Source organism: Thauera aromatica (assembly GCF_023093595.1).
GTDB lineage: Bacteria > Pseudomonadota > Gammaproteobacteria > Burkholderiales > Rhodocyclaceae > Thauera > Thauera aromatica_A.
In genome coordinates, this window is the sequence record NZ_JALLIK010000086.1 from 1 (window position 1) to 49700 (window position 49700).

Annotated in this window: 42 protein-coding genes; 22 read left to right on the forward strand and 20 right to left on the reverse strand. The window is 64.8% G+C overall.

What is annotated here, in order from left to right; all coding sequences use genetic code 11:
- Positions 1–182 precede the first annotated feature (182 nt).
- Positions 183–671, forward strand: coding sequence for a class I SAM-dependent methyltransferase (locus MXC99_RS04370; RefSeq protein ID WP_247724332.1), 489 nt, complete (start codon positions 183–185; stop codon positions 669–671).
- 14 nt (positions 672–685) lie between these two features.
- Positions 686–1099, forward strand: coding sequence for a GtrA family protein (locus MXC99_RS04375; RefSeq protein WP_247724333.1), 414 nt, complete (start codon positions 686–688; stop codon positions 1097–1099).
- Positions 1100–1200: 101 nt separating this feature from the next.
- Here the strand turns inward: MXC99_RS04375 and MXC99_RS04380 are convergent, their stop codons facing one another.
- The 6 genes from MXC99_RS04380 to MXC99_RS04405 all read right to left on the reverse strand — a co-directional run bounded on the left by MXC99_RS04380 (position 1201) and on the right by MXC99_RS04405 (position 8188).
- Complete coding sequence (locus tag MXC99_RS04380) at positions 1201–2712, reverse strand: hypothetical protein (protein ID WP_247724334.1); 1512 nt, start codon at positions 2710–2712, stop codon at positions 1201–1203.
- 18 nt (positions 2713–2730) lie between these two features.
- Positions 2731–3804 (reverse strand): phosphatase PAP2 family protein, encoded by a 1074-nt coding sequence (locus MXC99_RS04385; protein ID WP_247724335.1) that lies wholly within the window; start codon positions 3802–3804, stop codon positions 2731–2733.
- A 69-nt stretch (positions 3805–3873) separates the two neighbouring features.
- Positions 3874–4260: a response regulator gene (locus tag MXC99_RS04390; RefSeq protein ID WP_247724336.1), complete on the reverse strand. Its 387-nt coding sequence runs from the start codon at positions 4258–4260 to the stop codon at positions 3874–3876.
- A gap of 314 nt (positions 4261–4574) precedes the next feature.
- Positions 4575–5594 (reverse strand): DUF4351 domain-containing protein, encoded by a 1020-nt coding sequence (locus tag MXC99_RS04395; RefSeq protein ID WP_247724337.1) that lies wholly within the window; start codon positions 5592–5594, stop codon positions 4575–4577.
- Between the two features lie 144 nt (positions 5595–5738).
- The gene (locus MXC99_RS04400; protein ID WP_247724338.1) at positions 5739–6422 is read right to left on the reverse strand and encodes a response regulator transcription factor; all 684 of its coding nucleotides are present in this window, start codon (positions 6420–6422) and stop codon (positions 5739–5741) included.
- The gene (locus tag MXC99_RS04405; protein ID WP_247724339.1) at positions 6419–8188 is read right to left on the reverse strand and encodes a sensor histidine kinase; all 1770 of its coding nucleotides are present in this window, start codon (positions 8186–8188) and stop codon (positions 6419–6421) included. Before MXC99_RS04405 ends, MXC99_RS04400 begins: the two co-directional genes overlap by 4 nt.
- Before the next feature lie 252 nt (positions 8189–8440).
- On the opposite strand from MXC99_RS04405, the gene MXC99_RS04410 reads away from it, so the two are divergent.
- Positions 8441–9535, forward strand: a complete 1095-nt coding sequence (locus MXC99_RS04410) for a flagellar motor protein MotA (protein WP_247724340.1) — start codon at positions 8441–8443, stop codon at positions 9533–9535.
- 5 nt (positions 9536–9540) lie between these two features.
- On the forward strand, positions 9541–10647 hold the full coding sequence (locus tag MXC99_RS04415; RefSeq protein ID WP_247724341.1) for a peptidoglycan -binding protein: 1107 nt from the start codon (positions 9541–9543) through the stop codon (positions 10645–10647).
- A gap of 57 nt (positions 10648–10704) precedes the next feature.
- Here MXC99_RS04415 and MXC99_RS04420 read toward each other — a convergent pair whose 3' ends face one another.
- From MXC99_RS04420 to MXC99_RS04435, 4 genes are all read right to left on the reverse strand, one after another.
- Positions 10705–11109, reverse strand: coding sequence for a DUF2721 domain-containing protein (locus MXC99_RS04420; protein ID WP_247724342.1), 405 nt, complete (start codon positions 11107–11109; stop codon positions 10705–10707).
- Positions 11110–11192: 83 nt separating this feature from the next.
- Positions 11193–14516, reverse strand: a complete 3324-nt coding sequence (gene icmF, locus MXC99_RS04425) for a fused isobutyryl-CoA mutase/GTPase IcmF (RefSeq protein ID WP_247724343.1) — start codon at positions 14514–14516, stop codon at positions 11193–11195.
- Between the two features lie 151 nt (positions 14517–14667).
- Positions 14668–15138: a pyridoxamine 5'-phosphate oxidase family protein gene (locus MXC99_RS04430; protein WP_247724344.1), complete on the reverse strand. Its 471-nt coding sequence runs from the start codon at positions 15136–15138 to the stop codon at positions 14668–14670.
- Positions 15135–16829 (reverse strand): sigma-54-dependent Fis family transcriptional regulator, encoded by a 1695-nt coding sequence (locus MXC99_RS04435; RefSeq protein WP_247724367.1) that lies wholly within the window; start codon positions 16827–16829, stop codon positions 15135–15137. The genes MXC99_RS04430 and MXC99_RS04435 overlap by 4 nt, the downstream gene beginning before the upstream one ends.
- 482 nt (positions 16830–17311) lie before the next feature.
- Between MXC99_RS04435 and MXC99_RS04440 the strand changes: the two genes are divergently transcribed.
- The 14 genes from MXC99_RS04440 (at position 17312) to MXC99_RS04505 (ending at position 31028) form a co-directional block, all read left to right on the forward strand.
- On the forward strand, positions 17312–19150 hold the full coding sequence (locus tag MXC99_RS04440; RefSeq protein ID WP_247724345.1) for a PEP-utilizing enzyme: 1839 nt from the start codon (positions 17312–17314) through the stop codon (positions 19148–19150).
- 13 nt (positions 19151–19163) lie between these two features.
- Positions 19164–20288, forward strand: coding sequence for a PEP/pyruvate-binding domain-containing protein (locus MXC99_RS04445; protein WP_247724346.1), 1125 nt, complete (start codon positions 19164–19166; stop codon positions 20286–20288).
- 12 nt (positions 20289–20300) lie between these two features.
- Positions 20301–20972, forward strand: coding sequence for a CBS domain-containing protein (locus tag MXC99_RS04450; RefSeq protein ID WP_247724347.1), 672 nt, complete (start codon positions 20301–20303; stop codon positions 20970–20972).
- A 62-nt stretch (positions 20973–21034) separates the two neighbouring features.
- Positions 21035–22453 (forward strand): phenylphosphate carboxylase subunit beta, encoded by a 1419-nt coding sequence (ppcB, locus tag MXC99_RS04455; protein ID WP_247724348.1) that lies wholly within the window; start codon positions 21035–21037, stop codon positions 22451–22453.
- Between the two features lie 64 nt (positions 22454–22517).
- Positions 22518–23027, forward strand: coding sequence for a phenylphosphate carboxylase subunit delta (ppcD, locus tag MXC99_RS04460; protein ID WP_107221736.1), 510 nt, complete (start codon positions 22518–22520; stop codon positions 23025–23027).
- Between the two features lie 36 nt (positions 23028–23063).
- The gene (gene ppcA / locus MXC99_RS04465) at positions 23064–24521 is read left to right on the forward strand and encodes a phenylphosphate carboxylase subunit alpha (protein ID WP_107222439.1); all 1458 of its coding nucleotides are present in this window, start codon (positions 23064–23066) and stop codon (positions 24519–24521) included.
- 11 nt (positions 24522–24532) lie between these two features.
- The gene (gene ppcG / locus MXC99_RS04470) at positions 24533–24787 is read left to right on the forward strand and encodes a phenylphosphate carboxylase subunit gamma (protein WP_107221737.1); all 255 of its coding nucleotides are present in this window, start codon (positions 24533–24535) and stop codon (positions 24785–24787) included.
- A gap of 120 nt (positions 24788–24907) precedes the next feature.
- Positions 24908–26251: a UbiD family decarboxylase gene (locus tag MXC99_RS04475; RefSeq protein WP_247724349.1), complete on the forward strand. Its 1344-nt coding sequence runs from the start codon at positions 24908–24910 to the stop codon at positions 26249–26251.
- Between the two features lie 14 nt (positions 26252–26265).
- Positions 26266–26850: a UbiX family flavin prenyltransferase gene (locus tag MXC99_RS04480; RefSeq protein WP_247724350.1), complete on the forward strand. Its 585-nt coding sequence runs from the start codon at positions 26266–26268 to the stop codon at positions 26848–26850.
- Between the two features lie 10 nt (positions 26851–26860).
- A complete protein-coding gene (locus MXC99_RS04485) occupies positions 26861–27292 on the forward strand; it encodes a CTP-dependent riboflavin kinase (RefSeq protein ID WP_247724351.1) in 432 nt (143 codons plus the stop codon).
- Positions 27293–27330: 38 nt separating this feature from the next.
- Positions 27331–27879, forward strand: a complete 549-nt coding sequence (locus MXC99_RS04490; RefSeq protein ID WP_247724352.1) for an NUDIX hydrolase — start codon at positions 27331–27333, stop codon at positions 27877–27879.
- A 107-nt stretch (positions 27880–27986) separates the two neighbouring features.
- A complete protein-coding gene (locus MXC99_RS04495; RefSeq protein WP_247724353.1) occupies positions 27987–29288 on the forward strand; it encodes a phenylacetate--CoA ligase family protein in 1302 nt (433 codons plus the stop codon).
- A gap of 113 nt (positions 29289–29401) precedes the next feature.
- Positions 29402–30331, forward strand: a complete 930-nt coding sequence (locus MXC99_RS04500; RefSeq protein WP_247724354.1) for a SphA family protein — start codon at positions 29402–29404, stop codon at positions 30329–30331.
- Positions 30332–30551: 220 nt separating this feature from the next.
- The gene (locus MXC99_RS04505) at positions 30552–31028 is read left to right on the forward strand and encodes a VOC family protein (RefSeq protein WP_247724355.1); all 477 of its coding nucleotides are present in this window, start codon (positions 30552–30554) and stop codon (positions 31026–31028) included.
- 120 nt (positions 31029–31148) lie between these two features.
- On the opposite strand, the gene MXC99_RS04510 is transcribed toward MXC99_RS04505, so the two are convergent.
- The 6 genes from MXC99_RS04510 to scpA all read right to left on the reverse strand — a co-directional run bounded on the left by MXC99_RS04510 (position 31149) and on the right by scpA (position 39880).
- Positions 31149–32561 carry a KamA family radical SAM protein gene (locus MXC99_RS04510; protein ID WP_247724356.1) on the reverse strand — a complete coding sequence of 471 codons (1413 nt, stop codon included), beginning with the start codon at positions 32559–32561 and terminating at the stop codon, positions 31149–31151.
- Positions 32562–33014: 453 nt separating this feature from the next.
- Positions 33015–35006, reverse strand: a complete 1992-nt coding sequence (accC, locus tag MXC99_RS04515) for an acetyl-CoA carboxylase biotin carboxylase subunit (protein WP_247724357.1) — start codon at positions 35004–35006, stop codon at positions 33015–33017.
- Positions 34999–35121, reverse strand: coding sequence for a hypothetical protein (locus MXC99_RS16910; protein WP_282100031.1), 123 nt, complete (start codon positions 35119–35121; stop codon positions 34999–35001). Before MXC99_RS16910 ends, accC begins: the two co-directional genes overlap by 8 nt.
- 22 nt (positions 35122–35143) lie before the next feature.
- Positions 35144–36676 carry an acyl-CoA carboxylase subunit beta gene (locus MXC99_RS04520; RefSeq protein ID WP_247724358.1) on the reverse strand — a complete coding sequence of 511 codons (1533 nt, stop codon included), beginning with the start codon at positions 36674–36676 and terminating at the stop codon, positions 35144–35146.
- 55 nt (positions 36677–36731) lie between these two features.
- On the reverse strand, positions 36732–37709 hold the full coding sequence (gene meaB / locus MXC99_RS04525) for a methylmalonyl Co-A mutase-associated GTPase MeaB (protein ID WP_432654227.1): 978 nt from the start codon (positions 37707–37709) through the stop codon (positions 36732–36734).
- 5 nt (positions 37710–37714) lie between these two features.
- Entirely contained in the window at positions 37715–39880 is a 2166-nt protein-coding gene (gene scpA, locus MXC99_RS04530) for a methylmalonyl-CoA mutase (protein ID WP_247724360.1), read from the reverse strand.
- A gap of 278 nt (positions 39881–40158) precedes the next feature.
- Here scpA and MXC99_RS04535 point away from each other — a divergent pair, with 278 nt between their 5' ends.
- Positions 40159–40833 (forward strand): GntR family transcriptional regulator, encoded by a 675-nt coding sequence (locus MXC99_RS04535; protein WP_247724361.1) that lies wholly within the window; start codon positions 40159–40161, stop codon positions 40831–40833.
- A gap of 21 nt (positions 40834–40854) precedes the next feature.
- On the opposite strand, the gene MXC99_RS04540 is transcribed toward MXC99_RS04535, so the two are convergent.
- Entirely contained in the window at positions 40855–42165 is a 1311-nt protein-coding gene (locus MXC99_RS04540) for a hemolysin family protein (protein ID WP_432654228.1), read from the reverse strand.
- Positions 42166–42349: 184 nt separating this feature from the next.
- Between MXC99_RS04540 and MXC99_RS04545 the strand changes: the two genes are divergently transcribed.
- Positions 42350–42727, forward strand: a complete 378-nt coding sequence (locus tag MXC99_RS04545; RefSeq protein ID WP_247724363.1) for a PilZ domain-containing protein — start codon at positions 42350–42352, stop codon at positions 42725–42727.
- Between the two features lie 57 nt (positions 42728–42784).
- Here the strand turns inward: MXC99_RS04545 and MXC99_RS04550 are convergent, their stop codons facing one another.
- On the reverse strand, positions 42785–44224 hold the full coding sequence (locus MXC99_RS04550) for a TolC family outer membrane protein (RefSeq protein ID WP_247724364.1): 1440 nt from the start codon (positions 44222–44224) through the stop codon (positions 42785–42787).
- A gap of 219 nt (positions 44225–44443) precedes the next feature.
- Between MXC99_RS04550 and MXC99_RS04555 the strand changes: the two genes are divergently transcribed.
- Together MXC99_RS04555 and MXC99_RS04560 are read left to right on the forward strand one after the other, a co-directional pair.
- Positions 44444–45160 carry a transglutaminase-like cysteine peptidase gene (locus tag MXC99_RS04555; RefSeq protein WP_348772087.1) on the forward strand — a complete coding sequence of 239 codons (717 nt, stop codon included), beginning with the start codon at positions 44444–44446 and terminating at the stop codon, positions 45158–45160.
- A 49-nt stretch (positions 45161–45209) separates the two neighbouring features.
- The gene (locus tag MXC99_RS04560; protein WP_247724365.1) at positions 45210–47147 is read left to right on the forward strand and encodes an EAL domain-containing protein; all 1938 of its coding nucleotides are present in this window, start codon (positions 45210–45212) and stop codon (positions 47145–47147) included.
- 25 nt (positions 47148–47172) lie between these two features.
- On the opposite strand, the gene MXC99_RS04565 is transcribed toward MXC99_RS04560, so the two are convergent.
- Both MXC99_RS04565 and MXC99_RS04570 read right to left on the reverse strand, forming a co-directional pair.
- A complete protein-coding gene (locus MXC99_RS04565) occupies positions 47173–47502 on the reverse strand; it encodes a hypothetical protein (protein WP_107221755.1) in 330 nt (109 codons plus the stop codon).
- A gap of 124 nt (positions 47503–47626) precedes the next feature.
- Positions 47627–49700 (reverse strand): type I secretion C-terminal target domain-containing protein (locus MXC99_RS04570; RefSeq protein ID WP_247724366.1); only part of this gene is annotated, 2074 nt, incomplete at its 5' end.

Below are 49700 nucleotides of genomic sequence, written 5' to 3' on the forward strand. Positions count from 1 at the left end.
GCCGGGCGTCAAGACCATCTGGCTCGGCTTGCAGCGCGTCATGGATGCCGCCGCCACCATACAGGCGCTACGCGAGGAGGCCGAGTGACGGGAGTTGTGTATAACGACATGTCCTTAACTCTGAGACCAAAGAGGCATGGTGCGTAGACACCAGCTACCCCAACGACTCAGATGCTCTTGAGATGGAAAAGAGAATTCATTTCCGGCGCCACATTGATCATATTGACGCCGACCTTGTTCTATTGATGGACGTCCTCGAGCACGTCGATGACGATGTTGATTTTCTGGAACTCTACGCTGAAAAAGTACCAACCGGAGCTAGATTTCTGATTTCCGTTCCAGCATTTTATTTTTTATGGAGCAGCCATGACATTTTCCTGGAGCACAAGCGCCGCTATACGCTGAGCCAAATCGAGAACATCGCCATCCGTGCGGGGCTTACTGTTTTGCGCGGCGCGTACTATTTTGGGGCTGTTTTTCCTATTGCCGCTGCCATACGGCTATTCGGACGCATCACGAAGAGCCGCAACATACCAGATCGTTCACAACTATCACCGCACAACCCCATTACAAACAGTATCTTGGCTACCATTTGCAGACTTGAACTGCCGCTGATGAAATTCAATCGTGCCGCAGGCTTGACTGCCTTCTGCGTTGCTGAAAAGCGCTGACCAGGAATTTACTTATGGAGCCAGTTAGAAAAACAGGGAGCCGCTCTATATTTATTTCAGAGCTACTCCTGACGGCTCGCTTCGGACTCGTTGGAATTCTATCAACCACATTGCACGTCGCAATCGCTTGGCTGCTGCTTTCAATAACGACGCTACCAATCATCGCCGCCAACACTTTGGCCTTCTCAATCGCATTCGGATTTTCATTCACAGGGAATTACCTATGGACATTCAGCGCTCACCGTTCAGCCAGAAGGGCTGCGTTTCGGTTTTTTCTTATATCCATCAGCGCATTTATTTTTAACAGCGCTATATTGATTACTGCTCTTCACTACCTCCCTGCTGATCCAGCCTTTTCCGCTGCCTGCTCGGCAATGATCATTCCAATCATTACTTTTATCGCCAGCCGCTTGTGGTGCTTTAATTAGCCAGATCTACAGAGCACTGAAACACGCCTCGCTGCCGGCAGCGCTTCCGAAAAATAGGGAAACTTCATAACCTTTCCACAACCGTAGTCCATTCCGCATCCCTATGGTGTAGCACCGTCACCGTAATGGACATGAACCACGGCGATTTCATCCGAATAAATACGGCGCCAGCCTGGCAATCGATCGAGCAGCACCACGGCCGGTGTCCCCGGTTCGAGTAACGTCCAGGCAATACGATAGTCCGCCAGCAGATCCGGCAGCGTGCCCGTCGATTTCAATTTCAATGCATCGAGATATCGCTCCAGCAGAGCATCTCCATACATGTCGGCGCGCCCATCGATAAACACGGGCACCCCACGGTAGATCAGGTAGCCCCCGAAATTGTAGGAATTGAGAACCGGGCCAGCCACACCCGACTGAAGCGCAGCGTTGACAGCGGCTTCCGGTGTAGTCGCGGAAGCGGGCGTAAATCGGCCGACTTGCAGTCCAACCCCGATCACCAGCGTAGTCAGCATTGCTGCGGCCACGATCGCCCCCCACCGCGCCGGAGCGGCCAATGCAGCAAAGATCCGGTCCAACGATGCGGCATCACGCCCCATCCCCCGAGTGGCACGCCACTGAAATGCGAGCGGCGCAGCCATCAGGAACGGCGTAACAAGTCCAAGAACCGCAATATGCCGCTGATGCTTGAGCGCGAGGTGAGCGAGGCCCAATACTAAAATCAGGCGCAGCAGAGGAAGTCGCACCCGGCCCGAACATGCGGTGGCCAGCAGCAACATCAGCCAGAGTTCAATGATCTGGGGTTTGTGAAAATCGGGAGAACGCCATTCCTGAATCACGTCCAGGGCAAGGGCCATGCTCGTCACCTGGGCGGGATACCAAAGCCCTTGCCAGCCCGACGGCGTCATCATCGCGGCGACCACCGCCAGACCCAGAAACTTCGCCCACCGCCACCCCATCTCGCGTCGTTGCCCAGCGGTGCAGTTCGACACAGCCTCGACTGCCAACGCTACGGCCAAAGCGAGGCCAAGCGTAAAGCTGCCATGGAGATTGGCCCACAGTGCCAACAACGCCAGCAACCACCATGACGGACTGCGTCCATTCTCCACTGCATTGACCAGCCCCCCTACCCACAGGACAAGCAGCGGCCAAACGAGAACGTGGGGACGGGCGAGCAGATGCCCCATCGACATCCCAGCAGCAAGAGCCGTGAATAACAGTGCATGCACCGGTTCCATGCGTGCGAGCAGGAATCGCATCACATAGGCCAAAGTAGCGGCGAACACCAGCGCGACACCGATCACCAATCCCGGCCATCCTGCAATTTGAAAAACACCGGAAAGCACTACTTCAGAAAGCCACTCGTGCGCCATCCACGCGGCACCAGGCATCGAATGTGAGAACGGATCGTTCTGTGGCACCGCAGCGTTCTCGAGAATCCAGCGTCCGGTTGCGAGGTGCCAATACGTATCGGGGTCCGTCAGTAAACTATCTGGCCGCAACTTTCCTAATACCCCGATGAGTGCCGCCATAGCCACCAGCAATGGCCATGACAAACCAAACGTTCTCACGTTCGAACGCGTGATGCTCACGATATTTTCGGTCGCAGACATAGTGAGATACGTTTCTTTCTACCGGACATGTCGACTCGACAATACCCTCCTATCCGACTGGGTAGCCATATCCGGCCTCACCCCCTTCCTTTTTATTTCTGGCTCTGCCGCTTCAGGCATCGACGACGTGCCTCGTAAAAAGTAACTTGGCATTCTAAACCTTGAAGCAACTCGCATGAGGCCATGTGACATGAGAAGCGCAACCGACATCACTGCGACTCCACCGACCCCATCGATTGCGTAGTGCCATCCGAGGAAAATGGTCGCCAACCAATTCAGCAAGAACCACGGCAGGGTCATCCAAAGCGTCCAACGCCACTTACGCGCCATTACGACGACTGCGCACCAGGCAAGAGCAACGTGAAGACTTGGAAATGCCTGCGTTCCAGGCAGAAAACCATTCTGCGCTATCCGCCCGACCATGTAATCTTTCAGCAGCTCGATCAACGAAGCACTTCCTGTCCCGGAAAGATCGAAGAGTTCTGGCTTATAGAATACCGGTCCGGCGGTTGGAAAATAAATAGCGACGTATCTTGTCAAGTGGAATGCTATGACCACGGCACAAAGAGCCTCGGCGACCAGTTCAAGGTGGCCGGAACGGGCAAGACCTGCTAGCCCCAGAAACAGGACGAGCCAAAGAATCTGATAAATGGTGTCCCAGAATATCGGGATATTCACCGCCTGATCAAGCAAGAATGCAAACAGAAACCTCTCGTTTTCCCACAGCCAATAGTCGTACCAGACGCTGCTGTCAATTCTATAAAACTCGACAAGGTTCGCAGTAGCGCCAATCCCGTAGGCTGCAATCAACACAACCAGCATCGCTTCACTCCCTGGTCTGGAGAGTGCTCGGACAAGAGCTCGAAAATCGAGCTTCCCATCCTCCCCCGCGGCAAAGCGAGGTGCAAGTCGAATTGAATCCACTAGAATCAATAGAGAAGTCGAAGCCGCAAAAAAGAACAACAGGCCCAGCTGAACAGATATCTGATTTGTCCCGATCGGGTTTATTGCATGAGAACCCGCTACCGTGTGCGCAATCACAGCCAATACAGAAGACACAAGGAGAGTCATGAAAGTCTGCGGCATCATCATCGCTGCTTCTCTGCTTATGAGGTACGAATCAATTCATTCATGACAGCTATCACATTCACCCCTCCACTTTTAGCGCACTGTTCTCCGGATCGCTTCAACCAAGGCATCACCAGTTGCAGTCTTCGAAACAAAATCAGACGCCCCGAGGTGCAATGCGCGGTATTGCACCTCGGGGACAGAAAAGCTGGTAAACACGATAATCGACGCGTCACAGCAGTCGCGAAACAACGGAATCAACTCGAGTCCGTCCTCTCCACCAAGATCGACGTCGAGCACGATGACGTCGGGCTGGATGCTGCACGCCAGATCGAGCGCCTGGCGGCCGGAAACGGCCTGGCCGACGATGCGCATGAAGGGGATTTCGCTTTCGATCAGCGCCGCGACGCCGGCCAGAATGGAACGCTGGTCGTCGACGAGCAGGACTTCGATCGGGGGAGCGAGCGCGAGGGGAGGCACGACGCCGTGCTCCGTGCATGCGGCAGGGGCCGCGATGTACTGACACTACCGGCAAGCGGATCGTTACGGCTATAGGAGGAAGCGCGCGTTTCGCCCGTGACAATCAGCCTGAACAATCAGTCGGATTACGCTCACCCGGGCTGGGAACGGCTGCACGAGGCGGCAGCAAGCGGCTGGGGTGAGCATAGTGGTACAGCTAATTCCAGGTCAGCTGACGAATCTTGTTGAGGATGTCCAGCGCCGCGTGCCGCTCGGTTTTTTTGCAGTGTAAGCAACTTGTCCTAATTCAAGATGAAGAGCCCCGCCCGTGGCGATCAGTCCCCGGCGAAGACTTCGTCGAGGCTCGCCGCATCGATCACGCGGTCGGCCCAGGTTTCCAGCTGCGCGGCATCGGCATCGGCGAGGCGATCGAGGATGTCCTGCGGCAGCGGGCCGAAACGGCGGGTGAGCTGACGGCGCAGGATCGTGCCTTCACCTTTGACGATGCCCTTCTCCAGGCCCTTCTCCAAGCCCTGCTGCATACCCTGCTGCATACCCTGCTGCATGCCTTGCTGCATTCCTTTCTGCAGGCCGCGCTCGATGGCGAGCCGTTCGACGCTGGTCACGTATCGCACTTTCCGTTCTCCTTCGATGTCTTCGATATCCTGCCATAGTTTGGCTTCGAGAGACTTGGGCAGCCGCATCATCCAGTCGAGCACCGAGAACAGGCGCAGCACGCGGCGCTTGCTCCAGTTGCGCTCGTAGAGCAGGCGTACGAGCCGGCGCTTGGCCTGGAAGCGGGCGGTGGGATCATGCCGGGTCTGGCGGGTGAGCAGGTGGGCGGCCGTGACCAGCGCGAACGGATTGGTGTTGGTGAGCAGGGCGTCGACTTCGCCGGCGTGGTCGAGGAGCTTGGCGACGGGAAAGCGGATGCCGGTGCGGCAGCCGAAGGCTTCGATCCGGAACTGCTCGGGTCTCCACCCGGGATCGTCGTCGGCGAGCACGGCGAAACTCGCCACCGGACGGTCGTAGCGGTCGAAAAGACGGTAGTTGTAGACGAAGATGCGCTTGGCGAAGGCCGTCTCGCGGCTGCCCTGTACTTCGACATAGACATAGACCCATTCTTCGCCGCCGCCGAGCCGTGTCACGCGCACGAGCTTGTCGACGAAGCGCCGGCCGAGTTCCGCGTCGCGGGTGACCTGGCGCAGCTCCTGGTCGAGGAAGACGTGTTCGCGGTGCCAGTCGATCTGGCTGTGGGCGTCGGGAAAGTAGAAGGCGATGAATTCGGGGAAGGCTTCTTCAAGCGCGTCCTTCCACGGGCTGTCGTACTGCTCCGCTGCCGGTGTCGATGTCATGGAGCGACCGTTCGGATGAGGGTGCGCGTAATGATATTTGCATTAACAGAAAACATCCAGACTGGTGCCGGCAGGTATGGTCAGCGCCCCCGCTGCTGAATCCGGCGGTGCCGGGATGATCGGCGCCTGCCCATGCTGCACCGCTCAGGGATTGGCCGCGCCGATCTGGTGTTCCTTGGCGTAGACGTAGAGTTCGAGCCGGCCATGGACGCCGAGCTTGTGGTAGATGGTGGTGAGGTGGTTGCGCAGGGTGTGCTCGCTGATACCGAGGCTTTCGGCGATGACCAGGCTCTTGGCGCCGCGGTGGCGGAGCACGGCGGCGACGACTTCGGTTTCCTTCTGGGTCAGGCCGGCGATGCGGGCGTCCTGCTCGTCGTGCTCGGCGCGCTGGCCCTTGAGCAGGCCCATGATGTCGTCGATCATGCCGCGGTTGACCCAGACGTCGCCGGCGTGGACCTGCTCGATCGCGCGCAGCAGCTGTTCCACCGATTCTTCCTTGCGCACCACGCCGCGCGCGCCGGCGGCAACGGCGCGGCACTGGGCGTCGTGGTCGCGGTAACCGGTGAGCACCAGGATGCGGGCGCGCAGGCGGCGGCCGAGTTCGGGCAGCGCGGCGGTGGCATCGACGCCGCCGAGGTCGAGGTCGAGCACAAGCACGTCGGCGTCGAAGGCGGCCGGCGTGGCGAGCAGCTCGTCGATGCTGGTGGCGCTGCCGAGCAGGCGCATGCGGTCGGAGGCGCTGTCGATGAGGCGCTCCAGGCCCCACAGCGTGGCGCGGTGGTCATCGACCAGGAAGACGCCGATCGTGTTCGTGGTACATGTCGTCATGGTGCACTCGCTCGGGCCGCGGGCCCCTTCGGGATGGAGATGATGAGGTCGGTGAACCCCGCCTGCTGCAGTTCGACGCGGACGCTGCCGTGGAGGGCGTGCACCCGCTCCGCGATCGAGCGCGGCATGAAGGCGGCCGGTGCGGTGGCGGGGTCGTGCGCGTTGCGGATCTGCAGCTCGCACGTCTGGGGGTGGTCGTGGACGATGATCTGCGCGGCGGTGGCGGCGGTGTGGCGGCGGATGTTGGTGAGCGCCTCGCCGACGATGGGGAAGATCGCCGCAGCGAGGCGGCGGCCGATCGACAGTCCGGCGTCGCAGCGTACCACGACATCGAGGCCGAACAATTCGGTGAAACGACTGGCCTGGCGCTGCAGCGCCGGCGCCAGGGCGTTGTCGGCAGCGCTCGTGCCGCTGCGCATGCCGCTGACCAGCTCGCGCAGGTTGTGCAGTTCGCCGACGGTGACCTCCTGCAGCGTCAGGATGTCGGCCCGCAGCGGGTTGTCGGGCGCGGCCTTGCGGGCGAGCGCTTCGATGCCGTACTTGAGACCCAGGTAAGGCTGGATCGCGGTGTCGTGCAGGTCGCGGCCGATGCGGGCGCGTTCGGTAGCCATCGCCTCGTCGGCGAGGCATTCGAGCAGGCCGGCGTTTTCGATCAGGGGGCCCAGCGGCTCCATCACCGCCGACAGCAGCTCGAGGTCGCGGCTGCGGTAGCGCCGGTGGCGCGAGTCGAGCACCAGCCAGTTCGGATGCGGGGAGCGCCGGCAGATCGGCAGCGCAAGCAGCGAGCGGGCTTCGAGCAGTTCGGCCAGCTGCTGCATCGGGACGCGCGCGGCGCCGCTCGGCCGGCGGCTGACGAGTTCCAGCCCGACATGGCCGGCGAAACACCACCGCCGCGGCCGCGCCGTGCGCTGGTGGGCGGCGGCGACCGTGGCGGGCAAACGGCCGAGCGCATCGATCAGGGTGGCACGCAGTTCTCCGTGCAGCTCAGCGTAGCTGCCGTCGGCACCGACCCGGAACAGGCGCGCTTCGCTGCCCGGCAGCCAGATCAGCAGCCAGCCGCGGTCGGCGGCGAAGCGCGGCGCGAGCGTGCGCAGCAGGGTATCCGCCATGCGCGCCACCCCCAGGCGCGGGTCGAGCCGCGCGAGCAGGCGTTCGGCGATCGTCATCTGCTCGTTGATGCGCATGCCGACGCAGGCGAGCGCGGCGACCACCGGGCCGAACACGAGGATCAGCAAGGGCGGCTGCATCGCTTCGGGGAGGGTGGCCACGCCGTCCTGCACCCGGACCATCACCTGGGCCGCGGTGAGTGCGGCGGCGATCAGCGACACCAGCAAGCCGGACAGGAAGCCGAAGCTCACCGCGGCGAACAGCACCGGGAAGAAGAGCAGCATCAGCAGGCTGCTGTGCATCGCCGCCAGCCAGGCGAACGTCAGGATCCAGGCGACATCGACCCAGGCGATGAGCCGCGGCCACAACAGGCGGTCGCCGCGGAACTCGATCCAGCACAGCCAACCGGCGTAGGCGGCGTAGCCGAGCGCGGCATAGGTCATCGCCCCGCTGCGGCCGACGGCGGATAAGGAGGACGGCAGGGACAGGACTTCGGCGATGGCGAAGATGGCGACCAACACGCGCATGTTGGCGAGGACGCGGCGGATCTCGGGGCTGGTGTAGCTGGCGACGCCGGCATCCACGGCCGGCTCGGCGACAGGCGCCGTGTCGGGGCGCGCGCAGGGGGTTACGCCGGGGGTCGCAACACGCTGTTCCATCGCTTCGAGAACCTCCTGTAGCTGGCGGGCCGGCCCGCGCCGCCCAGGCCGGAACCGCTCCCGGAGCCTGCCCAGACCATCTTCATTGTAGGGGCATGGCCCCGGCGGAGAAAAGCCATTCCCTGCGCCGGGGTGCTTCCTGCGCCATGAATGCAACAGCGGCGGTGGCCACATCCGCCCCTGCTGCGGGTACCATGGCCCTCGGGCTGCAGCGACGACGGCCCACCTCCGCGAACGATCGACGGTGAACACATGACCCTGGAACAGCAGACGTTGAAGACGTTTACCAAGCCCGTCCACGTCACCACCTGGATGGGCCTTTTTCTCGCCCTGGTCGCCCTGGTGGCCGCCGTGCTGGTGCCCCAGCTCAAGCACGCCTTCGCCGCCAACATCGCGTTCAACGGCCTGATCCTGTTCGTGCTCGCGGTCGGGATCGCGGTGAACCTGCGCCAGGTCTGGCGGCTGCAGCACGAAGTGCTGTGGATCGAAGATTTCCAGTACAGCGATGGTGCGCAGGCGGGCCTGTCCCGGCCGGTGCTGCTGGCGCCGATGGCGCGTCTACTGTCGAGCCGCGAGCGCGGCAAGTTCCACCTGTCGCCGGCGTCGATGCGCTCGATCCTCGACAGCGTGCAGATCCGCCTCGAAGAACAGCGCGACCTGTCGCGCTACCTGATCGGGCTGCTGATCTTCCTCGGCCTGCTCGGCACTTTCTGGGGCCTGCTGACGACGATCCGCTCGATCGGCGACATCATCGGCGGGATGAGCGTGGGCAGCGACCCGGTGGCGATGTTCGAGGCGCTCAAGACCAAGCTCGACGAACCGCTGGGCGGGATGGCGACGAGTTTTTCCACCTCGCTGTTCGGGCTCGCCGGTTCGCTGATCGTGGGCTTTCTCGACCTCCAGTCCGGCCACGCCCAGAACCGCTTCTACAACGAGCTGGAAGAGTGGCTGTCGCACATCACCCGCCTGCCTTCGGGGATGGGCATCGAGGGCGAAGGCAGCGTCCCGGCCTACGTCCAGGCGCTGCTCGAACAGACCGCCGAGAGCCTAGACCGCATGCAGCGCACGGCCGCGGAGTCCGAGCGCGAGCGCCGCGCCACCGCCGACCAGCTCGGCGAGCTGAACGGCCAGCTCACCCGCCTCGCCGACCTCATCGCGCGCGAATCGCGCGACCTGTCGGCGCTGTCCAGCGCGCAAGACGACCTCCACGGCCTGATCCGCCAGCTCGCCCACGCGCCCGCCCAGGGCGCGCAGTCCACCGCGCAGTTCTCGGAAGAGCTGCGCAACGAGCTGCGCCTGATGTCGCGCACCATCGCCGCCGCCCTCGGCGGCCACAAGGCGGACTGAAAGCCATGGCCTCGCTGTCGCGCCGCCGCCGGCCGCTGGATTTCTGGCCCGGCTTCGTCGACGCCCTCGCCTCGCTGCTGATGGTGATGGTGTTCGTGATCCTGATCTTCGTCATCGGCCAGTTCGTCCTCGCCGACGCGGTCAGCGGGCGCGACCGCGCCCTCACCCGCCTCAACGCCGAACTGGCCGCGCTGGCGCAGGCCCTGAGCCTGGAACAATCCGCCCGCGAGCGCGCCGACGCCCGCATCGGCGAGCTCAGCGCCTCGCTCGCCAGCGCCACCCACGAGCGCGACGCTTTGGCGCTCGACCTGCAGGGCGCGCAGGCGGCCCTCGACGCGCAGCGCACCGAAGCCGCCCGTCTCGGCGCCGACATCGCCGCGCTGCAGCGGCTGAAGGCCGAGCTCGAAGCCGAGGCCGCGCGCCTGGCGAGCGCGCTCGACACTTCCGAGCGCGGGTTGAAGGAACAGACCGAACTGTCGGCGCAGGCGATCGCCCAGGTCGAGCTGCTCAACCGCCAGCTCGCCGCGGTGCGCACCCAGCTCGAGCAGCTGAACAATGCGCTCGCCGCGGCCGAGGCCGCCGCCCGCGACAAGGACCTGCGCATCGAGGAACTCGGGCGCGAGCTGAACCTGGCACTCGCCGCGCGGGTGCAGGAGCTGGCGCGCTACCGCTCGGAGTTTTTCGGCCGCCTGCAGGCGGTGCTGGGCAAGCGCAAGGACATCCAGATCGTCGGCGACCGCTTCGTGTTTTCCAGCGAGGTGCTGTTTCCCACCGCCTCCGACGAGGTCAGCGCCGAAGGCCTGGTCCAGCTCACCCGCCTGGCGGAAACCCTGAAGACGCTCGCCGCCGAGATTCCCGCCGATCTGCCGTGGGTGCTGCAGGTCGATGGCCACACCGACCGCCGGCCGATCGCCACCGCGCGCTTTCCATCGAACTGGGAGCTGTCCACCGCGCGCGCGCTGGCGATCGTCAAGTTCCTGCGCACCCAGGGGATCGCACCGCAGCGCCTGGCCGCCACCGGCTACGGCGAATTCCACCCGCTGGATGTGCGCAGCAGCGACGAGGCCCTCGCCCGCAACCGCCGCATCGAGCTGAAACTGACCAGCCGCTGAGCTTCAGAAGCAGGCCCGAAGGACCACGGCGACCGCCTGCCCGCCCCGGGCGCCCTCTCAAGCGCCCCGGCCCGGCCGCGCCGCGTCCTCCAGGTCCTTCACCACCAGCGACAGCGCTTCGGTGGAGATCAGCACTTCGATCAGCGACAACACCAGCGACAGCGTCAGGCTCAGGATGCTGGCGCCGAACAGCCATTTGCCGGGCAGCTCGGCATCGACGAACAGCGCGAACATCGACAGCGCGCACAGCAGGAAGCTGAACACGCCGAAGCCCTGCATGTACTGGGTCAGGGCGATGCGCCGCTTGAGTCCGGGGAGCTGGCGCTGCACCAGGGCCGCGGCGCGATCGGTGGAGGCGTTGAGCTGGCGAATGACCTGGGCGAGGGTGAGGAAGCGGTTGGTGTAGGCGAGCAGCAGCAGCGAGATCGCCGGAAAGAGCAGTGCCGGAGTGGTGAGGTTCATGGTCGCGCCCGCCTTTGCCGCAGAATCTTGACAGGACGGCATTCTAACCGCCCCCGGGCGGCCCCCTGCCCTTGGCCGACCGGCTACATGTTGCGCCGGTACTGGCCGCCGACCTCGTACAGCGCCGCGCTGATCTGGCCCAGCGAGCAATGGCGCACGGCGCCCATCAGCACCTCGAACACGTTGCGCTCTTCGAGCACGGCGTGCCGCAGGCGGGCGAGCCAGAGCGGCGCTGCGGCCTGATGGCGGGCGTGGAAATCGGCGAGGCGGGCGAGCTGGGACTGCTTTTCGGCCTCGGTCGAGCGCGCCAGCGCGGGCGCAGGAGCGAGCGCCGCCCCCTGCGGGCCGAGGAAGGTGTTGACGCCGACGATCGGCAGCGAACCGTCGTGCTTGCCGCGCTCGTAGCGCAGCGACTCTTCCTGGATCCTGCCACGCTGGTAGCCGGTCTCCATCGCCCCGAGCACGCCGCCGCGGGCGGCGAGCGCGTCGAACTCGCGCAGCACCGCCTCTTCCACGAGGACGGTGAGCTGGTCGATGATGAAGCTGCCCTGGTTGGGATTCTCGTTTTTCGCCAGCCCCCATTCGCGGTTGAGGATGAGCTGGATCGCGAGCGCGCGCCGCACCGAGGCTTCGGTGGGGGTGGTGACCGCCTCGTCGAAGGCGTTGGTGTGCAGCGAGTTGCAGTTGTCGTAGATCGCGATCAGCGCCTGCAAGGTGGTGCGGATGTCGTTGAAGTCCATTTCCTGCGCGTGAAGCGAGCGCCCGGAAGTCTGCACGTGGTACTTCAGCTTCTGGCTGCGCTCGTTCGCGCCGTATTTGTCCCGCATCGCCACCGCCCAGATGCGGCGGGCGACGCGCCCGATCACGGCGTATTCCGGGTCCATGCCGTTGGAAAAGAAGAACGACAGGTTGGGGGCAAAGTCGTCGATGTGCATGCCGCGCGCAAGGTAGGACTCGACGTAGGTGAAGCCGTTGGCCAGCGTGAACGCAAGCTGAGTGATCGGGTTCGCCCCCGCTTCGGCGATGTGGTAGCCCGAAATCGACACCGAGTAGAAGTTCTTCACCTGGTGGTGGATGAAGTAGTCCTGGATGTCGCCCATCATCTTCAGCGCGAACTCGGTCGAGAAGATGCAGGTGTTCTGGCCCTGGTCTTCCTTCAGGATGTCGGCCTGGACCGTGCCGCGCACGCTCGCCAGGGTCCGCGCCGCGATCTCGCGGTACTCGTCCGCGCTCGGAGGGCGGCACTGGTCGGCCTCGAAGCGGGCCACCTGCTGATCGATCGCGGTGTTGAAGAAGAACGCGAGGATGGCCGGCGCGGGGCCGTTGATCGTCATCGACACGGAAGTCGTCGGCGCGCACAGGTCGAAGCCGTCGTACAGCGCCTTCATGTCGTCGAGGGTGGCGATGCTGACGCCGGCGTTGCCGATCTTGCCGTAGATGTCGGGGCGCAGCGCGGGATCGCAGCCGTACAGGGTCACCGAATCAAACGCGGTGGATAGCCGGTGCGCCGCCATCCCCGCGCACAGCTGCCTGAAGCGGCGGTTGGTGCGAAAGGCGTCGCCTTCGCCGGCGAACATGCGGGTCGGGTCTTCGCCTTCGCGCTTGAGGGGAAACACGCCGGCGGTAAACGGGAAGGCGCCGGGAAGGTTTTCCTGCAGCAGGAAGCGCAGCAGCTCGCCTTCGTCGTCGAAATCCGGCAGCGCGACGCGGGGAATCCGGCTGCCCGACAAGGTTTCGTGGAACCGGCGGGGGCGGGCTTCGTCCGCGCCGGAGCGCGCGTGAGGGGCGTCGGATGCGGGATCGGGCGGGGCGGCGCCGGCAAGGCGGGCGCGGGTCGCCGGCCACTGTTCGAGCAGGGCCTTCGCGGCGGGGGCGAGCTCGGCGTCCTTGGCGGCGATCAGCGCATCGAACGCCGCCAGCGGCAACGAGGGCTCGCCCTGCGCGAACAGCGCCCGGGCGAGCTTCAGCGCCTGGCGCTCGCGGGCGATGCGTACCTGCTGCCCGGCTTCGGCGCGATACGCGCGCACGGTATCGGCGATCTCGGCGAGGTAGCGCACGCGCGCGGGCGGCACCGCCGCACGCCCGGCGGAAGACGCCTTCACCGTCACCGCCGGCAGGCGGGCCGCCGCACCGTCCGGAACCGCGTCGAAGCCCCTGTCCGCCAGCGCCGGCAGCAAGGCCTGGTACAGCGCGGTGACGCCGTCATCGTTGAAGCGCGCCGCCACGGTGCCGAACACCGGCATCGCCGCGGCCGGCAGGTCGAACAGCGCGCGGTTGCGCTGGACCTGCTTGCACACGTCGAGCAGCGCATCCGCCCCACCCTGGCGGTCGAACTTGTTGATCGCGACGAAATCGGCGAAATCAAGCATGTCGATCTTCTCCAGCTGGCTCGCCGCGCCGAACTCGGGCGTCATCACGTAGAGGGACAGATCGACGAAGGGGACGATCGCGGCATTGCCCTGGCCGATGCCGGAGGTCTCGACGATGACCAGCTCGAAACCGGCGAGCTTGCACGCCGCGATCACCTCGGGCAGCGCGGCCGAGAGTTCCGAGGCGGTGGCGCGGGTGGCGAGCGAGCGCATGAAGATGCGCTCGTGGGCGATCGCGTTCATGCGGATGCGGTCGCCCAGCAGCGCGCCGCCGGTGCGCTTGCGCGACGGGTCGATGGAGACGATGGCAATCTTCAGCCGGTCGTCGAAGTCGAGGCGGAAGCGGCGCACCAGCTCGTCGGTGAGGGAGGATTTTCCCGCGCCGCCGGTGCCGGTGATGCCGAGCACGGGAGTATGGACGGCCGCGGCGGCAGCGCGCAGCGCCTGCTTCGCCTCGGCACCGCAAACGCCGTTTTCGAGCACGGTGACGATGCGCGCGAGGTGGCGCAGGCGCGCCGCGCGCTCACCCGCGCCCAAGGCCTCCAGCATCGCTTCGGCAGTCTGCGGCGCATCGGCGGCAAGGTCGAAGTCGGCGCGCTCGACCACGCGGTCGATCATGCCCTGCAACCCCATCCGCGCACCGTCCTCCGGCGAAAACACCCGCGCCACGCCGTAGGCGTGCAGTTCGCGGATTTCGTCCGGCACGATCACCCCGCCGCCGCCGCCGAACACCTGGATGTGGCCGCCGCCACGGGTCCTGAGCAGGTCGATCAGGTACTTGAAGAACTCGACGTGCCCGCCCTGGTAGCTGCTCACCGCGATGCCGTGCACGTCCTCCTGCAGCGCCGCGCTCACGACCTCCTCGACCGAGCGGTTGTGGCCGAGGTGGATGACCTCCACCCCGCTCGCCTGCAGCAGCCGGCGCACGATGTTGATCGCGGCATCATGGCCGTCGAACAGCGCGGTCGCGGTGATGAAGCGGACCTTGTTCCTGGGCGTGTACGCCGCAGATCTGCTTGTGGCGCTCGGATCGTTCATCGGGGTCGCCTCCGGGCAGAAAGCCGTGCCTCCCCGTAATCCTAGAGATTCAGCCCCGCCTTCGCCACCGCTGTGGCGGCGGCCGCGGACGCGCACGGCGCACCGGATGCGGCGCGCCGGCATCCGGGGGCGGCACCCGGCGCGGCGCGGATCATGGCCTGCCGTCGCGGCAGTCGATCTCGTCCCGGTGGCCGAAGCCGCGCGAGTTGTCGATGAAATACAGCCGCTCGGGGACGAAACGGTACCAGTGCACCTTCGCCAGAGCCTGCAGGATCGCCGCCGGCGCACCGGCGAGCGTGCCGACGACGGGGTATTTCGCCCCATAGAGCGCGCGCGCCTGCCCTGCCGCTTCGCCCGACAGCTCCACGACATGGCCCTCGGCCTGGATGCCCTTGACCTCGCGCCAGTCGGAGCAGTCCTCCTGGATGGTCACCGCGGCACGCCCATCGCGCGCGATGTTGCCGCTGTGGCGGGCGCCTGGCTTGGACAGGAAGTACAGGTCGAAACCGTCGCTGGCGTAAAACACCGCCGCCGCCCACACCCCCTGTTCGCCCTGCGTCGCCAGTGTCATCGTATGGTGCGCACGCAGCCAGTCGAGGACATCGGCCTGGCGCCCGTTCATGCGTGCGCCCTCCCGGACAGGGTGTCGGTCACGTCAGCTCCGGGACCGGCACCACTTTCTTCACCGCGCAGACGCTTGAGGCGGTAGGCGAATTGCGGCCGGGTCAGGCCGAGCATGCGCGCCGCCGAAGACAGGTTGCCGCGCGCCTTGTCGAGCGCGGTTTCGAGCAGGGTGATCTCGATCTGCTCGAGCGTCAGGGCACCATCGCACACCGCGCTGCACAGGCTGCGCGCCAGGCAGTCCTGTTCGGTGTCGATCTTTCCGTTCGGCCCGAGGCCGAACCCGTCTTCATCCTCGATGTGCGCACCGGACAGGAAAAGGTGGTCCACTTCGACCCGGCCGCCGTTCGGCGCAAGGATCACCCCGCGTTCCACCGTGTTCTGCAGTTCGCGGATGTTGCCCGGCCAGGCATGGCCGATCAGCGCCTTCTTCGCCTTGTCGGAAAATCCGAGCAGCTTCTTGCCGTTGATCGCCGCATATTTCCTGAGGAAATGCTTGGCCAGGGGGGAGATGTCCTCCCTGCGCTGGCGCAGCGGCGGAATGTCGATCTGGAAAGCATTGAGACGGTAGTACAGGTCGGCCCTGAAACGCCCTTCCTTCACCAACTGGGCGAGGCTGGCATTGGTCGCGGCGACGAGGCGGACGTCGATACGGCGGGTCTTGTCATCGCCCAAACGCTCAACCTCGCCTTCCTGGAGCACCCGCAGCAGCTTGCTCTGCGCCGTCAGCGGCAGATCGCCGATTTCGTCCAGGAACAGGGTGCCGCCGTTGGCGCGCTCGAACCTGCCCGGGCGGGCTGCCAGCGCGCCGGTGTATGCCCCTTTTTCCACGCCGAAAAGCTCGGCCTCCACGAGGTCGTGCGGAATCGCAGCGCAGTTGATCGCAACCAGCGGGCGATCGCGGCGGGCGCTCATTTCGTGCAGCGCGCGCGTGAACAGCTCCTTGCCGACCCCCGTTTCGCCGAGCAGCAAAATGGCGATGCTGCTGCCCGCGGCCTGCTGCAGCAAGCTGAGCGCGAACCGGAACCCGGGCGAGTCGCCGATCATGTCGCCAGGCAGCCTGGCGCGTTCATCGATCGTGGAGCGCAGCTGTTCCACCTGGGCCTGCAGGTCGATCAGTTGCTCGGCGATCGATTCGGGGGCGAACAGGCGTCTGTATTCCTCGGCATCCGGCCATTCCTCGGCCGGCTTGCCGACGATGTGGCAATGCTCGGCACCCATGCCCGCGCACTCGGCTTCCTTGTACAGGATCGGTCGCCCCATGAAGGCCGTGGAGTAGCCGCAGGCATAGCCGATCTGGGTCCAGCACACCGGTTCCGAGCAGGTTCCGAAGTGGCGCTTGTGCGACTGCCCCTCCCACGAATTGATCCAGCGGAACTCGGCATTGAAGGTGCCGGCGGCGCGGTCGAATTCCAGCTGGAGCGGGATGACGCCGACAATGCCCTCGAGCGCGTGCAGCTGCGGGCCGGTCATGAATGCCGCAAGGTCGTCGCCGGTCCTGATCCGTGTCTGCACGAGCTCCGCGTCGCGGGCACCGGATGCGAACCCCATACGCAGCAGCAGCCCGCGCGCGCGCGCCATGCCGAGCGTATCGATCAGCTCCTTGCGCAAGGCCGCCTGCGCCTCGGCATGCACGAGCAGCATTCGATGCTCATGAAGCCAGATCTGCCCGGTATCGGCGCAGAAATGGATGCGCGACCGGAGATCACCGCCGTCTATGCGGCTCATATCGTGAAGTTTGGCCATCACCCCTCCTCCTGAACTGGTCCTTTTACGCGCAGCCATCACGGGTCGTATTGACGTGCATCAAACGGCCCGGCGCGCGACTGCGCAGCACCGGACACAGGGGAAAGCCCCTACGTTCATCAAATGATCAATCCGGCAGCCAGCCGGAAGGAAATCTGATCATTTGATGAATCGCGTCTGATGGCCGCTTTTTCCAACTACCCGGCAGAAACGCCCCGCCAGAAATTTATTTTTTTGCAACTGCATGAAATGCTCGAAAGGCCTACGTAAGGGGCATACAGCGCTCCCCGCGCATGCCCCGGAGGGCTGAATTGCTGCTCCGCCGCAATTAATCGTGGCACACCCTTTGCATTGGATGCCTGGCAGGCGTCGTCCAACAAATCCGGTCGCAACGATCGACAACGGAAATAGCAAAGGAGGGGCATCAGATGAAGTTTCCTGTTCCGCACGACATCAAGGCCAAGACGATTCCGGGAACCGAAGGCTGGGAGCGGATGTACCCGTACCACTACCAGTTCGTCACCGACAATCCGCAGCGCAACCAGTACGAAAAGGAAACCTTCTGGTTTTACGACGGATTGCATTACCCGGAGCCGCTTTATCCGTTCGACACGATCTGGGACGAGGCCTGGTATCTCGCGCTGTCGCAATTCAACAACCGCATTTTCCAGGTGCCGCCAGTGCGCGGTGTCGATCACCGGATCATCAACGGTTACGTCTATATCTCACCGGTTCCGATCAAGGACCCCGACGAAATCGGCAAGCGCGTACCCAATTTCATGGAGCGCGCCGGTTTCTATTACAAGAACTGGGACGAGCTCGAAGCGAAATGGAAAGTGAAGATGGAGACGACGATCGCCGAACTCGAAGCGCTCGAGATTCCCCGCCTGCCCGACGTCGAGGACATGGCGGTGGTGACCGAAGGGGTCGGTGAATCGAAGGCCTACCACCTGCTCAAGAATTACGACGACCTGATCAACCTCGGCATCAAGTGCTGGCAATACCACTTCGAGTTTCTCAACCTCGGCTATGCGGCCTACGTCTTCTTCATGGATTTCGCGCAGAAGCTGTTTCCGAGCATTCCGCTCCAGCGCGTCACCCAGATGGTGTCGGGGATCGACGTCATCATGTACCGCCCGGACGACGAGTTGAAGGAACTGGCCAAGAAGGCCGTTTCCCTCGAAGTCGATGCGATCGTCACCGGTCATCGGGAGTGGAGCGACGTCAAGGCGGCGCTCCCGGCACACCGCCACGGCGCCGAATGGCTCGAAGCATTCGAGAAATCCCGCTACCCGTGGTTCAACATTTCGACCGGCACGGGCTGGTTCCACACCGACCGCAGCTGGAACGACAACCTCAACATTCCGCTCGACGGCATCCAGACCTATATCGGCAAGATCCACGCCGGTGTCGCCATCGACCGGCCGATGGAAGCGGTCCGTGCCGAGCGCGACCGGATCACCGCCGAGTACCGCGATCTGATCGACAGCGACGAGGACCGCAAGCAGTTCGACGAACTGCTCGGCTGCGCCCGGACGGTGTTCCCCTACGTCGAGAACCATCTGTTCTACGTCGAGCACTGGTTCCACTCGGTGTTCTGGAACAAGATGCGCGAAGTCGCTTCGATCATGAAAGAACACTGCATGATCGACGACATTGAAGACATCTGGTATCTGCGCCGCGATGAAATCAAGCAGGCGCTGTGGGATCTGGTCACCGCCTGGGCAACCGGCGTCACCCCTCGCGGCACCGCCACCTGGCCGGCCGAAATCGAATGGCGCAAGGGGGTGATGCAGAAGTTCCGCGAGTGGAGCCCGCCGCCGGCCATCGGCATCGCGCCGGAAGTGATCCAGGAGCCCTTCACCATCGTGCTGTGGGGGGTCACCAACAGCTCGCTCTCGGCCTGGGCCGCCGTCCAGGAAATCGACGATCCCGACAGCATCACCGAGCTGAAAGGCTTCGCCGCCAGCCCGGGCAGCGTCGAAGGCAAGGCACGCGTGTGCCGCAGCGCCGAGGACATCCGCGACCTGAAGGAGGGCGAAATTCTCGTCGCCCCGACCACCTCGCCTTCGTGGGCGCCGGCCTTCGCCAAGATCAAGGCCTGCGTCACCGATGTCGGCGGCGTCATGAGCCATGCCGCGATCGTATGCCGCGAATACGGCATGCCGGCGGTGGTGGGCACCGGGCTATCGACGCGCGTGATCCGCACCGGTATGACGCTGCGGGTCGATGGTTCGAGCGGGCTGATCACGATCATCACCGACTGAGGGAGTGACTGACATGGGAAGCATCGTTTCCACCATAGCCCTGTCCCCCGCCGGCACCGACACCACCGCACCGAAGGTCTGCCCGTTCGAGGCCTGCGGCAAGGACTCGGTCCCGCTGGTGGGCGGCAAGTGCGCGTCCCTGGGCGAACTGATCAACGCCGGCGTGCGGGTGCCGCCGGGCTTTGCCCTGACCACCAGCGGCTATGCCCAGTTCATGCGTGAAGCCGGCATCCAGGCGGACATCGGCGCGCTCCTCGAAGGCCTCGACCACCAGGACATGGACAAGCTCGAGGAAGCATCGAGGGCGATCCGCGAAATGATCGAATCGCGCCCGATGCCGATCGAGCTCGAAGACCTGATCGCCGAGGCCTACCGCAAGCTGTCGGTCCGCTGCTATCTGCCCGCGGCGCCGGTGGCGGTGCGTTCGAGCGCGACCGCCGAGGACCTGCCCGGTGCGAGCTTTGCCGGCCAGCAGGATACCTACCTGTGGATCCGCGGCGTCGATGATCTCATCCACCATGTCCGGCGCTGCATCTCCAGCCTCTACACCGGCCGGGCGATCGCCTACCGGATGAAGATGGGCTTCCCCCACGAGCAGGTCGCGATCAGCGTCGGCGTCCAGATGATGGCGAACGCTTATACCGCGGGGGTGATGTTCACGATCCATCCCGGCACCGGCGACCGTTCGGTGATCGTCATCGATTCGAATTTCGGCTTCGGTGAATCCGTGGTGTCGGGCGAAGTCACGCCGGACAACTTCGTCGTCAACAAGGTCACCCTCGACATCATCGAGCGCACGATTTCGACGAAGGAGCTGTGCCACACCGTCGATCTGAAGACCCAGAAATCGATCGCGCTTCCGGTCCCTGCCGAGCGCCAGAACATCCAGTCGATTACCGACGACGAAATCAGCGAACTCGCCTGGGCCGCGAAGAAGATCGAAAAGCATTACGGCCGCCCGATGGACATCGAATGGGCGATCGACAAGAACCTGCCCGCGGGCGGAAACATTTTCATCCTCCAGGCCCGGCCCGAAACGATCTGGAGCAACCGCCAGAAAGCCAGCGCGACGACCGGCAGCACGTCGGCGATGGATTACATCGTATCGAGCCTGATCACGGGCAAGCGGCTCGGCTAGGAGGACGAAAAAATGATCGTACGCAACTGGATGCAGACCAATCCGATCGTGCTCACCGGGGACGCCTTGCTGTCCGAAGCGAAGCGGATTTTTTCCGAAGCCAATATCCACGCATTACCGGTCGTCGAGGACGGCCGCCTGCGCGGGCTCATCACCCGCGCCGGCTGCCTGCGGGCCGCGCATGCCGCGCTGCGGACCCAGGACACCGACGAGCTCAACTACTTCTCGAACCGGGTCAAGGTCAAGGACATCATGGTCCGCAACCCGGCCACCATCGATGCCGACGACACGATGGAGCACTGCCTGCAGGTCGGCCAGGAACACGGCGTCGGCCAATTGCCGGTGATGGACAAGGGCAATGTCGTCGGAATCATTTCGGCAATCGAGATGTTCTCGCTGGCGGCGCATTTCCTCGGTGCCTGGGAAAAGCGCAGCGGCGTCACCCTGGCCCCGATCGATCTCAAGCCCGGAACAATGGGCCGCATCATCGACACCGTCGAAGCCGCCGGCGCCGAGGTGCACGCGATCTACCCGATCTCGGCCCATGACAGGGAGGCCGCCTCGGCCGGGCGGGAGCGGAAAGTGATCATCCGCTTCCACGCCGCGAACGTCGCGGCAGTCATCGAGGCGCTCGCCCACGCCGGCTACGAAGTCATCGAGGCCGTTCAAGCCGCGGCGCATTGAGCCCAGCCCCACCCATCCCGCCTCACCCCGGTCTCACCCATTTCTGCCAAGGAGCGACACCCATGGACCTGCGCTACTTCATCAACCAGTGTGCCGAAGCCCACGAACTGAAAAGAATCACCACCGAAGTCGATTGGAATCTGGAGATTTCCCATGTTTCCAAGCTGACCGAAGAGAAAAAAGGCCCGGCGCTGCTGTTCGAAAGCATCAAGGGCTACGACACGCCGGTGTTCACCGGGGCCTTCGCGACCACCAAACGCCTCGCCGTCATGCTCGGCCTGCCGCACAACCTGTCGCTGTGCGAATCCGCCCAGCAATGGATGAAGAAAACGATCACCTCCGAAGGGCTGATCAAGGCGAAGGAAGTGAAGGACGGCCCGGTGCTGGAAAACGTGCTCAGCGGCGACAAGGTCGATCTGAACATGTTCCCGGTACCGAAATTCTTCCCCCTCGACGGCGGCCGTTACATCGGCACGATGGTGTCGGTGGTGCTGCGTGACCCGGAGACGGGCGAGGTCAACCTCGGCACCTACCGCATGCAGATGCTCGACGACAAGCGCTGCGGGGTGCAGATCCTGCCCGGAAAGCGCGGCGAACGGATCATGAAGAAGTACGCCAAGATGGGCAAGAAGATGCCCGCGGCGGCGATCATCGGCTGCGATCCGCTGATCTTCATGTCCGGCACGCTGATGCACAAGGGCGCCAGCGACTTCGACATCACCGGCACGGTGCGCGGCCAGCAGGCCGAGTTCCTGATGGCGCCGCTGACCGGGCTACCGGTGCCGGCCGGGGCCGAGATCGTGCTCGAAGGCGAGATCGATCCGAACAACTTCCTCCCCGAAGGCCCGTTCGCCGAATACACCGGCTACTACACCGACGAACTGCACAAGCCGATCCCGAAACCGGTGCTCGAAGTGCAGCAGATCCTGCACCGCAACAGCCCGATCCTGTGGGCCACCGGCCAGGGCCGCCCGGTGACCGACGTCCATATGCTGCTCGCCTTCACCCGGACCGCGACCTTGTGGACCGAGCTCGAGCAGATGCGCATTCCCGGCATCCAGTCGGTGTGCGTGATGCCGGAATCGACCGGGCGCTTCTGGTCGGTGGTGTCGGTCAAGCAGGCCTACCCGGGGCACTCGCGCCAGGTGGCCGACGCGGTGATCGCCAGCAACACCGGCTCGTACGGCATGAAGGGTGTGATCACGGTCGATGAGGACATCCAGGCCGACGATCTGCAGCGCGTGTTCTGGGCGCTGTCGTGCCGCTACGACCCGGCGCGCGGCACCGAGCTGATCAAGCGCGGCCGCTCGACGCCGCTCGATCCGGCGCTCGACCCGAACGGCGACAAGCTCACCACGTCGCGGATCCTGATGGACGCCTGCATCCCCTACGAGTGGAAGCAGAAGCCGGTCGAAGCGCGCATGGACGAAGAGATGCTGGCGAAGATCCGCGCCCGCTGGCACGAGTACGGCATCGACTGAGCCCTTGGCCGCATGACAAACCACGGCCGCCGATGGGGCGGCCGTCACTGGAGGACATGGAGACATGGAACAGGCGAAGAACATCAAGCTGGTGATCCTCGACGTCGATGGCGTGATGACCGACGGGCGCATCGTGATCAATGACGAAGGCATCGAGTCGCGCAACTTCGACATCAAGGACGGCATGGGCGTGATCGTGCTGCAACTGTGCGGCGTCGAGGTCGCGATCATCACCTCGAAGAAATCCGGCGCGGTGCGCCATCGCGCCGAGGAGCTGAAGATCAAGCGCTTCCACGAGGGCATCAAGAAGAAGACCGAGCCCTACGCGCAGATGCTCGAGGAGATGAACATCTCCGATGCCGAAGTCTGCTACGTCGGCGACGACCTCGTCGATCTGTCGATGATGAAGCGCGTCGGCTTGGCCGTGGCGGTCGGTGACGCCGTGGCCGACGTCAAGGAAGTGGCCGCTTATGTGACGACTGCGCGCGGCGGGCACGGCGCGGTGCGCGAAGTCGCGGAGCTGATCCTGAAAGCGCAGGGCAAGTGGGACGCGATGCTCTCGAAGATCCATTGATTCATCCGCATGACATCCATCGACAAGGAGATCGACATGGGAAAGATTTCAGCACCGAAAAACAACCGTGAATTCATCGAGGCATGCGTCAAGTCCGGCGATGCGGTCCGGATCAGACAGGAGGTGGACTGGGACAACGAGGCCGGCGCCATCGTGCGCCGCGCCTGCGAGCTCGCCGAAGCCGCCCCGTTCATGGAGAACATCAAGGACTACCCCGGCTTCAGCTACTTCGGCGCGCCGCTGTCGACCTACCGCCGCATGGCGATCTCGCTCGGCATGGACCCGGCATCGACCTTGCCGCAGATCGGCGCCGAGTACCTCAAACGTACCAACAGCGAGCCCGTGGCGCCGGTGATCGTCGACAAACGGGACGCCCCGTGCAAGGAGAACATCCTGCTCGGCGCCGACGTCGATCTGACCAAGCTGCCGGTGCCGCTCGTCCATGACGGCGACGGCGGCCGCTACGTCGGCACCTGGCACGCGGTGATCACCAAGCACCCGGTGCGCGGCGACGTGAACTGGGGCATGTACCGGCAGATGATGTGGGACGGCCGCACGATGTCGGGCGCCGTGTTCCCGTTCTCGGATCTAGGCAAGGCGCTCACCGAGTACTACCTGCCGCGCGGCGAGGGCTGCCCGTTCGCGACCGCGATCGGCCTGTCGCCGCTCGCCGCGATGGCCGCCTGCGCGCCCTCCCCGATCCCCGAGCCCGAACTCACCGGCATGCTCGCCGGCGAGCCGGTGCGCTTGGTGAAGTGCGAGACCAACGACCTCGAAGTCCCGGCCGATGCCGAGATCATCATCGAGGGCGTGATCCTGCCCGACTACAAGGTCGAGGAAGGCCCGTTCGGCGAATACACCGGCTACCGCACCAGCCCGCGCGACTTCCGCGTCACCTTCCGCGTCGATGCGATCACCTATCGCAACAACGCGACGATGACGATCTCGAACATGGGCGTGCCGCAGGACGAGGGCCAGCTGCTGCGCTCGTTCTCGCTCGGGCTCGAACTCGAGAAGCTGCTGAAGAGCCAGGGCATCCCGGTGACCGGCGTGTACATGCACCCGCGCTCGACCCACCACATGATGATCGTCGGCGTGAAGCCGACCTACGCCGGCATCGCGATGCAGATCGCGCAGCTCGCGTTCGGCTCCAAGCTCGGGCCGTGGTTCCACATGGTGATGGTGGTCGACGACCAGACCGACATCTTCAACTGGGACGAGGTCTATCACGCGTTCTGCACGCGCTGCAATCCGGAGCGCGGCATCCACGTGTTCAAGAACACCACCGGCACCGCCCTCTACCCGCACGCCACCCCGCACGACCGCAAGTACTCGATCGGCTCGCAGGTGCTGTTCGACTGCCTGTGGCCGGTCGATTGGGACAAGACCAACGACGTGCCGACGCTCGTCAGCTTCAAGAACGTCTATCCGAAGGACATCCAGGAAAAGGTCACGAACAACTGGACCGACTACGGCTTCAAGCCGGTGAAATAAGGAGACGCAACATGAACCAGTGGGAAGTATTCGTCATGGACCCGGCGGAACTGCCGGAAGGCAAGCAGCTCGAGCTGAGCGTGCGCACCCTCAACCCCGGGCTGAAGAAATACACCTATCAGCGCGTCAGGGCTGAAGTGTCGCCCGCGCTCGACAAGTTCCCCGACCAGCTCCAGGTCCGCCTCGGGCGCGGCCAGCTGAGCCCCCAGCGCTTCTCGATCCGCATCATCGAGACCGTCCAGCGCATGCCGGCCAAGTACCTGTAGTGACGGCGGACGGCGCCGGGCAAATGCCTCTGCCCGGCACCGGAAGCGCAACCGCCGCCTTTTGTCCGCCCGCGGCAGCGCCGCGGCCGGCACTCAACCCGCTAAAGCATTGGGGGAACGATGGCCTATTCCGATCTGCGTGCCTTCCTCGCCGACCTCGGTGACGACTTGCTGCGCATCCGCGATGAGTTCGACCCGCGCTTCGAAGCTGCAGCCTTGCTGCGCACCCTCCCTGCCGAAGGGCCGGCCGTGCTGTTCGAGAACGTCCGCGCCTACCCCGGCGCACGCATCGCCGGCAACCTGATCGCCAGCCGCAACCGCCTGGCACGCGCGCTCGGCACGACCGCCGACGCGCTGTCGCGGACCTGGCTGGAGCGCAAGGAGCACGGCATTGCACCGATCGAGGCGCAGGGCGCGGCCCCGGTCAAGGAAGTGATCCACCGCCATCCGGATGATCTGCTGTCGCTGCTGCCGGTCCTGACCCACCACGAAAAGGATGCGGCCCCCTTCATCACCACCGGCGTGGTGTTGTGCACCGACCCCGAGACCGGCCGGCGCGGCATGGGCATCCACCGCATGATGGTCAAGGGCGGGCGCCGGCTCGGCATCCTGCTCGCCAATCCACCGATTCCGCATTTCCTCGCCAAGGCCGAAGCGGCCGGCAAGCCGCTCGATGTCGCCATCGCCCTGGGTCTCGAACCTGCGACCCTGCTGTCATCGGTGGTCAAGGTCGGCCCGCGGGTACCCGACAAGATGGCCGCTGCCGGCGCCCTGCGTGGCGAACCGGTCGAGCTGGTGCGCGCCGAAACGGTGGATGTGGACATCCCGGCGCGCGCCGAAATCGTCATCGAAGGACGGATTCTGCCGGGTGTGCGCGAGCTCGAAGGCCCGTTCGGGGAGAACACCGGGCACTATTTTTCCAACCTCAGCCCGGTCATCGAGATCAGCGCGATCGCCCACCGCGACAACTTCATCTATCCGGGCCTGTGCCCGTGGTCGCCCGAGGTCGATGCGCTGCTGTCGCTGGCGGCCGGGGCCGAACTGCTCGGCCAGTTGCAGGGGCTGATCGACGGCGTCGTCGATCTGGAGATGGCCGGCGGCACCAGCGGCTTTTCCGTGGTCGTCGCGGTGCACGGCACGACCCCGGCCGATGTCAGGCGGCTGGTCATGCTCGCACTCAGTCTCGACCGCCGCCTGAAGATGATCACCGTCGTCGACGACGACGTCGACATCCGCGATCCGCGCGAAGTCGCCTGGGCCATGGCGACCCGCTACCAGCCCGCCCGGGATACGGTCGTGATCCACGGCTGCGAAGCCTATGTCATCGATCCTTCGGCGACCGGTGACAGCGCATCGAAAGTCGGCTTCATCGCCACCCGTGCCAGCGGCACGGGTTCGGACCGCATCACCCTGCCGCCGGCAGCGCTCGCGAAGGCGCGCGCCATCATCGCCAGGCTGCATTGAACAGGGAGCAAGCCATGAGAATCGTCGTCGGAATGTCCGGTGCCAGCGGTGCGATCTACGGCATCCGGATCCTCGAGACACTACAGCGCATCGGTGTCGAAACCGACCTGGTGATGTCGGATTCGGCCAAGCGGACCATCGCCTACGAAACGGACTATTCGGTCAGCGACATGAAGGGGCTCGCGACCTGCGTCCATGACATCAATGATGTCGGGGCGTCGATCGCGAGCGGCTCGTTCCGCCATGCCGGCATGATCATCGCGCCCTGTTCGATCAAGACCCTGTCCGCAGTCGCCAACTCGTTCAACACGAATCTGCTGATCCGCGCCGCCGACGTCGCGTTGAAGGAGCGGCGCAAGCTCGTGCTGATGCTGCGCGAGACGCCGCTGCACCTGGGCCACCTGCGCCTGATGACCCAGGCCACGGAGAACGGTGCGGTCCTCCTCCCACCCCTGCCCGCGTTCTACCACCGCCCCAAGACGCTCGACGACATCATCAACCAGTCGGTGACGAAAGTGCTCGACCAGTTCGATCTCGATGTCGATCTCTTCGGACGGTGGACGGGCAACGAAGAACGCGAACTGGCGAAATCCCGATAGGACGCTTCCGATGCCCCAGATCCCCCTTCCCCTGTCGCTCGAAGGCGTCGTCTGCACGGGACTCGGTGCAGGCGCGCAGTTCACCACCCTCGACTGGGTGGTCGAGGAATGCCGGGAAAAACTCGGCTTCATCCCCTGGCCCGGCACCTTCAACGTGAGGACACAGGGCGCGCTTGCGGGCGTGGATCGCGCCCGTCTCCTGCGCTCGGGATACAGCATCCGCATCCGGCCGGCGCCCGGCTACTGTGCCGCGGAATGCCTCGTGGTCAACATCGCGGGGCGGATCTCCGGCGCGGTGCTGTTCCCGGATGTGCCCGACTACCCGGGCGGCCAGCTCGAAATCATCGCCCCGGTGCCGGTGCGAAGAACCCTCGGCCTCGATGACGGCGACCGGGTCAACCTCTCCATCGGCATCAGCACCTCCCTTTTCTGCCGGGCCTGAACAACCGGCCGCCGGCAAACGTCAGCAAGGAGATTCACATGGCACCGAAGTTCTGCCCGCAATGCGGCACCGCCCTGGTCCTGGCGACGATCCATGGACGCGAACGTGAGACCTGTCCGGCCTGTGGCGAAACCTTCTTCCACAAGCCCGCGCCCGTCGTGCTGGCGGTGATCGAGCACGCCGGGCAACTCGTGCTGATCCGCCGCAAGCTCGATCCGCTCGCCAGCTACTGGGCACCGCCGGGGGGCTACGTCGAGCGCGGCGAATCGCTCGAAGACGCGGTCGTACGCGAGGCACGCGAGGAAAGCGGGCTCGAGGTCGTCGTCGATGAACTGATCGGCGTGTACTCGCAGGCCGACGTGCGTGCGGTGATCCTCGCCTACCGCGCGCACTCGACCGGCGGCGAACCGGTCGCCGGCGACGACGCCGGCGAGATCTGCCTCGTGTCCCCGGGCCAGCTGCCGGTGCAGCGCCCGCCGCAGAGCGGCATACCGATCGAACACTGGTTCTTCGACGTCATCCAGGAAGTCACCGCCCCCTGGAGATGGGGGCACCGGCACCGCGCGAGAAAAATTCATTTCAGATAACCGGGAACCCCCCGAGACAGGAATACCTGCACTGCTGGATGAAGCTCGCCTCCCCCCTGAAATCCTTTTTGATTTGAACCTCCTTTCAACCCACCGGGACCACTGCCATGTCGTATTTCGATCAAGCCACTGAGACCCTCCCGCGCGAACGGATCGCCGCGCTGCAATTACAGAAGCTGCAGGCGATGATGAACGAGCTGTGGGGCAGGAACCGCTTCTACACCAACAAGTGGAAAACCGCCGGCGTCGAACCGGGTGACATCCGGACGCTCGACGATCTCGCCCGCCTGCCGCTGACGACCAAGTCGGAGCTGATGGAAGATCAGGCCACGAACGGACCGTTCGGTTCGAACCTGACCTATCCGCTCGAAGCCTATGTCCGCCTGCACCAGACTTCCGGCACCACCGGCGTGCCGCTGAAGGTTTTCGACACCGCCGAGTCATGGGACTGGTTCGGACGCTGCTGGGCGCATGTGCTGGCCGGCGCCGGCGTGACCGCTTCCGACCGGGTCTTCCTGGCCTTTTCCTTCGGACCTTTCATCGGCTTCTGGTCGGCGCTGGAAGGCGCACGCAAACTCGGCGCCGTCCTGATTCCCGGCGGCGGACGCGACTCCCAGCAGCGCCTCGAGCTGATGCGCGACACCGGCGCCAGCGTGCTGTGCTGCACGCCGACGTATGCGCTCCGGCTCGCCGAGGTGGCGCGTGAAGTCGGTTTCGACCTGAGTTCGATCCCGATGCGCGCCACGGTGCATGCCGGTGAGCCCGGCGCAAGCATTCCCGCGACCAAGCGCCGCATCGAGGACGCCTGGTCGTCGAAATGCTTCGACCACGCCGGGGCATCGGAAATCGGCGCCTATTCCTTCGAGTGCGAACATCAGCCCGGCGGCACCCACCTGATCGAAAGCGAGTTCATCGCCGAGGTCATCGACCCGGCCACAGGCAAGGCCGTCCCTCCCGGACAGCGCGGTGAGCTGGTGATCACCAACCTCGGGCGCTGGGGCTTTCCGGTGCTGCGCTACCGCACCGGCGACCTGGTCGAAGTGAATCACGCCCCGTGCGACTGCGGACGCGGCTTCCTGCGCTTCGAAGGCGGGATTCTCGGCCGTGCCGACGACATGATCACCGTGCGCGGAGTCAACGTTTACCCCTCCGGGGTCGAGAACATTATCCGCAAGTTCACCGAAGTCGATGAGTTCCGCATCAAGGTCAGCCGCGTGCGCCAGATGGATGAGATGGATGTGGAAATCGAGCTGTGCGAAGGCGCCGATCCGGAAGTCGTGCATGCCATCGCCGAAAAGCTGGACACCATGCTCGCCTTCCGCCCGCGCGTCCATCACGTCGGGCGCAACGTCCTGCCGCGCTTCGACATGAAGGCCCGGCGCTTCCACGTGAATCGCGAAACTTCGTAATCCCTCCGGGCCATGGCAGGGAGCAGCCCCCTCATCCCGCCATGCAGCCCGAACCGTCCGGGGCAAACCACCAAACCAGAACAACGAAGCACAACACAGTGAGGAGGAAACAGATGGGGATCAAGCAGATTGCAGTCGCAGCAGTACTTTCAGGACTTGCTGCCGCAGGCGCCAGCGCAAAGGAAGGCGGCGACCAGTATCCGAACGGAGGCGAAAACTGGCTGGTCGGCGCAATGCCGCCCCCCGGTGACTACTTCCTGAACTACGCCGGTTATTACGATGGAGAACTGCGCGACGGCAGCGGCGACAAGGTCCCTGGCGCTTCGGTGACAGCCTGGTTCGACGCGCTGCGCTACGTCAAGGTCACCGACAAGCAGATCCTCGGCGGCCACTGGGCGATGCACATGATCGTGCCCATCGTGCACCAGAAGCTGAGTCTCGGCGGCGGCAGCAAGACCGTGACCGGCCTGGGCGACATCGTGTTTTCCCCTCTGGCCATCGCCTGGCATGCCGGCAACTGGCACTGGGTCGCCGTGCTCGACATCTATGCACCAACCGGGAAGTACAAGTCGGGCGAACCGCGCAAGAGCATCGGTGCCAATTACTGGAGCATCGAGCCGGTCTTCGCCGTCACTTGGCTTTCGCCGCAGGGCTGGGAAGTGACGGGCAAGTTCATGTACAACTTCAAGGCGGAGAACAAGGATTTCCGGCCCGCTCCCGGTGCGCCGAAGATGGATTACGACTCCGGCGACGAATTCCACATGGATTTCCTCGTCGGCAAGCGCTTCGGCCCCTGGGGCGTCGGGGTCTCGGGCTATTATGTGAAACAAACCACGGACGACAAGCTGGACGGAAAGTCGATTTCATCGGCTCTCGGCCCGTGGTCGACCGGGCGCAGGGGAGAAGCTTTCGCTGCCGGGCCGAGCGTCAGTTACACGACCAAGACAGGCACCCAGTTCATTGCGCAATGGCAGCACGAAATCGAAGCCGACAACCGCTTCCGAGGTGACAAGGCGTGGTTCAAGCTGGTGACTTCGTTCTGATCGGCGACTCAAACTTCTCGAGAGCGCCGCCCGGCATGACACCCCACCGCGTTTGGGGCGCCATGCCGGGCCTGGCGCCGTAGATGGCCGATCGCCGCCTCTCCGGCATTGCCCGGGCACTCGGTCCAGCGCAAGCACCCGACGGGCAAGGCTGGATCTCGATGCTCCACCCGCTTGTGTTTATAATTATGAATTCTTTATCACAAGCATCGGAGCAGCCATGACCCCACGCCCTTTCAAGATCCTCGGTATCCAGCAGATCGCCATCGGCGGCCCGAACAAGGAGCGGCTCAAGGCCTTGTGGGTGGACATGCTCGGGCTGGCAGTCACGGGCAACTTCGTCTCCGAGCGCGAGAACGTCGATGAGGACATCTGCGCAATCGGCAGCGGGCCGTTCAAGGTCGAAGTGGATCTGATGCAGCCGCTGGATGCGGAGAAGAAGCCGGCGGTGCACACCACGCCGCTCAATCACGTCGGCCTGTGGGTGGACGACCTGGCGCAGGCGGTGGACTGGCTCAGCGCCAACGGCGTGCGCTTCGCCCCGGGGGGCATCCGTCGCGGTGCAGCGGGGTACGACATCACCTTCGTGCACCCGAAAAGCAACGACGCCTTCCCCATCGGCGGGGAAGGCGTGTTGATCGAGCTGGTGCAGGCGCCGCCCGAAGTGGTGGCGGCGTTTGCCCGCATGGCGGGCTGAGGCGGGCTCACCTGCGCGTCACCGTCCGCCCGGGATCGGGGCGGGGACGGAGCCGCCCAGGAAGCCGCGAACCGGCGGGCAGCAGAGCAGCGGGTGGGGCCGCTGCCGGGTGCCGCCACTTCAGTCGGCGTGGCCGAGCCGGTCTTCGCGGATCGCTTTGTACTCGTCCTGCCAGAACCACTTTTCCTCGCCGAAGGCGGGAACGAGCTGGTCCAGCCAGGTCGCCTTGTCGTCGAACCTGGCGAAGAACGGGCGCTGCACCCAGTCCGGGTTGCGCCCCTGGATGAAGCGCAGGACGAAGACTTTTTCGCCGGCGATCTCGGCGACGCCCTGGATCTCGACCTTGCCCGGGCTGGCGCTCATGCTCGGACCGCGCGCAGTGCGGGCGAGGCCGGAGACCTGCTGCATAGCCTCGCGGTAGATTTCCCAGGCGCGTACCAGCGGCACTTCGAAGTAGTTGCGCGCACCGGTGTCGCGCTCGACGAACATGTAGTAGGGCACCAGGCCGAGCTTCACTTCCAGCTTCCACAGCTTCGCCCATACCGCGGGGTCGTCGTTGATGTGCGCGACCAGCGGCCCCTGGGCGCGGATCACCGCGCCGGTGCCGCGGATGCGGCGGATCGCGGCCTGCGCGGCCTCGGTGTCGAGTTCCTTCCAGTGGTTGTAGTGCGCCATCAGGGCGACGTGCTTGCCGGCCTCGACGAGTTGGGTCAGCAGGCGGATCAGGTCGTCGGCGTCCTCCGCGCCGAGGAAGCGGTGCGGCCAGAAAGTGAGCGCCTTGGAACCGATGCGGATGGTCTGGACGTGGTCGAACTCGGGCTGCAGCAGGGGCTCGAGAAAGTCGCGCAGGTGGCGCGTCTTCATCACCATCGGGTCGCCACCGGTGACCAGCAGGTCGGTGACTTCGGGGTGGCGGCGCAGGTAGCCGTGCAGCTCGATGGCTTCGGACGAGCAGATGCGCAGCTCCTTGTCGCCGACGAACTGCGCCCAGCGGAAGCAGAAGCTGCAGTAGCTGTGGCAGGTCTGCCCCTGGGTGGGGAAGAACAGCACCGTCTCGCGGTACTTGTGCTGCATGCCTTCGAGACGCTTGCCGTGCTCGTCGCGCGGCATGTTCATTTCCATCTGGTCGGCCGGATGCGGGTTCAGCGCATGGCGCACTTCACCCACCGCCCGCTCCAGTTCGGCCTTGTCGGCGCCACCGCGGATCAGGCCGGCGATGCGATCGTAGTGCTCGGGCGCGAGCATCCCGCGCTGCGGGAAAGTGAGCTGGAAGATCGGGTCGTCGGGAACCTTGCTCCAGTCGATCAGTTCGTCGATGACGTACTGGTTGACACGGAAGGGCAACACCGAAGACACCACCTTCATCTCGAAGCGCTGTTCGGGCGACAGCCTGGCCAGCGGGGCGATGCGCTCGAGGTCGCGCTGGGTGTACACCTTGAAGGGGACGGGGTCGAAAAAGTCGACGCCTGCGGGGGGGATCTGCGCGAGAGGCTGGGTGTGATGGGGCTGGAGAGCCTGCACTTGAGCGCTCATGGGATGTCCTCCTGGTGTGGTCTTGTGGGTTTTGCAGGGGCGCGCGGTTACGGCGCCCACAAGCCTGCGCCCGGACACGGAAAAACCACGTCTGGCAGTCGGCAGGGAAAACGGAGCAGACCCGGAATGATCGTGAAAACGGCTGGATGCCAGCCTCGGGTCCTGTTTATTCACGCTCCCGCGAGTGCGGCGAGCAGATTGACGATCTGCATCATATGCGACGAAATACTTTTGTGCAAATGTGACAGGCTGTGCGGAGTGAAGTTCCACGGTGCCGGGCCCCCCTCCCAAACAGCTCCGCAGCCGTCGAGACCGGCACTCGATCGAGCGCGTCCACCCTACCCGATGCACATCGAAAAAAAGGCCTGCTTGCGCAGGCCTTCCGCCGACAGGCGCCCGGGCACATGGCCCGGACCTCCCTCCCCATCGATCAAAACCGTTCCACGGCGGCGATCACTCGAACTCGATGATGACCTCGTCCACCGACAGGCTGGCCCCCGGGCGGGCGACGATCTTTTTGACCTTGCCGTCCTGCTCGGCCTTGAGCACGTTCTCCATCTTCATCGCCTCGATGGTCGCGAGCTTCTCGCCCGCCTTCACCTCCTGCCCCTCGGCGACCGCGACTTCGCGTAGCAGGCCGGGCATCGGCGACAGCAGAAACTTCGACAGGTCGGGCGGCAGCTTCTCGGGCATCAGCGCGAGCAGGCGCGCGGCGCGCGGGGTCATCACCATCGGCTCGACCTGAAGGCCGAAATGGGCGATGCGATAGCGCAGGCCGCGGCGCTCGATCTGCAGGCAGATGGGCGCGCCGTTGACGGTGCCGGTAAACAGCAGGTCGCCGAAGGTCCATGCGGAAACAATGGCGTAGGTACGCCCTTCGTGGATGACCTCCAGCCCGCCTGCGAGCGGCCGGGTGCTCACCGGGTACTGCCGGCCGGCCATCACCACCACCCACTCGCGCGAGACTTTGCGCCCGTGCCCGGCAAGCTGGCCTTCGATCTGGGTCGCGCGCTCGATGTAACGCACCCGGGCGAAGGTGGCGACCGCAGCGAGCAGCACCGGGTCGTCGTGCGGCACCATCGAGGCGTCGAAGCCCCGTGGATATTCCTCGGCGATGAAGCCGGTGTTGAAATACCCCGAGCAGAAGCGCGGGTGCTGCAGCAGCGCGGCCTGGAACGGAATGTTGGAGCTGATGCCGCGGATCACGAAGGCGTTGAGCGCGTCGCGCATGCGCTCGATGGCCTGCTCGCGGGTGGCGCCATGGACGATGAGCTTGGCGATCATCGAGTCGTAGAACATTGAGATCTCGCCGCCTTCATAGACGCCGGTGTCGACGCGCACCTGGCCTTCGACTTCCTGCGGCGCCTGGAACTTCACCAGCCGCCCGGTGGAGGGCAGGAAGCCACGGAACGGGTCTTCGGCATTGATGCGGCATTCCATCGACCAGCCGTCGATCTTCACCTCGGTCTGGCTGATCGGCAGCTTCTCGCCGGCGGCGACGCGGATCATCTGCTCGACGAGGTCCAGCCCGGTGATGAGTTCGGTGACCGGATGCTCGACCTGAAGGCGGGTGTTCATCTCGAGGAAGTAGAACTCCTTGGTCGCACCGCTGACGACGAACTCGACCGTACCGGCCGACTCGTAGTTCACCGCGCGCGCCAGCGCCACCGCCTGCTCGCCCATCGCGCGGCGCATCGCGGGATCGACGAAGGGGCTCGGCGCCTCCTCGATGACCTTCTGGTGGCGGCGCTGGATCGAGCAGTCGCGCTCGTTCAGGTACACGTAGTTGCCGTGGGCATCGCCCAGCACCTGGATCTCGATGTGGCGCGGTTCGAGCACGTACTTCTCGATGAACACGCGGTCGTCGCCGAACGAGGCCTTCGCCTCATTCACGCACGACGAGAAACCTTCGAAAGCTTCCTGATCGTTGAACGCGACGCGCAGGCCCTTGCCGCCGCCGCCGGCGGAGGCCTTGATCATCACCGGGTAGCCGATCTTCTTCGCGATCTCGACCGCCTCGGCCGGGCCGGCGATCGCGTCGTTATAGCCGGGAATGGTGTTCACGCCGGCTTCGATCGCAAGCTTCTTCGACTCGATCTTGTCGCCCATCTTGGCCACCGAGTAGTGCTTCGGGCCGATGAACTTGATGCCCTCCTCTTCCAGGCGGCGCGAGAACTCGGCGTTCTCCGACAGGAAGCCGTAGCCCGGATGGACCGCTTCGGCGCCGGTCTGCTTGCAGGCGGCGATGATCTTGTCCATCACCAGATAGGACTCTTTCGACGGCGCCGGGCCGATGCACACCGCCTCGTCGGCCAGTTCGACGAAGAGCGCGTCCTGGTCGGCCTCGGAATGCACGGCGACGGTGGCGATGCCCATCTTGCGGGCGGTCTTGATGACCCGGCAGGCGATTTCACCGCGGTTTGCGATCAGTATCTTCTTAAACATGCGCCACCTCCGCGGTGAAATCGCAGCGTGCTTCGCCCGCCAGGCGATTTGACTTCGTCGCTGCGCCGCTGCGCGGCTGGTCCCCGCGGTTGGCAATCAGGATTTTCTTGAACATGTGGATATTCCTCGTGCGCGGATCAGAGCGGAAGGTTGCCGTGCTTGCGCCACGGGTTGTCGAGCTGCTTGTCCTTGAGCATCGCCAGCGAGCGGCACACGCGCTTGCGCGTCTCGTGCGGCATGATCACGTCGTCGATGAAGCCGCGCGCGCCGGCGACGAAGGGGTTGGCGAAGCGGCGCTTGTACTCGGCCTCGCGCTCGGCGAGCTTGGCGGGGTCGTTCTTTTCCTCGCGGAAAATGATCTCCACCGCGCCTTTCGGCCCCATCACCGCGATCTCGGCGGTCGGCCAGGCGAAGTTGACGTCGCCGCGCAGGTGCTTCGAGCTCATCACGTCGTAGGCGCCGCCGTAGGCCTTGCGCGTGATCACGGTGACCTTCGGCACGGTGCATTCGGCATAGGCGTAGAGCAGCTTGGCGCCGTGCTTGATGATGCCGCCGTATTCCTGGGCGGTGCCGGGCATGAAGCCGGGCACGTCCACCAGAGTGACGACCGGGATGTTGAAGGCGTCGCAGAAGCGCACGAAGCGCGCCGCCTTGATCGAGCTCTTGATGTCGAGGCAGCCGGCGAGCACCAGCGGCTGGTTGGCGACGATGCCGACCGGCGCGCCTTCCATGCGGGCGAAGCCGATGACGATGTTCCTGGCGTAGTCGGGCTGGAGTTCGAAGAAGTCGCCATCGTCGACCATCTTGACGATCAGCTCCTTCATGTCATAGGGCTGGTTGGGGTTGCCCGGCACCAGGGTGTCAAGCGAGTGGTCGAGACGTTCGGCGGGATCCTCCGCCGGCAGCACGGGGGGCTTCTCGCGGTTGCTCGCGGGGATGAAGCCGACCAGGCGGCGGGTCATCATCAGCGCCTCGACGTCGTTCTCGAAGGCGAGGTCGGCAACGCCGGACTTGGTGGTGTGAGTCATCGCCCCGCCCAGTTCCTCGGCGCTGACCTCCTCGTGGGTCACCGTCTTCACCACTTCGGGGCCGGTGACGAACATGTAGGACGAATCCTTGACCATGAAGATGAAATCGGTCATCGCCGGGCTGTACACCGCGCCACCGGCGCACGGCCCCATGATCAGCGAGATCTGCGGCACCACGCCGGAAGCGAGCGCATTGCGCTGGAACACGTCGGCGTAGCCGCCGAGCGAGGCCACCCCTTCCTGGATGCGCGCGCCGCCGGAATCGTTGAGCCCGATCACCGGCGCACCGACCTTCATCGCGTGGTCCATGACCTTGCAGATCTTCTCCGCGTGGGTCTCGGACAGCGAGCCGCCGAACACGGTGAAGTCCTGCGAGAACACGAACACGAGGCGGCCGTTGATGGTGCCGTAGCCGGTCACCACGCCGTCGCCCGGGGTGTGCTCGGCGTCCATGCCGAAGTCGGTGCAGCGGTGCTCCTTGAACATGTCCCACTCTTCGAAGCTGCCGTCGTCGAGCAGCAACTCGATGCGCTCGCGCGCGCTGAGCTTGCCCTTGGCATGCTGGGCATCGATGCGCTTCTGGCCGCCGCCGAGGCGGGCCTTGCCGCGCTTTTCTTCCAACTGGCGAATGATGTCGTGCATGGAGAGTCTCCTGTCGGATCGTTCCGCCCGGCCGTGTGTGGCGGGGCGGCCTGTTTCAAGCCTGGACGTAGCCGAGCAGGCGCAGCGCGGCGGCCGAAGGCGTGGTCGCGCCCTCCTCCACCGCGCGGGCGAGCCCGGGCAATTCGTGCTTCACCTGCGGATGGGTGCGGAAGCGGCTGCGCAGCCCCGCATCGATCAGTTCCCACATCCACGCCAGGGCCTGGTGGCGGCGTCTGGCGTCGAATTCACCGGAGGCGGTGAGCGCCCGGCGGTAATCGCTCACCGCCTGCCAGAATTCGGCGATGCCTTCCTTCTTCAGCGCCGACAGCGTCAGCACCGGCACCGTCCAGTTCGGGCTCGCCGGGCGCAGCATGTGCAGCGCGGTCTTGATCTGGGCCTTCGCCCGCATCGCCGCCGCCGGATCGAGGTCGGCCTTGTTGATCACGATCAGGTCGGCCAGCTCCATGATCCCCTTCTTGATCGCCTGCAGGTCGTCGCCGGCGTTGGGCAGCTGGAGCAGGCAGAAGAGGTCGGTCATGCCCGCCACCGCGGTCTCGCTCTGGCCGACACCAACGGTCTCGACGATGAGCACGTCGAAACCGGCGGCCTCGCACACCAGCATCGTCTCGCGCGTTTTCTCCGCCACCCCGCCGAGCGAACCGGCCGACGGGCTGGGACGGATGAACGCGGCCGGATTCTGCGAGAGCCGTTCCATGCGCGTTTTGTCGCCGAGGATCGAGCCCCCCGTCAGCGACGAGGACGGATCGACCGCCAGCACCGCAACGCGCAGGCCCTGTTCGATCAGGTACAGGCCGAGCGCTTCGATGAAGGTCGACTTGCCCACCCCCGGCACGCCCGAGATGCCCACCCGCATCGCCCCGCCCGTGTGCGGCAACAGCGCTTCGAGCACGCCCTGCGCACGCGCCTTGTGGTCTTCGCGCTGCGACTCGATCAGGGTGATGGCCTTGGCGAGCGGGCGCAGCTGGCGCGCGAGCACACCGTCGACCAGTGCCCGATCGTTCGCATCCAGCATCGTCATCAGGCCTTGGCGCGCGCCGCGCGGATCTGCTTGAGCACTTCGCGCGCCGCGACCGGAATCGGCGTGCCCGGGCCGAAGATGCCTTTCGCCCCGGCCGCGGACAGCGCCTCGTAGTCCTGCGCCGGAATCACGCCGCCGACGAAGGTGATGATGTCCTCGGCGCCGAGCCGCTTCAATTCGTTGATCACCGCCGGCACCAGGGTCTTGTGGCCGGCGGCGAGGCTGGAGCAGCCCACCGCATGGACGTCGTTCTCGACCGCATGGCGGGCGGCTTCTTCCGGGGTCTGGAAAAGCGGGCCGATGTCGATGTCGAAGCCGAGGTCGGCGAAGGCCGAGGCCACCACCTTCGCGCCGCGGTCGTGGCCGTCCTGGCCGAGCTTGGCGATCATGATGCGCGGGCGACGGCCCTCTTCGGCAACGAAGGCTTCGATGTCGGCCTTCAGTTCCTTCCAGTCGGCATCGTTTTCCACGACGGCTCCATACACGCCGGACACGGCTTGGGGGTTGGCACGGTAACGGCCGAAGACCTTCTCCAGCGCGTCGGACACTTCGCCGACGGTCGCACGCAGGCGCACCGCCTTCACCGCAAGGTCGAGCAGGTTGCCCTCATTGGTCTCGGCGCACTTCGTCAGCGCGTCGAGCGCGGCCTGCACCGCGGCGCCGTCGCGCGTGGCGCGGATCTTCTGCAGGCGGGCGATCTGCGCGTCGCGCACCGCATGGTTGTCGATATCGAGGATGTCGATCGGATCCTCCTTGGCCAGCTTGTACTTGTTCACGCCGACGATCACGTCCTTGCCCGAGTCGATGCGCGCCTGCTTGTCGGCGGCGCACTCCTCGACTTTCATCTTGGCCCAGCCCGACTCGACCGCGCGGGTCATGCCGCCCATCGCCTCGATTTCCTCGATCAGGCTCCAGGCCTTGTCGGCCATATCCTGGGTGAGCTTTTCCATCATGTAGGAGCCGGCCCACGGATCGACGACGTTACAGATGTGCGTCTCTTCCTGGATGATGATCTGGGTGTTGCGCGCGATCCGCGCCGAGAACTCGGTGGGCAGCGCGATCGCTTCGTCGAGCGCATTGGTATGCAGCGACTGGGTGCCGCCGAACACCGCGGCCATCGCCTCGATCGTCGTGCGCACGACGTTGTTGTACGGATCCTGCTCGGTCAGCGACCAGCCCGAGGTCTGCGAGTGCGTGCGCAGCATCATCGACTTCGCGCTCTTCGGGTTGAACTGCTTCATGATCCGCCACCACAGCAGGCGCGCGGCGCGCATCTTGGCGATCTCGAGGTAGAAGTTCATCCCCACCGCCCAGAAGAAAGACAGGCGGCCAGCGAAGGTGTCGACATCCATCCCCGACCGGATGCCGGTGCGCACGTACTCCATGCCGTCGGCCAGGGTGAACGCGAGTTCGATCGCCTGGTTCGCCCCCGCTTCCTGGATGTGATAGCCGGAAATCGAGATCGAGTTGAACTTCGGCATGTGCTGCGCCGTGTACCCGAAGATGTCGGCGATGATCTTCATCGACGGCGTCGGCGGATAGATGTAGGTGTTGCGGACCATGAACTCCTTGAGGATGTCGTTCTGGATGGTCCCGGAGAGCTTGTCCTGGCTCACGCCCTGCTCTTCGGCAGCGACGATGTAGCCGGCGAGGATCGGCAGCACCGCGCCGTTCATCGTCATCGACACCGACACCTTGTCGAGCGGAATCTCGTTGAAGAGGATCTTCATGTCCTCGACCGAGTCGATCGCCACGCCCGCCTTGCCGACGTCGCCGGTGACGCGCGGATGGTCCGAATCGTAGCCGCGATGGGTGGCGAGGTCGAACGCCACCGACACGCCCTGGCCGCCGGCGGCGAGCGCCTTGCGGTAGAAGGCGTTGGACTCTTCCGCGGTGGAAAAGCCGGCGTACTGGCGGATCGTCCACGGCTTGACCGCGTACATCGTCGGCTGCGGCCCGCGCAGGAAGGGCTCGAAGCCGGGCAGGGTGTCGGCGTGCGCCAGCGCGGCGGTATCTGCCCGGGTGTACAGCGGCTTGACCGTCAGCCCTTCGGGCGTGATCCAGTTCAGCTGCGCGAGATCACCGCCAGGCGCCTGCCTGGCAGCGGCCTTTTTCCAGGCCTCGAGATCGGGCTGGGGGTAAATCGGCTCGTTGGCGTTCGACATGGGAAACCTCTTGGATGCGACGGCTCGGTACTGTCCTCGGGCCACGGCAGGCCGGAGCGCTGCAGGAGGACGCGCACGACGGCCAGGACGCTGCGGCACGCGCTGGGACTTGATTTGTTCGGCTCCGACAATAATACTTTATCCATAATTATGGATGCAATAGGGTAAAATACCCGGCAGGCTGCGGTGCCTCGACTGGAGGCTCGTGCCATTCCCATCCATTCCCATCCATTCCCATCCATTCCCGAACCCACCGCAGCGACCCCCGCAGACCCGACATGAAGCCGTCCCGCATCGCCCCCATGGCGCTCTACCAGGAAGTGGCCGAACGCCTCCGCCAGCGCATCTTCTCACACGAACTGCCCCCCGGAACCTGGGTGGACGAGCAGGCGCTGGCCGAACAGTACGGCATTTCGCGCACGCCGCTGCGCGAAGCGCTCAAGGTGCTGGCGTCCGAAGGCCTGGTGACGCTCAAGCCGCGCCGCGGCTGCTACGTCACCGAGATCTCCGAGCGCGACCTCGACGAGGTCTTCAGCGTGATGTCGATGCTCGAAGGCGAATGCGCCCGGGTTTCGGCGGCACACGCCAGCGACACCGAGCTCGACCGCCTGCGCACCATTCACGCCGGCCTGGAGCAGGCTGCGGCCGAGAAGGACATCGACGGCTTCTTCGAAGCCAACCAGGCCTTCCACCTCGCCCTGCAGGAAATCGCCGACAACCGCTGGCTGCTCCATGTGATCGAGGATCTGCGCAAGGTGATCAAGCTGTCGCGCCATCATTCGCTGTTCTCCGAAGGCCGGCTGGAGCAGTCGCTGGCCGAGCACCGCGGCATTCTCGACGCCCTGCTCGCGCGCGACGCCAACCGCGCCGAACAGCGGATGCGCGCCCACATCCTCAGTGGCCGCGCGGCGTTGGCGCGCATCGCCGACGCCCGGGTTCCCGCCCGCACCTGAGCGGCGCGCCCCGTCCCCGCTTCAGCCCGCGCTCGCAGCCGGCGCCGCAGGCGGGTTCTCGCGTGTCACCAGCACCTGGTCGATGCGGTAGTTGTCGATGTCGACCACCTCGAACTTGTAGCCGGCATAGACGACGAAGTCGGTGCGCTTGGGCACCTTGCGCAGGCGGTACATCAGGAAGCCGGCCACGGTCTCGTAGTTCTGGAAGCCCTCGAAGACCTCGATGTCGAGCGCCTGCATGACGTCCTCGATCGGAGTGACACCGTCGATCAGCCAGGAGTGGTCATCGCGGCGCACGATCAGCTCTTCCTGGAAAGGGCTCACCAGGTCGCCCATCACCGTGCTCATGACGTCCTGCAGCGACAGCAAGCCCACCACCAGGGCGTACTCGTTGATCACCAGGGCGAAATCCTCCTTCGCGTCGCGGAAGCGCTCCAGCGCCTCGAACAGGCTCAGCGTGTCGGGCAGCATCAGCACCTTGCGCACGATCGGCTGGGTGCGCAGCGACAGGTTCTTGCCGTGCACGATCCGCGGCAGGATGTCCTTCGCATCGACGTAGCCGATCACGCTGTCGATGCCGTCCTCGCACACCGGAAACTTGCCATGGGGATGCTCGGCGATCTTGCGCCGGATGCTCTCCTCGGACTCGGACAGGGTCAGGAAGACGATGCTCTCGCGCGAAGTCATCGCCGAAGGCACGATGCGCGAATCGAGCTCGAACACGTTGCTGATCAGGTGCTGCTCCTGGCGCAGCAGGGCGCCGGCCTGGGCTCCGGCATCGGCCATCGCGACGATGTCGGCCGGGGTGATGTCCTCGGTGCGCACGCTGGGGATGCGCAGCAGGCGGAAAATGCGGTCGGCAAGACCGTTGAACACCCACACCAGCGGCGCCAACAGCCACATGCAGGCCTGCATCGGCCGCACCAGCCCCACCGCGACACGCTCGGGCTGCACCATCGCCAGGCGTTTGGGCATCAGGTCGGCGAACAGCACGAACAGCGCGGTGACGAAGCTGAACGACAGCACGAAGCTCGCCGTTCCCAGCGCCGGCCCGTCATACACCGGGCGCAGCAGCGCGGCGACGTAAGGTGACAAAGCCTGCTCGCCGACGATGCCGCCGAGGATCGCAACCGCGTTGAGGCCGATCTGCACCACGGTGAAGAAGTTGCCCGGGCTGTCCTGCAACGCGAGCACGCGCTGAGCGTTGACATGGCCGCCTTCGGCCATCAGGCGCAGCTTGATCTTGCGCGAGGCGGCGAGGGAAATCTCCGACATCGAGAAAAACGCGCTCGCCGCGATCAGCGCCAGGATGATGAGCAGGTTGTCGAGCAGCACGATCGCTCCTTCGGAATGGGGCTCCGCCGGGCGGGAAAACCAGCGCGGGAAGGCGCTTCCAGTCTATCACTGCAGCATGAAAGGGCCGCTCCACTCCAATACGGACGGGTAATCCGCTGCCGAATCGGGCAAAATCCGGCCTCGCCCGATCCATTCCCAGACCGCCGTTTCGGAGTCCGCCATGAGCACCCAGCACCGCCGCCTGAACGCACGCGTCCCCTTCGTCGAAGGCGCCAGCCTTCAATTGAACCGGGATCGTCTCCAATGCACCGTCCACAACTTGTCGCTGAAAGGCGCCCTGCTCCTGTGCGAACACGACCTCCAGGCGAAGGCGGGCGATCTGGCCGAACTGGGACTGGAGCTGAGCGGCGGTCAGGCCGTCGTCAGGATGAAGGGCACGGTGGCGCACGTCGAGCACGCCAGCGACGGCACGCGGATCGGCCTCGCCTGCCAGGAGATCGACCTCGATTCGATCACCCACCTGCGCCGCCTGCTCGAACTCAACCTGGGCGACCCCGCACTGCTCGAGCGCGAGCTGGCGGCGATGCTGCGAGGCTGAAAAGCCCTGGGCGACGAAGGCCGGTCGCTCGCCCTTCGTCGCCCAGGGCAGCGTCGATCAGCGCCCTGCGGCGCGCATCGCTTCGGCAAACACGGCTTCCTTGTCGATCTGCAGTTGCGTCGGCGCATCGGGCGGGCAGACGGACGCGGGATCGATCCCGGCGCGCTCCTGCCCCGCTTCCGCCGCGGTCGGTAAGCCCTCGCGCGCCACCTTGAGTGCCGTCGTCAGGCGGCTCATTTCGGTCAGCGTGCGCGCCTGGGCGATGATCCGGTCGTAGACCGCCCGCACGTAGGCACGGCGCGCCTCGAAGTACTCGTTTTCGGTATCGAGCAGGTCGAGCAGGGTCCGCTGGCCGATGTCGAACTGTTGCCGATAGGCTTCGCGCGTCTTTTCGGTGGAAAGCTGGTGCTGGTCGAGGTAGATCAGTTGCTCCTTGATCCGATTGACGTCGTTGTAGGCGATCGAAAGCGTCTGGCGGATGTCGCGGCAGACCTTCTCGCGCAGATCCTTGCTCTGGTTCGCCGCCTCGGCCGCCTGGCGCAGGCGCGCCTGGTCCGCCCCACCCCGCGTCAGGTTGTAGGTCAGCACCAACTCGACGACGCTATCGCGCGATTCTCCACTGACGCCGTCCAGATTGTGGTCGAAGGACTGGCGCGCGCGCAGGTCGAGGCGAGGATGAAAAACTGCCCGGCGCGATTCGACTCCGCGCTGGGCGGCGGCGACATCCTCGACTGCGGCATTGAGCGTAGCACTGGTGTCGAACGCCTCGCGCAGCGCATCTTCGACCGTGGGCGGGAGCCCGCCGGCGGCGATCGAGTCGCCGATCAGGGGCAGGTTTTCAGGGGCTTCCACACCAACGATGCGCAGATAACGGGCGCTGACGTCATGCAGGTTGGAGACTTCGGTCAACAGGTTGGACTCGGCCAGCGCGAGCCGCCCGGTCGCCTGCTCGAGGTCGACGCCACGCCCGACACCCGCGGCGGTGCGCCCCGAGATCTGGTCGAAGACCTGCTTGTGCCGCACGTAGTTGTCCTGGGCGAGCTTGACCAGTTCACGGTAGCGCAGCACATCGCTGTAGACACGGACCACTTCCATCGAAGTGCGCTCGGCCGCGTCTACCAGTTCGTAGTAGCGCACCAGCTTCGCATGGCCGAAGCGTGCCACCTCGTTGCGGGTAAAAAATCCGTCATAGACCATCTGGTTCAGCGCCAGCGTGGCGTTGCGGTGGTTGTAGCTTTCCGTTTTCGGGTCGCGGTTCGGCCGGGTCTGGCGTTCGTGCCCGACCCCGGCGATCAGGTCGACCTGGGGAAAATAGCCGCCGCGCACGGCCAACTGGTCTTGTTCCGAAGCGAGAAAGGCGTGCCAGCGCGCCTGTACTTCGGGGTTGGCGGTAACGGCCATCCGTGCCGCATCCTGGAGCGCTTCCGGAACCTGCGCATGGGCTTGGGGCAGGGTACCCAGGACGGCAAGGGCGATCAGCGTTCGAATCTTTTTCATTATGAACCTCGACGAGTTGGAGACCATGACAGTACGACGTCACACACACCGGGCTTCCGCCTTTCACCGAAGAAGGAAGAAGCCTGCACGCCAAGCACTCGAGGCGCCCAGCGCCCGAAAAACGCGAGCGGAAAGCACTGAAAAGACACCTGCTGTTTTACGCGGACCGGATGCCGCCTTTTGGATTAACCTTAGCACATGATTTTTACGCAGGATACGATGTCCGCCTACAGGGTACAGCCCTTCGGTTCCTGGCCGGTTTCCCCCGCCCGGCGCTCTTTTCCAGTTCGTTGGGCGCTGCTCGTATTCCTCGGGGTGCTGCTCGGCTCGGTGCTGGCCGCCTCCGATCTCGACCGGATGCAACGCCTGGCGGCATCGCGCTACGGAGCGGCCGCCGCCGAATCGGTCGCGGCATGGCGACGCCTGATGGCGGAAGCCGCGGATTCCAATGAAATCGAGAAGCTCGCCCGCGTGAATACTTTTTTCAACCGGAAAATCCGTTTCGAAGACGATATCGTGGTGTGGGGTGAACAAGATCACTGGGCTTCACCGCTCGAATTGATGGGCAAAGGCGCAGGGGATTGCGAGGATTTCTCGATCGCCAAGTACATGAGCCTGCGCCTGCTCGGCGTTCCCGCCGAGCGCCTGCGCCTGATCTACGTGCGGGCGCAGATCGGCGGGGCACAAAGCGGCATCAGCCAGGCCCACATGGTGGTGGGCTACTTCCCGGCTCCCGCCGACGAGCCGCTGGTGCTCGACAACCTGATCAACGACATCCGCCCCGCCGCTCGCCGCCCGGACTTGTTCCCGGTGTTCAGCTTCAACAGCGAAGGCCTCTGGGTCGGCGGCGCCAGTGCCTCCGCGGCCGACCCCACCGCCCGCCTGTCGCGCTGGCGCAGCGTGCTCGAGCGGATGCGCGACGAGGGCCTGCACTGATGGCCCGCCTCGAAGGACACCATCCCATGCCGCACGCCCAGGAGGCTCCATGTCGCTGATCAAGCAACTCTGGATCGGCATCGCCATCGTCATGTCGATCGCCTTCGGCGCGAGCTTCGTGGTGAGTACGCTATCGGCACGGCATTACCTCGAGCAGCAGCTCTACGTGAAGAACCTCGACAACGCCGGCTCCCTCGCCCTGTCGCTGTCGCAGATGCCGAAGGACGCGGTCACGGTGGAGTTGCAGATCGCTGCCCAATTCGACGCCGGACACTACCGCCTGATCCGGCTGGTGGCGCCGTCCGGGGAGGTCATCGTCGAGCGCGAATACGCCGATGAGCGTTTCGGCGCCCCCGGGTGGTTCGCTCGCCTGGTCCCGATCCGGGCCCAACCCGGCATCGCCCAGGTGCAGGACGGCTGGCGCCAGTTCGGCACCCTGACCCTGGAGAGCCACAGCCGTTACGCCTACGAGTCGCTATGGCAGGGCACGCTTCAGCTGCTGGCCTGGTTCGTCGCCGGCGCCGTACTCACCGGCCTGGTCGGCACCATGCTGATCAAGCACATCACCCGCCCGCTCGGGCGCGTCGTCGACCAGGCCGAGGCCATCGGCGAGCGGCGCTTCATCACCATCGATGAACCGTCGACCACCGAATTCCGCAGCGTGGTCCGCGCCATGAATGCGCTCTCCGAACGGGTGCGCACGATGCTGGCCGGCGAGTCGCGGCGCCTCGAAGCACTGCGCCGCCAGGCTCATCACGACGAACTCACCGGGCTCGTCAATCGTAGCCAGTTCCTGAACCTGGTCGATGCGGCGCTGTCGCGCGAGGACGCGGCCGCTGGCGGCAGCCTGATGATGGTCCGGCTGGGCGATCTCGGCCAGTTGAACCGGCAGTTCGGGCACCAGGAAACCGACCGTTTGCTGCGCGAGCTCGCCGCCTGCGTTCAGGCCGTAGCCGATGCCCACCCGGGCTGGGAAGCCGGCCGCCTCAATGCCAGCGACTTCGCCCTCCTCGCCCCGGGGCAGGGAGATCCGGACGCAGTCGTGCATCCGCTTGCCGAACAGCTGCATGCCCTGCGCGAACGATGGCGGGACAGCGCTTCGCTGCGGCTACCGATCGGTGCTGCAGCCTATTACCCCAACGAACGGCACGGCAACCTGCTCGCCCGCACCGACGCCGCCCTCGCTGCAGCCGAACTCACCGACGATGATGCGGCCAGCATTGCACCGCCGTCGATCGGCGCCCCCTTGCACAGCAATCTCGACGACTGGCGCCAAACCATCCTCGGTGCGCTCGAAGAACACGGCGTCCGCCTGGCCCTCTACCCCGTCGTGGCGACCGGCGCTCCGGAGGGAAGATTGCTCCATCACGAAGCGCCGATGCGCCTGTTCATCGATGGCAACTGGCAGAATGCCGGCTACTTCATGCCCCAGGCCGCGCGCCTGGGGCTGCTCGGTCGGCTCGACGGCGCCGTCCTTGCCGGAGCCCTCGGCCGGATCGCTCGCGACGGCACCCCGCTCGGCATCAACCTGTCGGCCGAAGCACTGTGTGACCCGGCCTTCCGGAGCCTGTTGCTCGACGAGCTACAGGCCCAGCCGAACGCCGCACGCAAGCTCTGGATCGAGTTCACCGAGCACGACATCGTCCGCCACCAATCCGAATTCAATTCGCTTTGTGCTGCCCTGAAGCCACTCGGCTGCAAGCTGGGCATCGAGCACGTCGGCCGCCGTTTCAGCCAGATCAGCGGCCTCCACGCGCTCGGCATCGACTATCTCAAGATCAATCGCGCGCTGGTCCGCGGCATCGAGGCCGACATCGGCAACCAGTCCTTCCTACGCGGCTTGTGCACCGTGGCGCACGCGATCGGGCTGATCGTCATTGCAGAGGGCGTCAGCACGGAAGACGAGCGGGAGGCGCTTTCCGGACTGGGAGTGGATGGCGTGACCGGGCCGCTTCTGGGCAATGACAGGATGGCGCCGCCCGAGTAACGCCGTTCGCCCGCGGCGCGAACCTTCAGATCATGTCGTTATCTTCATCGAGGAGCGACAACCCGATCCTGACCGAAGCCCGGGCGCTTTTCCTCTCTTCAAGCTTCATCCGCGCCGCAGCGGGGAGATCCGTAAATCGGATCACCCCCCTGTCCACAAGCAGCTCGATCAGATCCTCGAGCACACGCGAAAGGGTCAGGTCGGACTCGAACAGTTCACTCTTCGAGTCACGCAGAATCTTTTCGAACAGTTCCCGTTCCGCACCATTGCCGGCGCCCAACTCCCAGCCCGAGCCATCATCTTCAAGGCTGACCGCGATCAGGCGGCCTTCCGCGTCGCGTTTTACATAGACCATACGATTGTTCCAAAGGGCGCAGCGGAAACGTTCCCCACGGGGCGGAAACACGCCACACAACGACAGGAGGAAGCCGGTACCGGCTTCCTCCTGCCAGGCCGGATGCTGTATCCCGGCATCGAGATCAGCTCTTCAACTGCCCGTCGGCAATCATCCGGTTGAGAATATCCGCCTCCGTCCATCCGGCATCCAGTTCGAGGGCACTGGCCAGTTCGGCCGTACTGGCGTAGTTCTCGAACACGATCGCCTGCGTGGTTTCGAAAGTTCCACCCCCGTCATGGTCGACCAGCAAGGCCAGCTTGCCTTCCATGGAGCCGAAGCTCAGGTAGGACGAGAGCGAATCCCCCGCATCATCGGGCAGGAGATCCCGCAGGTCGAGGACATCGCCGTCTTCCACATCGAAATCGACTCTGTCGATCGCGGGCGAATCCGCCGTTCCCTGATCACCAAGACTCCACACAAAGACGTCACTGTCCGCATCGGCATCAGGTTCGGCACCTCCGAACATGGCGCTACCGACGACTCCGCCTTCAGTATCCGGCTGATTCTGGAACGTCAGGACGATATCGCCATCGACCTGATCGCCATCGGCGTCCTCTGCGGTAAAGGTCAACTCCACCAACTGGGGAGGCGCATCCTCCAGCACATAAGTTTCGAGCCCCTGAATTTTCACCTCGCCACCCGACATGGCCACTTCCAGGGTATCGAAATATTTTCCCGACTCGGCGGTGATCACGAGATACGTATCGCCGCCGACGCTTTCGATCGAATATCCTCCGACATGGGGAGAGCCATCCTGATAAGTCCCCATCACCTGGAAGCTGTCTCCCGCCCCATACTGGAACAGCTCGAACCGTACCGCATAGGCAAGATTGGCTTCGCCGTCACTGCCGGCCGCATCGAAGTCGAAGACAAACCGTTCGCCATCGTTGAACACGTTGTTCTGAATCCCAAGCCCGGCACCGCTCGGATTCACGTCGGACAACGCACCGTCCTTGTAGCCGGTGATCGAAACCACCAGATCCTTGCTCGCATCGAGCACATTCGTCAGCGATCCGTCGTCATACCAGTAATAGGTCGATTTCGGCCCGCCGCCCGAGCTGACCGTGGCGTCGTCCAGATTGAGGGAGCTCAAATCGAGCGGCGCCAGGCTGTTGAACGAATAAGTGCCATCCGCATTCGCCCTGACAGTGAAAACCGGCTCTCCTTCCGTCGTCTCGGCAACAAGCAGGGTCTGCCCGTCTTCATAACTGAAGACGACGGCCCGCCCGCCCGATGTCAGACCCAAACCATTGAGCGTACTCAGGGATGTAGTCCATTGCGTCCCCGAAGCACCGCCTGTATCCGCACCGATGAAAGCCAGTTGCCCATCAAAGCTCACCGGCGGAATATTGAGAACCACGGCATCGGTTCCGGCCTCGAGCGGGCTGTCATCCTCGACCGTGATCGTCAGTGCCGCCGTCTGTGCGGAATTGGCGCCATCGGACAGCCTGACGTCGATATCGAAGCTCAAATCGTCCTCGACATTCACTCCCAAGTGCTCGAGCGGTTTCAGCAGCTCGACGCTATACGCGATGGTGGGATTGTTGGTATCGACGACTTGGGTTCCGCCATTCAGGACGATCCGGATGAGATCTTCTCCACCGCTCTGGCCTACGACGATAGCCTCGTTGCCGCCTTCATGACTCCAGACGATGGCCGTGTTCCCGAGCGAACCGGGCAACCCGTCGGTCAACAACGCCACCGTCAAGGCAGCTGCACCGTTGCTCGAATAATCGATCGATCCGCTCCGGACGGCGAGGTTGGTCGTATCGTCCATCCCTACCAAGTCCGCCAAGCCGCCGGGCAAACCTTCTTCGGACACTGCAAGTGCGCTTGGATTGATCGTCGGCACCACGTCGTTGTCGATGATCGTCGCCGTCGCCGTGTCGCTGTAGGTGTCGCCCAGGCTCGAGAGCGTCCCCGTCAGGGTGAAGGTCTCGTTGTTCTCGTCGACCAGGTCATCGACCGTGTCGGTGCGCACCAGCAGCGCGCTGTCGCCCGCGCCCACCGCGATCGGCCCGCTCACCGCCTGCCACGTCGTGCCCCCGTCCGTGCTGTATTCGAAGAACGCTTCGTGGTAGTCCGCATCGATCGCCGTGCCGTCGGCCAGCGCCAGGCTCACCGTGCTGCCCGCCCCGGCGTTGGTCACCGTCACC

Excerpts from the sequence above, each read along its gene's own strand:
- MXC99_RS04520 (WP_247724358.1), bottom strand. The coding sequence starts at position 36,676 with ATGCACGACATCATTCGCCAGTTGGAAGAAAAGCGCGGCAAGGCCCGC.
- scpA (WP_247724360.1), bottom strand. The coding sequence starts at position 39,880 with ATGTCGAACGCCAACGAGCCGATTTACCCCCAGCCCGATCTCGAGGCC.
- MXC99_RS04555 (WP_348772087.1), top strand. The coding sequence starts at position 44,444 with ATGTCCGCCTACAGGGTACAGCCCTTCGGTTCCTGGCCGGTTTCCCCC.
- MXC99_RS04405 (WP_247724339.1), bottom strand. The coding sequence starts at position 8,188 with ATGGAACAGCGTGTTGCGACCCCCGGCGTAACCCCCTGCGCGCGCCCC.
- MXC99_RS04395 (WP_247724337.1), bottom strand. The coding sequence starts at position 5,594 with ATGACATCGACACCGGCAGCGGAGCAGTACGACAGCCCGTGGAAGGAC.
- MXC99_RS16910 (WP_282100031.1), bottom strand. The coding sequence starts at position 35,121 with ATGTTCAAGAAAATCCTGATTGCCAACCGCGGGGACCAGCCGCGCAGC.
- ppcA (WP_107222439.1), top strand. The coding sequence starts at position 23,064 with ATGGGAAAGATTTCAGCACCGAAAAACAACCGTGAATTCATCGAGGCA.
- MXC99_RS04370 (WP_247724332.1), top strand. The coding sequence starts at position 183 with ATGGAAAAGAGAATTCATTTCCGGCGCCACATTGATCATATTGACGCC.
- MXC99_RS04410 (WP_247724340.1), top strand. The coding sequence starts at position 8,441 with ATGACCCTGGAACAGCAGACGTTGAAGACGTTTACCAAGCCCGTCCAC.
- MXC99_RS04550 (WP_247724364.1), bottom strand. The coding sequence starts at position 44,224 with ATGAAAAAGATTCGAACGCTGATCGCCCTTGCCGTCCTGGGTACCCTG.
- MXC99_RS04560 (WP_247724365.1), top strand. The coding sequence starts at position 45,210 with ATGTCGCTGATCAAGCAACTCTGGATCGGCATCGCCATCGTCATGTCG.
- MXC99_RS04475 (WP_247724349.1), top strand. The coding sequence starts at position 24,908 with ATGGCCTATTCCGATCTGCGTGCCTTCCTCGCCGACCTCGGTGACGAC.
- MXC99_RS04445 (WP_247724346.1), top strand. The coding sequence starts at position 19,164 with ATGGGAAGCATCGTTTCCACCATAGCCCTGTCCCCCGCCGGCACCGAC.
- MXC99_RS04495 (WP_247724353.1), top strand. The coding sequence starts at position 27,987 with ATGTCGTATTTCGATCAAGCCACTGAGACCCTCCCGCGCGAACGGATC.
- MXC99_RS04450 (WP_247724347.1), top strand. The coding sequence starts at position 20,301 with ATGATCGTACGCAACTGGATGCAGACCAATCCGATCGTGCTCACCGGG.
- MXC99_RS04510 (WP_247724356.1), bottom strand. The coding sequence starts at position 32,561 with ATGAGCGCTCAAGTGCAGGCTCTCCAGCCCCATCACACCCAGCCTCTC.
- MXC99_RS04535 (WP_247724361.1), top strand. The coding sequence starts at position 40,159 with ATGAAGCCGTCCCGCATCGCCCCCATGGCGCTCTACCAGGAAGTGGCC.
- MXC99_RS04480 (WP_247724350.1), top strand. The coding sequence starts at position 26,266 with ATGAGAATCGTCGTCGGAATGTCCGGTGCCAGCGGTGCGATCTACGGC.
- MXC99_RS04400 (WP_247724338.1), bottom strand. The coding sequence starts at position 6,422 with ATGACGACATGTACCACGAACACGATCGGCGTCTTCCTGGTCGATGAC.
- ppcB (WP_247724348.1), top strand. The coding sequence starts at position 21,035 with ATGGACCTGCGCTACTTCATCAACCAGTGTGCCGAAGCCCACGAACTG.
- ppcG (WP_107221737.1), top strand. The coding sequence starts at position 24,533 with ATGAACCAGTGGGAAGTATTCGTCATGGACCCGGCGGAACTGCCGGAA.
- MXC99_RS04500 (WP_247724354.1), top strand. The coding sequence starts at position 29,402 with ATGGGGATCAAGCAGATTGCAGTCGCAGCAGTACTTTCAGGACTTGCT.
- MXC99_RS04545 (WP_247724363.1), top strand. The coding sequence starts at position 42,350 with ATGAGCACCCAGCACCGCCGCCTGAACGCACGCGTCCCCTTCGTCGAA.
- MXC99_RS04505 (WP_247724355.1), top strand. The coding sequence starts at position 30,552 with ATGACCCCACGCCCTTTCAAGATCCTCGGTATCCAGCAGATCGCCATC.
- ppcD (WP_107221736.1), top strand. The coding sequence starts at position 22,518 with ATGGAACAGGCGAAGAACATCAAGCTGGTGATCCTCGACGTCGATGGC.
- MXC99_RS04380 (WP_247724334.1), bottom strand. The coding sequence starts at position 2,712 with ATGTCTGCGACCGAAAATATCGTGAGCATCACGCGTTCGAACGTGAGA.
- meaB (WP_432654227.1), bottom strand. The coding sequence starts at position 37,709 with ATGCTGGATGCGAACGATCGGGCACTGGTCGACGGTGTGCTCGCGCGC.
- MXC99_RS04490 (WP_247724352.1), top strand. The coding sequence starts at position 27,331 with ATGGCACCGAAGTTCTGCCCGCAATGCGGCACCGCCCTGGTCCTGGCG.
- MXC99_RS04385 (WP_247724335.1), bottom strand. The coding sequence starts at position 3,804 with ATGATGATGCCGCAGACTTTCATGACTCTCCTTGTGTCTTCTGTATTG.
- MXC99_RS04565 (WP_107221755.1), bottom strand. The coding sequence starts at position 47,502 with ATGGTCTATGTAAAACGCGACGCGGAAGGCCGCCTGATCGCGGTCAGC.
- icmF (WP_247724343.1), bottom strand. The coding sequence starts at position 14,516 with ATGAACGATCCGAGCGCCACAAGCAGATCTGCGGCGTACACGCCCAGG.
- accC (WP_247724357.1), bottom strand. The coding sequence starts at position 35,006 with ATGTTTAAGAAGATACTGATCGCAAACCGCGGTGAAATCGCCTGCCGG.
- MXC99_RS04415 (WP_247724341.1), top strand. The coding sequence starts at position 9,541 with ATGGCCTCGCTGTCGCGCCGCCGCCGGCCGCTGGATTTCTGGCCCGGC.
- MXC99_RS04375 (WP_247724333.1), top strand. The coding sequence starts at position 686 with ATGGAGCCAGTTAGAAAAACAGGGAGCCGCTCTATATTTATTTCAGAG.
- MXC99_RS04420 (WP_247724342.1), bottom strand. The coding sequence starts at position 11,109 with ATGAACCTCACCACTCCGGCACTGCTCTTTCCGGCGATCTCGCTGCTG.
- MXC99_RS04430 (WP_247724344.1), bottom strand. The coding sequence starts at position 15,138 with ATGAACGGGCGCCAGGCCGATGTCCTCGACTGGCTGCGTGCGCACCAT.
- MXC99_RS04485 (WP_247724351.1), top strand. The coding sequence starts at position 26,861 with ATGCCCCAGATCCCCCTTCCCCTGTCGCTCGAAGGCGTCGTCTGCACG.
- MXC99_RS04440 (WP_247724345.1), top strand. The coding sequence starts at position 17,312 with ATGAAGTTTCCTGTTCCGCACGACATCAAGGCCAAGACGATTCCGGGA.